Consider the following 55,939-nt stretch of genomic DNA (forward strand, 5'->3'; position numbering starts at 1 on the left):
AGGCCGAGATCGAGGATGATCAGCGCCGGCTCCTCGACCAGCTTCTCCAGCGCCATCCTGCCGTTCGACGCTTCCAGGATTTCATAGCCTTGCGTCGTCAGCCCCATCCGCAGCAATTTCCGGATCGGCGGCTCGTCGTCGATGACCAGGACCTTGATCGGGGCAGCACTCATGCGGCGGTGTCCAATGCGCGGCTGTCTGCCGGAACGGGAAGACGGATGGTGAGGACGGCGCCACTGCGGTCACGGCGGTTGGCGGCCGAGATCGTGCCGCGCATCGCCTCGACGAAGCCGCGGGAGATGGCGAGCCCGAGCCCCGTGCCGGGGCGGACGTGATCCCCCTTCTGCGCGCGGTAAAATTTGTCGAACACGCTCTCGAGTTCATCAGGCGGGATGCCGTCGCCTTCGTCGGCGACATCCAGCACGATTTGATCGCGCTCGCGCCTGCTCTTGATCGAAACCGTGGTGTCCGGCGGTGAGTATTTTGCGGCATTGTCCAGCAAGTTGAACAGCACCTGCTCGAACAGGACGGCATCGAGCTGAAGCATCGGCAGATCTGCCGCCAACTGCAGCTCCACCTTGTGGGCGATCAGGATCTTGCTGGCGCGCCGCAGCGCGCTGCCGACGATCTCGCCGAGATCGTGCAGCGCCGTGTTGGGCACGATCGCTCCGGATTCGAGCTTGGTCATGTCGAGCAGATTGGCGATGAAGCGGTTGAGCCGCTCGGACTCGTCGATCACGGTGGCGAGCAGATCGCGCTTCTCGGTGTCGGATAGCGCACCGGCGAGATCGCGCATGGTCGAGGCCGCCCCCAGCACCGAGGCCAGCGGCGTCTTCAAATCGTGCGAGATCGAGGTCAGGAGCGCGGAGCGCAGCCGCTCGGACTCGACCGTGCGCTTGACACGGTCCATGTCCTCGACCAGCAGCACGCGCTCGATCGCCAGCGCGGCCTGATCGACCAGCGCATCCAGCAGCCGGCGCTGGTCCGGCGTCAGCAACGGACCCGTGCGGTCGTTGTCGATGCCGATGACGCCGATCGGGCCGCGCCCGGTGCGCATCGGCAGGAACAGCCGTTTTGCACCCGGCAGCGTGTCCGAGCCGCGGCCGGCGGGGCGGTCGTTGCTCCAGGCCCAATTGGCCGCGGCAAGGTCGGCCTGGTCGAGCTCGTCTTCGGGCGGGTAGCCGGACTTCACCGTGAGGAGGCCTTCTTCCGGCAGCAGCAGCACCACCCGGACTTTCAGCATCAAGGCGATCTGGTAGGCGCTCGCCCACAGCACGTCGTCGAGCGTCGCGGTGCCGGCGAGCTTGCGGCTGAAAGCGTAGAGCTGCTCGCTCATCCTGATCCGGCCGATGGCGGCGTCGGCCTGGGTGCGCACGCGCGCGGCGACGTTGGACACCACGAATGCGATCAGCATGAAGAAGAAGAACGCCGCGACGTTGGTCGGATCGGTGATGGTGAAGGTGTAGACCGGCGGCAGGAAGAAGAAATTATACGCCAGCGACGCCGCAATGCTCGCCAGCAGCGACGGCAACAACCCATAGCGAACAGCCACGGCAACCACCGCGGTCAGGAACATGAGATCGACGTTCTCGATGCCGAAATACGGCTTGATGGCCACCGCTGCGGCAAGGCCGAGCGCGGTGATCCCGAGCGCCTTCAAGTAAGGAATCGCGTCGAATGGCTCGGACCGTGCAGCGGTCTGTACCGCCGTCTTCGGCGCCGGCTCGCTCGTCAGCTCGTCACCTGGAATGACGTGAACGCTGATATTGCCGGCCCGACGCACCAGGTCGTTCACAACGGAGCCGCGCGTCATCTCGAACCAGCGCGAGCGTGTCGACTTGCCGATCACGATCTGTGTGACGTTGTTGCCTTGAGCGAAACTGACGACGTCGTCGGCGATGCGGCGGCCGACCGCGGGAATGGTCAGCGCCTCGCCGCCAAGCGATTCCGCGAGCCGCAGCGTATCGGCCAGCCGGTCGCGCTGCTCGTCGGACAATTGCAGGGATCGCCGCGTCTCGATCGACACCGCGGTGAACGGCGCGTGCAGCCGGTCGGCCAACCGCTTGGTGTAGCGCACGAGCCCGGCCGCGCGCGGATCCTCGCTGACGCAGACGAGGATGCGCTCGCCTGCGGCCCAGGGACCGGCAATGGCATTCGCCTGCATGTGAGTGAGCAGTTGCTCGTCGACCCGCTCGGCGGTGCGCCGCAAAGCGAGCTCGCGCAACGCGGTCAGATTGCCCGGCGAAAAATAGTGCTCAAGCGCCCGCTCGGCCTGCCTGGACACATAGACCTTGCCCTCCTTCAGGCGCTGAATCAGATCGTCGGGCGTGAGGTCGATCAGCTCGATCGCGTCGGCGCGGTCGAACACGGAGTCGGGCACCGTCTCGCGCACCCGGACGTGAGTGATCTGCGCGACGACGTCGTTCAGGCTCTCGATGTGCTGGATGTTGACGGCGGTGTAGACGTCGATGCCGTGGGACAACAATTCCTCGACATCGAGATAGCGCTTGGGATGGCGGCTGCCGGCCGCGTTGGTATGGGCGAGCTCGTCGACCAGTGCAATCTGTGGCCGGCGCGCGATCACCGCGTCGAGGTCCATCTCCTCGACGATCTGCCCGCGATAGTCCAGCCGCTTGCGAGGGATCACTTCGAGGTCGCGCACCAGCGCCTCGGTCTCGGCACGTCCATGGGTCTCGACGAATCCGACCACGACATCGACGCCCGACTTGCGCCGGGCGTGGGCGCTTTGCAGCATCTCGTAGGTCTTGCCGACGCCGGGAGCGGCGCCGACGAAGATCTTCAGCTTGCCGCTCGTACTCCCTTCCCGGCGCGCTGCTTCCAGCAGCGCCTCGGGCGACGGACGTTGTTCGGGATCGCGGCGCTCTCGGACCATTTTGCCAATATAATCACCTGCGTGACGCGAGCCTAGACCACTACCTGGCGGCGGCGCGATCCAGCGAGAGATTCAGTGCCAGAACGTTAACCCTGGGTTCGCCAATCAGCCCGAGCAAGCGGCCTTCGGTGTTGGCGGCTACGATTTTCTTGACCTGATCCTCCGGCATATTCCGCGCCTTCGCCACGTGCGGCACCTGGAATTGCGCCGCTTCCGGCGAGATGTCGGGGTCGAGGCCGCTGGCCGACGTCGTCACGAGGTCGACCGGCACGGTCGCGGACGGATTCTCGGCCTTAAGCTTGTCCACATCTTCCCTGAGCCGGTCGGCCAGCGCCTTGCTGGTCGGGCCGAGATTGGAGCCGCCGGAATTGGCGGCGTTGTAGGGTGCGGGCACGGTCTTGGTCGAATCATTGGGGTCCGGCGCAACCGTCGCCGAGGGACGGCCGTGGAAATATTTCTCGTCCTTGAACTCCTGCCCGATCAGGGCGGAGCCGATCACCTTGCCGTCCTTCTCGATCAGGCTGCCTTGGGCTTGCGCCGGGAAGAGTGCACCGGCGATGGCCGTCATGGCCAGCGGATAGGCAAGGCCCGTGATGGCGGCGAGCACCAGCAGGAGGACGATGGCGGGGCGGATTTCTCTGAGCATGTTGGTCTCCTAAGTCTTCGTCATGGCGCGCGGCGCCTTGCGCCGCACGAGGACGGTCAAGCCAGGTGCAAGGCGGTCACGACGAGGTCGATCGCCTTGATGCCGATGAAGGGGATGACGATGCCGCCGAGGCCGTAGATCAAGAGATTGCGGCGGAGCAGCGCACCGGCACCGACGGCGCGATAGGCGACGCCTTTCAAGGCCAGCGGGATCAGCCCGATGATTACAAGCGCGTTGAAGATGATCGCCGAGAGAATGGCGCTCTGGGGGCTCGACAGGTTCATCACGTTGAGCACGCCAAGCTGGGGGTAGAACGCCAGAAACATCGCCGGGATGATCGCAAAGTACTTCGCGACGTCATTGGCGATCGAGAACGTAGTCAGCGCACCGCGCGTCATCAGCAGCTGCTTGCCGATCTCGACCACCTCGATCAGCTTGGTCGGATTGGAATCGAGGTCGACCATGTTGCCGGCCTCACGGGCGGCCTGCGTGCCCGTGTTCATCGCGACACCGACGTCGGCCTGCGCCAGCGCCGGGGCGTCGTTGGTGCCGTCGCCGCACATGGCGACCAGCTTGCCCTTGGCCTGCTCGTCGCGGATCAGCTTGAGCTTGTCCTCCGGCGTCGCCTGCGCCAGGAAATCGTCGACGCCTGCCTCCGCCGCAATCGCCGCCGCGGTCATCGGGTTGTCGCCGGTGATCATGATGGTGCGGATGCCCATGCGGCGCAGCTCGGCGAAGCGCTCGCGGATGCCGCCCTTGACGATGTCCTTGAGCTGGATGACGCCGAGCAGCTTGCCGTCCTTCGCAACCGCAAGCGGCGTACCGCCGGCCTTCGAGATGTCGTCGGCAATGCTCTGGACCTCGCGACCGAGATCCGACAGTGCCGCGGGCTGAATCGCCCGCGCCGCATTGCCCGAAGCAACCGCCAGCGGCGCGCCGCCGCCGACGTAGTTGAGCATCGCATCGACCGCGCCCTTGCGGACCGACGAACCGCCCGCATCGACGCCGCTCATGCGGGTCTGCGCCGTGAACGGAATGAAGGTGGCGCCAAGCTCGGCCATGTCGCGGCCGCGGATGCCATACTTCTCCTTTGCCAGTACCACGATGGAACGGCCCTCCGGCGTCTCGTCGGCGAGCGAGGCGAGCTGGGCAGCGTCGGCGAGCTCCTGCTCGGTCACACCGCGCACGGGACGGAATGCGGTCGCCTGCCGGTTGCCGAGCGTGATGGTGCCGGTCTTGTCCAGCAGCAGCGTGTCGACATCGCCGGCGGCCTCGACCGCACGGCCGGACATCGCCAGCACATTGAAGCGTACCAGGCGGTCCATGCCGGCGATACCGATCGCCGACAACAGCGCGCCGATGGTGGTCGGGATCAACGTCACGAACAGCGCGACCAGCACGATCACCGAGATCGAGCCGCCGGCATAAGCCGCGTAGCTCGGAATGGTGACGGTGGCGAATACGAAGATGATGGTGAGGCCCGCGAGCAGGATGTTGAGCGCGATCTCGTTCGGCGTCTTCTGCCGCTCGGCGCCTTCCACCAGCTTGATCATGCGGTCGATGAAGGTCGAGCCCTGGGCTGCGGTGATGCGGACCCGGATCCAGTCGGACAACACTTGCGTGCCGCCGGTCACCGCGGAACGATCGCCGCCGGACTCGCGGATGACGGGCGCGGACTCGCCGGTGATGGCGGCCTCGTTGACGGATGCCACGCCTTCGATGATCTCGCCGTCGGAGGGAATCGTATCGCCGGCCTCGACCAGCACGATGTCGCCGACCTTCAGGCTCGTGCCCGGCACCAGCTCGAAGGCCTGGCCTGCGCCGGTCAGGAGCTTGGCCTGGCTCTCGGTGCGGGTCTTGCGCAACGATTCGGCCTGCGCCTTGCCGCGGCCTTCGGCCACGGCTTCGGCGAGATTGGCGAACAGCACCGTGAACCACAGCCAGAGAATGATCTGGAAGGTGAAGCCGAGGTTCTCGCCGCCGGTGAGGAGGTCGCGGAGGAAGATCACAGTAGTGAGCGCGGCCACGATCTCGACCACGAACATCACGGGGTTCTTAATCATCAGTCGCGGATCGAGCTTGGCGAAGGCAGCGCCGATGGCCGGCACCACGATCTTCGGATCCAGCATCGCCGAAACCGGCATGCGCTTGTTGGCTTTAAGGACAGATTCCATGGATGTAACTCCGAAAGAGCTCGATCAGAAGACGTTGCCGGCGTTCATCGCCAAGTGCTCGACGATGGGGCCGAGGGCGAGGGCCGGGAAGAAGGTCAGGCCGCCGATGATCAGGATCACGCCGACGACGAGGCCGACGAACAGCCCGCCGGTGGTCGGGAACGTGCCCATCGACGGCGGAATCGACTTCTTTGCCGCCAGCGAGCCGGCAATCGCCATCGCCGGGACGATCATGAGGAAGCGGCCGACGAACATCGCGGACGCACCGGTCAAATTGTAGAACGGCGTATTGCCGGTGAGCCCCGCAAAAGCCGAGCCGTTGTTGCCTGTCTGCGAAGAGTAGGCGTACAGCACTTCCGAGAAGCCATGCGGGCCGGCGTTCGCCATCGATGCCACGCCCGTGGGCAGCACCACCGCCACGGCAGACCAGCCCAGGATCATCAGCGGCAGGATCAGGATGGCAAGCATCGCCATCTTGACCTCGCGCGCCTCGATCTTCTTGCCGACATATTCCGGCGTTCGGCCGACCATGAGCCCTGCGACGAAGATCGCGAGGACGACGAACAGCAGCATGCCGTACATGCCGGCGCCGACGCCGCCGACGATGATTTCGCCGAGCTCGATATTGATCAGCGGGATCATGCCGCCGAGCGCGGTGAAGCTGTCATGCATGGCGTTGACGGCACCACACGAGGCCGCCGTCGTGACGACCGCGAACAGCGAGGACGCAACGATGCCGAAGCGGACCTCCTTGCCCTCCATGTTGCCGCCGGTCAGACCCAGCGCATGGAGCATCGAGGTTCCGTTCGCTTCCGCCCAATAGGCGATGGCGACGCCCGCGACGAACAGCACACCCATCACCGAGAGGATCGCCCAGCCCTGGCGCTGGTTGCCAACCATGCGGCCGAACACGTTGGTGAGCGCGGCGCCGAGCGTGAAGATCGAGAGCATCTGCACGAAGTTCGACAGCGCGGTCGGATTCTCGAAGGGGTGCGCCGCGTTGGCGTTGAAGAAGCCGCCGCCATTGGTGCCGAGCATCTTGATCGCAACCTGGGAGGCGACAGGGCCAACCGCGATGGTCTGCTTGGCGCCTTCGAGCGTGGTCGCCTCGATATAGGGGCCGAGCGTCTGCGGCATGCCCTGCCAGACCAGGAACAGCGTGTAGACCACGCAGATCGGCAGCAGCACGTAGAGCGTGCAGCGGGTGACGTCGACCCAGAAATTTCCGACCGTGCGCATCGAGGCGCGCGAGAAGCCGCGGATCAAGGCCATCGCCAGCGCGATGCCGGTTGCCGCCGACAGGAAGTTCTGGTGCGTCAGGCCGAGCATCTGGACGAGATAGGATAGCGTGCTCTCGCCGCCGTAGTTCTGCCAGTTGGTGTTGGTAATGAAGGAGACCGCGGTGTTGAAGGACAGATCCTCGGCGACCGCGCCCTGGCCTGCCGGATTGAACGGCAGCACGGCCTGGAGGCGCATCACGCCGTAGATGATGAGGAAGCCGCCAACATGGAACAGCAGCATGGCGACCGTATAGGTCAGCCAATGCTGCTCGCGCTTTTCGTCGACGCCGGAGAACCAGTAGATCCCGGCCTCGATCGGGCGCAGCACCGGCGACAGGAACGTCCGCTCGCCATTGAACACGCGCGTCATGTACCAGCCGAGCGGCTTGCACAGCGCGACGATGATCGCGCAGAAAAGAATGATCTGGAGCCAACCGATCATAGTCATGGCATTAACCCTTCAGACTTTGTGTCCGCCGCAGAAGCGGCAGCAGCAACGCAAGCAGGCAGGCGACGAGCGCGGCGTCGGCCAGCAGCAATTCGAGAAGCAGCAGCACGGGTCAGAACCGCTCGGGCCGCAGGAGCGCGTAGGTGAGGTAAATCAGCAGGCCAAGCGACACGGCACCGGCGAGCGAATAATCGAAGATCATGATCCGTCCCTCACAGCCGTTCGCAGGCGTAAGTGTAGCCGATCGCAAGGGCGAAGAAGCCGAAGCCCAGCGCCAGCATCAGAATGTCCATCATGGGAATACTCCTCGTTGCACTCCATCCCGGAGGCAACTGTGTCTCTATTCCCGGCAGGCGGCTTGCGGTAAATCAAGCGCAACGCAGGCCCCGCGGCTCCTGGCCGGAACTTTCACCGCGTTCAAGTGCCACCCCGGGCATAGGTTTTCGAGATGAGGGCTATGGCGACGTTATAGGAATCTCATAAAAACCCGGGACGTCGTGATCGGTGGCCATACGCCCCCGACAGCGCATTTCAAACGGTCGTTCAGACCGGCAACGCAAGGACGCGATCGACCATCGTCCTCGCTGCCGATTGTTACCTCGGACGGTGGCCGAGGTCTTTTCAAAAGGCCTGCTTCTATAAGTGCCTGCTTCGCACAAAGACTGCGGTCGAGATTGGACGCAGCCCAGACTCCTGAACCGGCGGCGATTGTGCATTTATGAAATCCTTATATCTCCCGCCTCTTCCCCATCTCGTTTTCAAATGTCCTTCCAGCCATCTTGGAGAGGCCGGCCGACTGACCGACGCCAATTCCAGGAGGCCTGACATGACCGCCGCTCTCCGACGCAATGCTCCCCCCTCACTCAGCGGACGCCTGCGCGATGCGCGTGCGATGACGCAGCCGCTGATGCTCGAGATCATCGACACAGCTTGCCGGCGCTTTCCCTCACTCGGTCAGAGCGAACGCGCTGCGCGCGTGATGCGCCTGGTCGACGTGGAGGCCTGGGCTGATGCCGTGCTGGCGCTGATGGAGCTGGAGCTGCCGCTGTGGCAGGTCCGCCGCATCGCCTATGACGAGGGTGAGTGGCATTGCGCGCTCTCGCGAGAGCGCGAATTGCCGGATTGGCTCGACAACGCGGTCGAGGCACGTCACGCCGACCTGGCGCTCGCGCTGCTGTCGGCCTTCCTCGAGGTCCAGGCGTTAGCCGTGGAGACATCGCGGCCAAGCGTTCCCACGGTGCGTCCCGCTCCGGACCCGTTCTACGAGCCGCTCGGCTGCGAAAACTTCAGCTGAGCTAGCCGGAGGTTAGCGCCTTGCCGCAATCTTCGGACATATCGCCGGTCCTGAGCCCGACACGCGCGATCGCGCGCTTTGCCGTCCGCGTGGTACTCCTCGCCGCCTTTGCCGCCTTCGGCAGCATCGGCTTCGGGCGGAGCCTCGCAGCGCTGCTCTGGATGTCGATCGTCCTGTGCGCCGCCGTCGCCCTCCTGCGGCGCGAGCCGCTGTTCGGTCGCGCCCTCAATCATTGGGACGAATGCGCCGCATTCGGTGCGCTGTTCGCGCTGGTCCATGTCGTCAACGAGCTGACCTGAACCCAGGCCTTTATGGCGCGCTTATGAGATCGCCACGCAGCCTCACTCGAATTCATATCTGCTTGAAACGATATTGATCAGACGGTTGCGGGACATGCGCCCGCCACCTCTGTCAATCGGAAGGAATAAGTCCGTGAAACTCGTCGAACCTCCCTCGTGCAGCTCGCCCTCGACCATCGTCTTCATCGGCCGCAACCACAGCGGACAGTGGGTCGCGCAGGAACAAAACGGCCTCTATGGCGGCCTGTTCGTCAGCCGCGTCCAGGCCATCAAGTACGCACTGTTCGAGAACGGCCAGCATCCCGAAACCATCGTCGAGCTGCCGCGCGAGATCGAGCTCGACATGGGCAAGAGCCCCAGCAGCAATAGCGCACGCCGCGCTGCTTGAGCCGGCGCATACGGGCGAAAAGCCATGTTCACTCCTCCCTCAGCCTGGTTCACCGGCTTCATCCCGGATATGCCGACTCCGTTCGATACGGCGGACGCGATCAATCTCAAGGCGTTCGCAGCTCTCTGCGAGCGCCAGGTCGCGGCCCGCGTTCCCGCGCTCGTGGTCTGCGAGACCGCCGGCGAGGCGCCGACGCTCTCGCCGGCCGAGCAGGAGCTCGTCATCCGCACGGCGGTCGATGTCACCCGCGGCCGCGTGCGGGTCATCGCCGGCGCGATGTCGAATGCGACCAGCCATGCTATCGAACTCGCGCGGCGGGCGGAGGCAGCCGGCGCCGATGCCGTCATGGCGGTGGTGCCCGCCTACAACAAGCCGATGCAAGAGGGCATGCTCGCGCACTTCCGCGCGATCGCCGGTGCGATCGGCTTGCCGGTGATCCTGCACGACGTTCCTTCCCGCACGCTGCGCCCGCTGGCCGACGAGACGCTTTTGCGTCTGGCCGAATCCCGCCAATTCGTGGGCTTGAGTGACGGCGGCGGCGACATCACCCGCCCGATGCGCCTTGCCCGGCATCTGCCGGCCGGCTTTCGCTTTCTATCCGGCGACGACGTTACCGCCTTCGCCTACATCGCGGACGGCGGCGATGGCGCGATCTCCGAAGTTGCCAACATCGCGCCGGATCTCTGCCGCACGATCTTTTCGCAGGTCAGGCAAGGCCGGCTGCAATCCGCACGCTACCTGCACAAGCGCCTGATCCCGCTCATCACCTGCCTCTCCAGGGAAAGCCCGGCGGCCCTCAAGAGCGCCCTCGCCATGCTCAACTTGATGCGGCCGGACACGCGGCTGCCGATCGTGCCGCTCAACGCCGCCGGCCGGGCGGAGATCGCCAGGGCCTTCGCAGCGATCGCCGACGAGGAGCTGATCGATGGCGTCGGAGCCTGATGCGGCGCGGCCATCCGGCTCTCACATGCTGCAATCGACTGAAGAACCGCAGAGGCTGCTTCGGGCCTGGCAACTGGCGGTGCTGCGCTTTGCGGTGACGCTGGACGAACCCGACAGGCTCAATGTCGTGGCGCTCGCCACAGAGCTCGATCGTCTCGGCGGCCGGCGCGAGCTTGATGATACCCTCCATTTCTTCCGGCGAAGCTCCTCAAAACTGTGCGCGGCAATCCACGGGCAGCAACAGAATGCGGATGCAACCCTGGACGGCTTCTTCAGCCAGATCGAAGAACCACGCCTACGGCTCGCTTTCGCCGCAGCCATCGGCATGACGCATTCGGCCCCAGTAACGCCTGGGGTTCGATCGAAGCTGCGCGCCGACCTCTTCAAGGGGCTGACGGCGCGACGTCCGGTTTCCTTATGACATTCCTATATGCCTGCCCTGGCGCTCATCTCGCAATCCTACGCCGGGATCATCATCCTACGAGACGGAGGACGGCTCTCGCCGCAACCACAGACAAGGACTTCCGAAGATGTCGATGCTGACCCACGGCCTTGAACGGCCTCTCGCCTGGGCGGAGCGCCCGGTGCTGATTTCGGAAGCGCGCAAGGCACAGCTCAAGCGCCTCGCGCTCGGCGCGCTGACTTTGCTCTCGATGGGCAGCGTGCTCACCGCGCTCATCGCGCTGCGGACCGCAATCTATGTCTGGCATCTCCACCCCTGATCCACCGCGGCAGACATCATGACCCTGCAGATGTGTGAGGAGGCCGCCATGGCTGCCGTTGCTCTACAAGCCGTGCACCGCGCATCGAAGTCACGAACTGGAGCGCCTGATATCGGCGCGGCGACGGCGCTCAAGCCGCTCGATCCCGATGTCGTCAGCCCCGCCATTCCCGCCTTCTTCATCGGGCACAATCGCGCCGGCCTCTGGGTTGCCCGCGAGGCGCAGGGCCGCGCCGGCGGTCTCTTCCTGTTCAAGAGTTCCGCGGTCGAATTCGCCCACCGCCGCAGCGCGCCGGCCCGATGCGCACTGGTGTTTCCGGCCGAGACCTTCGAGCTCGACATCGAGAACCAGGGCAGTCCGCTGGTCGCGCTTGCGGCCCGATGGCTGGACGGGATGAAGCGACATCTGGCCCGCCTTGTGAGGTAACGACATGATCGAGCTCAAGATCGTCATCCTGGTCGCATTGTTGGGCGCATTGCTGCTGGGCACGCGCGTCACCGCGCGCCCGGCCTCGGACGGCTAGCATGCAGCCCTTCAAGGGGAATCTCGAGCAGGCGGTCACAACGACCATCCTGACCATGACGCTCAGCCTGATCTGGGGCGCCATCCTGACGCTCGTGATCACGCTTGTCGCTCGCGGGCTCGGCGTCTAGCCGCTTCTTGCTCCGACCGTGAATCGAACTTGGCTGCCTACGCGGCGAGCAACCCGGCCCACAGTGCGGTGACGTTGCCCGCCGAGGCGGGCCGTCCTGCGGAAAACGCCGCGCCGATCTGGCACAATTCCAGGGAACCGTGTAGAGCGGTTTCATGAGCACAGGCAATGTCAACGTCGTCGCCCATCCCCTGGTCCAGCACAAGCTCTCGCTCATGCGGGAGAAGGACCGCTCGACCAAGAGCTTTCGCGAGATCCTGAACGAGATCGGGATGCTGCTCGGCTACGAGGTGACGCGCGATTTGCCGCTGGAGCTGGTCGAGCTCGAGACGCCCATCGCGCCGATGCGGGCGCCCAAGATCGCCGGCAAAAAGCTCACGCTGGCGCCGATCCTGCGCGCCGGCGTCGGCTTCCTCGACGGCATACTGGCGCTGATGCCCTCGGCGCGCATCGCCCATATCGGGCTCTACCGCGATCCCGAAACATTGCAGGCCGTGGAATATTACTTCAAGGCGCCGCAGGACCTGTCCGACCGCACCGTGATCCTGATGGACCCGATGCTGGCGACCGGCAACTCGGCCTGCGCGGGCGCCTCCCTGCTCAAGGCCCGCGGCGCCCGCGACATCCGCTTCGTGTGCCTTCTGGCCGCGCCCGAGGGCATCGCGCAGTTCCAGAGCGAGCATCCGGACGTGCCGATCTGGACCGCCGCGATCGACGAGCGGCTCAACGACCACGGCTACATCGTGCCTGGCCTGGGCGATGCCGGCGACCGGATGTTCGGCACCAAGTAGACAGGTCGGCGCGATCGGGTTACTCCCCTTGCCATGAGTGCCAATGCGTTTTCGCTGCAATCGCTGATCCGGTCAGAGCCCGTCGCCGATCCCGCCTTCGTATGCGACGGCACGCCGGTTTCGCGCGCGGAGTTCACCGAAAGGATCGAGCAGACCGCCGCCTGGCTTGCGGCGCAGGGGATCGGCAGGGGCGACGTAGTCGCAGTCTGGCTGGTCAACCGGATCGAATGGCTCGCGCTGCTGTTCGCCGCCGCCCGCTGTGGTGCGATCGTCGCGGCCGTCAATACGCGCTACCGCAGCGCGGAAGTCGCGCATCTGCTTCGTTTGTCCGGCGCCAGGCTGATGGTGGTCGAGGCCGCATTCCGTGCGATCGACTTTGCTGCGATCCTCTCCGATGTCGCAAAGGACGAGGTGCCGGCACTGCAACGGCTCGCGGTGGTCGGTGCGGATGCGATCCCGGCGCACTGGCCCTGCGTACGCTTCGATGCGTTCGACACGAACTATCCGCCGGCACCAGCTCAAGATGAGGTCGATCTTCCGGTGCTGCTCTACACGACCTCAGGCACTACCAAGGGGCCGAAGCTCGTTGCGCATTCGCAGCGGACGCTGGCCACGCACGCCAATTCCGTTGCCCGCGCGCTCCAGCTTGATCCGCAGCGTCATGCGCTGCTGGCCATGCTGCCGTTCTGCGGCACTTTCGGCATGACGAGCCTGCTCGGCTTCGTCGCGGCGGGTGCGACCGTTCACGTGCTTGACGCCTTCGAGGCGGCACCGGCACTGGAGATCCTCAGCACGCGAGGCATCACGCACGCCTTCGGCTCGGACGAGATGTTCCGCCGCATCCTCGCCCTCACCGATGCACCACGCCCGTTCCCGCATCTGGAAGTCTGCGGCTTCGCCGCGTTCCAGCCCGGCTGGCGCGAGCTTGCCGCGGAGGCCGAGGCGCGCGGCCTGCCGCTGTTCGGCCTGTACGGCTCGAGCGAGGTACAGGCCCTGTTCTCGATCGCCCGCCCCGGCGATGCCTTTGCCGATCGGATCGAGGGCGGCGGCTGGCCGATGTCGGCCGACGCGAAGGTGCGCGTGCGCGACACCGAAACCGGCGAGCTTGCAGCGCCCGACGTTTCCGGCGAGATCGAGATCAACGCGCCGTCCCGCTTCCTCGGTTACTTCAACAATCCCGATGCGACGCGCGATGCGTTCACAGCGGACGGCTTCTTCCGCACCGGCGACATCGGCCGGCTCCGCGGCGACGGTACCTTCGTCTACGAGACCCGCGCCGGCGATGCGATGCGGCTCGGCGGCTTTCTCGTCGCGCCCGGCGAGATCGAGGACGAACTCAAATCGTGCCCGGGCGTTACCGACGCCCAGGTGGTTGCAGTCGATCTCAAGGGCAACGCGCGCTGCGTCGCCTTCGTGATCCCGGCGAAGGAGACGCCAATGCAGGAGACGCTGATCGCGCGCCTGCGCGAGCGTCTCGCCGGCTACAAGGTCCCAGCCCGGATTTATGTCGTGGAAGCCTTTCCCGTCACCGACAGCGCCAACGGCGTCAAGATCCAGCGCGCCCGGCTTCGTGCCATGGCGATGGAGCGCATCGCGGCCGAATGAGGCCGGCCTATTTCAGATAGCTCGCAAGATTCAGACTCAGGATCTTGCCAAGCGCCGAATAGGACGCGGTAAGTTGCGACTCGTAGGTCGAGAGCTCCGCCGTAACGGCGGCGACGTCGACGCTGGTGAGGTCGCTCGACAACGTCTCGGCATAGCTCTTGTAGTCGGTCTGGCGCGCGCTCGCCGTCTCGATCGAGGACGCCGCGCTGGAGAGCTTCGCCTGCACGGCCGCCGTGTCGTCGAGCGCCGTGCTGGCAAGATCGAGCGCGCTGGAGATGTCCGCAGACGACAGCGAGGTGCTGTTGGCCACGAATTTCAGCACACGCATCACTTCCTCGAACGCCGAATTGTCGGCGGTGACCCCATAGGAGACGGTCTCACCGGCGCCGACACGCACCGAGGCGAGCTCGTCGTCGCCGCCGTAGTAGCTGCTGTCCGCCGTGGTGAGGGACCCCGTCCCGGACGAAAAGCCCGTGAGATCGACCGGGGCCGTGTCGGTCCTGCCGCCGGCAAAGACATATTGGCCGTCATACTGCGTGTTCATGATCGACCCCATCTCCTCCAGCATCTGCTGGGCCGAACTGATCACCGAATTCGTCTCGGTCGAGCTTCCGGTCGAGGCGGCGCTGAGCTGGGAGCGAAGTTGAGTGATGATATCGGTCATCGAGCCGACCGCCGAATACATCACCTGCACCTTGCTGTCGGCGAGCGTCGCGGCGTCGATATAGGACTGCGCGCGCGTCACCGAGACCTGGAGGTTGACGACGTGCTGGGCGTCCGAGCCGTAGCCGCCGAGATCGCTCGAGATGATGCCCGACGATTCCTGGACCTGCTTCTCCGCCATCACCGCCTGCACGCGCAGCGCGTCGGAGATCATCTTGCTCGACTGCGCGAAGGTCGCGACCCGCATCGCCACCATGCCCCACTGCCTCCTATGTCGACTGCACGGCGGAGAGCAGCGACGAATACATCGAGTTGATGGCCTGGATCAGCGCTGACGCTGCCGAATATTTGTTCTGGAGCGTGCTGAGCTTCGCCGATTCCTCGTCCAGGTTGACGCCCGACTGCGACGACAGCGAGTTCGCATAGGTCGACTGCGCGGTCTCCTTGGCGGTGTAGTTGGTGGAGGCCTGCGACGACTTGCTCGCGACATCGGAGACGACAGCCGAGGCGTAATCGGCGAGGGAGCCGGTGGTGGCGGCGAGCCCGCCGGTGGAGGAAAATGTCCGGGACTCCGTCAAGGCATCGTAGAAGGCATTGAAGACGGTGGCGGACCCCGACGACAGCACCGAATCGCCGACCGTCAGGCTCGACGAGGAGTCCAGTGTCGCGAGCTGAAGCTCGTTGGTCCCGGACAGGATCTTGCTGTCGACCGCGATATCCGACGCGCTCGTTCCCGTCACCAAATCGTTGAGACCGAAATACTCCGAAAATCCCTCGCCTGAGCTTCCCACCGAGCTCGTCATCTCGTTGACGGCGACGCCATTGCCGGAGCCGGTCGCCGTGATCGAGAGATGGCCGTCCGAATCGACCGATGCGGAGAGCCCGGAGATGCCGTTGATCGCAGTAACGAGATCGCCGACCGTGGAATAGGACGAGAGGTCGAGATCACCGTAGGAGACCAGATTGCCGCTCTGGTCGGTGGCTGCGATGCGCACCGTGCCGGTGGCGGAGAGCGCCGTGCTGCTGGTGACGCTGGTCGTCCCGGTGAGCCTCGTCGGCGCCGGCACCGCGGACGCGCTGTTCGAGACGCTGTTCATGGCCGAGGCGAGTTGCTGGGCGAGCTGGTCGAGCTGGGATTGCGCGTCCGGCAGGGTCTTGTCGCGCAAGGTGACGAGCGCGCCGATATCGCCGCCTGATATCTGGGAGGTGATATCGACCCCGTTCACCGTGATCGCGCTGAAGCCACTCGACGACGAGCCGGCGGTGTAAGTCGTCGACGCCGTCACGTTGGCCGAGGCGGTATAGCTGATCGTGTGGGCGGTACTGTCGACCAGCGCCTGGCCGGACGTGGTATAGATCTGGAGATCGCCGTTCGACGCCGTGAAATAGCTGATGTTCATCTTGGAGGCGACGTCCTGGAGCGCGGTGTTGCGCTGGTCCTCCAGGTCCGCAGTCGATTGACCGGCCGCCGCAGTCTGCTTGATCGCGGCGTTGAGATCCGCGATCTGCTCCAGATCCGCATTGACTTCATCGATCGAGGACGAGATGTCCTGGTCGGCATCGCCACGGAGCTTCTGGATCCCGTTCGATGTCTCCCGTAACTGGCTCGCGACGTCATCGAGTGCGCTGATGACATTGGATTGCAGCGAGGCGCTGCTCGGCGTGCTCGCCAGCGAAGACAGCGCCGATTCCAGCGTGGCGATGCTGTTTGCAAGCGAGGTTCCCGTGGAGCTCCCATCGGTGCTGCTGGTCGAACCGTAGAGCTTCTCGAGCGAAGTCAAATAGGTGTTGGTCTTATCGGCCGACCCGAGCTCGGAGGTCGCGGAGATCAACGACTTCAGCAGCAGCTTGTCGACCGTCGAGGTGATGCCCGTCACCGTGACGCCGGTGCCGACGCCGTTGGTGACGCTGCTCGACTGGTTCGCTGTCTTTGTGGTGTAGCCCGTCGTGTCGGCGTTCGAAATGTTCGACGACGTCACGCTGATCTGCACCGACGTGGCCGACAGCCCGCTGAAGGCGATCGATCGTGCGATATTGAGTGACACGGCGGGATCCTCGGTTCGTCAGGCGCTGCGGCTGGTGCCGCTGGAGACGGAGCGCACGGCGACCCGACCGGAAGCGCCATAGGGCGACACCGCCGCGATCTGCTCGCGGATCGCCTGCATGACGGCCTCGATCCGGCGGTTGCTGGCCTCGATCGCCGCGCGCAGGCGCACCAGGTTCTCGTCCATCGCCGCGCGCAGCTTCAGGATCCGTTCCAAGAGCTGCTCGCGCAGAATCCGGTCCGCGACGTTCAGGCTGGTCGTGCCCGCCGCGCACTCGGCAACGGTCCGTTCGAACATCTCCGCCAGGCGGTTCTTCTCGTCGACCTGCTTCAGGCGCGAGGCCGGCAGACCCTTGGCGAGCTCCACATTCTCCTCGGCGACCAGCGCGGTCAGAACGTCGATGAGCGCGATCAGCGACTTGATCCGCGTGTCGCCGTTTGCGGCGCTCGTTCTCGTGGCGTGGCTCTTGGCTTTGGCTACAGTCATGGTCATCGCCTTCTTCTAGTTATTCCGCTTGCCGCGGCCGGCCTGCGCGTTACGCAGGTAAGCGCCGATCGCGGTCTTCCTGACGGATGCTTGCCTCATCTCACCCTCGACCTCCGCGCATTCCCGCAGCAGGCCACGGCGCGCCGTCTCGACGTCGTCGATCAGCGCGAGCAATTGCCTGCGGTCGCCGCCCTTGGCGGTCGCGGCCCGCAGCACCAGTCGTTGCAGCCGACGCAGCAATGCTTCTCCGACAACTCTGGACTCTCCACTGCGCACCACTCACCTCATCGCCGAGATCAGGGTGTCGTACATCTTGTTGACGGTCGAGATGACCTGGGACGCGGCCGAATAGGCTTGCTGCGCCGAGATCATGCTCGAGAACTGGCTGGAGGTGTCGGTGGTCGAGGACTCCAGCTCGCCGCCGAAGATCGTGCCCGCGCCGTTCTCGCCGGAGGCCTGCAACGCGGCATTGCCCGACGTCACGGTCGCCGAATAGATCCCGTCGCTGGAGGCGGCGAGCCCGTTGGGAGCGGCGAAGGTCGCCACCGCGATCTTGTAGATCGCGATGGTCTGGCCGTTGGAATAGGTGGCGTTGACCACACCGTTATCGCCGATCGCGATGCTGGAAAGCTTGCCATAGGACAGGCCGTCAGAATCGATGCTGGTGACATTGACGGACGGTGTGGTCTCGCCGGAGGCATATTGCGTGAGGCCGTCAGTCTTGCCGGCGGTGCCGAGATCCAAGGTGACGGTGCTGTCGGCCGCGCCGTCGGTCCAGCCTGTGATCGAGACGGTCGCCGGGTCCGGGCTGGTGCTGGCGAGTGAGCCGTCGCTGTTGAAAGTGATATCGATCGTGCCGGAAGCCGTACCCGTCGCGGTGGTGGTGTCGGAGGCCGAGGTCGGGTTGGCGAAGCTCGCGCTCCAGGTGTTGGTGCCGGTCTTGGACCAGGTGATCTGCATCGAATTCGCGGCGCCAAGCGAATCGTAGACCGTCATCGAGCTGGTATGGGTGTCGCCCGTCGCGGCGTCCGACGGAAGGTTCGCCGCGATCGTGGTCTTGGTAGTGGCGCTGCCGCTGGTCGAGGCGACCTGGGTGTTGATCGCTTCGAGATTGCTCGCCGATTCACTGCCGACGACATTGCCGTCGGCGTCGGTGCGCCATCCCTCGAGGTAATAGCCGTTGTTCTGGAGATAGCCGGCGTTATCGGTGGTGAAGGCACCATTGCGGGTGTAGGCGACCGTGCCGCCCGACGTGGCGTTGGTCACCACGAAAAACCCGGAGCCCTGGATGCCGACGTCGGTGGCGTTGGAGGTCGCGGCCAGCAGGCCCTGCTGGGTGATGTTGGCGCGACCCGAGACGGTGACGCCTCCCGAGGCGTAGGAAGTCGTGTTGCTCGACGCCGTCACGAGCGCGTCGAACATCCCGGACGTCGTCTTGTAGGCGGTCGTGTCGGAATTGGCGATGTTGTCGCTGATCATCGACAGGGACTGACTCTGCGCACTGAGCGCCGAGATCGCCGAGGATAATGCGCCGCTGAGACTCATGATAAAACTCCGGACGAAATCAGGATGTGACGCCGATGATGTTGGCGGCGCTGACAGAAACGCCGTTCACGGTCAGCGAGGGTGTCGAGGTCGAGGTGTCGATGCCGGTTACCGTCCCGGTGACGGTCGTGTAGTTCAGGACCGAGTTTCCGGAGGAGTTCGTCGCGGTCACCGAGATCGTGTACTGGCCGCCGTCGGAGAGCTGTGTCCCGCTGGAATCCTTGCCGTCCCAGGTGAAGCTGTTCGATCCGGCATTCCCGGACCCGGTACCGGTCCACACCGTATTGCCGGAGGAGTCCTTGACGCTGATCGAAACATCCGAGGCGGCCGACGACAGCGAGTAACCGAACGTCGCCGAGCCGTTGCTCAAGGTCGATGTGTCCGTCTTCGCCTCGACGGTGTGCCCGATGTAGTTCACGGAATTCAGCGTCACCAGGCTCGAGAACGAGCTCGCAAGCGAATTGAGGTTGGAGTTGATCGACTGCTGGGAGGTGAAGTTCGCGTAGGAGGTGAGTTGATTGACGAGGTCGGTGGTCGAGGTCGCCTCCAGTGGATTCTGGTTCTGGAGCTCGCTGACGAGCAGGCTCAGAAAATCGCTGGAAGTCAGCGTCGAATTGGACGACGTGCTCGACGACGACGACGTCGTCGTTGTGGCGGTCGACGCAGAACTCGTTGCGGAAACGGTCATCAGAAGCTCCGGCTTTCCCTCACCGCCGGCGAACAGATGTCGGTCGGCGGCGCTTGAAATCTGTGTGCTGATGAAACGGGTGGGCGCGCGGATTCAGGCGGGGATTCACGCGCGCGGAAACGGCTTTCCGCACGGCAAAATCTGCCGCGTGCACGCATTCAGCGGCGCGGGAAAGTCAGGCTGGTTTATGGAGGAGCGCAACAGCGTCATGGCCGGGCTCGGGCATGACGACGTCTCGTAATATTCGATGCCGGAAAGAGCCGTTCAGCTCTCGGCCGTCTCGCCCTCGGTGCACGGCTCGGCGGTGTCGCCCTTCAGCTTCGCAGCGGCGGCGACGATGCGGTCGGCGAGGCCTGCGGGCGCGCGGACCGGCGGTGCGGCGAGCGCCTGGCGTACGGCGCGCGCCTCTTCCAGCAGGGCCTGCGCGGCGGACGAGCGCGCCAGCAACTCTTCAGCGAGCCCACGCCGATCGTCGGGCCAGAGCGAGAGATCCTCGCCCAGCCGGTCGATCAGTTCCTCAAACTCGCTGACGTCCATCGCCCGCCGGTCCCGCCAAGGTCGGGCCCGTCATAAAGCATTGCGCGCGCGCCGGAAACCGGATTCGCGCTGGTTTTTCCGCCAAAAGAGCCCGCAGCACGACGGAAAGCGCCGAAACGGAAGTCCGGCGTTATCGGCCGCCCACCCTCCGCATCGGAGAGAGATAGCGCCGCCTCAGCCCCTGCGCGCCGAATCGGCCGGCGCGGCCACCCCGCCCCGCGCTGTCGTGTCGACGAACTCCCAGCCCTCCCTGAGCTCGGCGAGCCCGGCGATGATACGCCCGAAGCTCGCGCGCGCATGCGGGCGGCCGAACGCCTTGTGGCTTGCCAGGATCATCGCATGGTAGGTCTGGAACACCCGTTCCGCCACCGCGCCGCCCTTGGCGAAATCGAGGTTGTGGCTCAGCCCGCGCAGGATCGCAGTCGCCCTCATCAGGTATTCGTGGCCCTCCTCGAAGCGGCGCGCCTCCTGCGCCGCTAGCGACTTCTGCAGGAAGGTGATCGCGCCACCGAGCAGCATCGAAACCGCCTTGAGCGGCGGCACGCTGGTTGCCGCGCCCCGATAGGCCTGGTTGGCCATGTATGCCATCTGATTATGCATCATCGATCACTCTACTTTACACGATCAACTGCTCGAGGAGCTGTTCAGCAGCGCCTTGAGGTAGGTCAGCGTGCTGTTGGCGCTCTCGATCGCCGCCTGGTATTTCGCGTACTGCGCCTCGAGCTGCGCCTGCAGCGTGGACGCGGCGCTGTTGATGTCGTCGACCCTCTGCTGGAGCTCGTCGTCGCGGGTCGTCAGACTGGTAATCTGCGTTTGCAGCACGCCGGTCGACGACGAATAGTCCTTCGCGATCTGATAGAGCCGCGTTGCTATGCCGGAGGTCGACGTCACCGTGATCGACTGCGAGGTCGAACCGCTATAGGTGAAGGCCATGCCGGCGTAGATCGAACCGGAAGCACCGATGACCGTGGTGCCGCTGACCGTGAACAGCGACGCGTCTCCGCCGACCGAGGCCGAAGTGAGGTTGCCGTCGGAATCGACCGCGATATCAAGGGTGAAGGATTGCGGCGACGTTCCGGTGTTGACGACGCTGAGCTGGCTCGACGACGTCGTTGTCTGCGCCGACAGCAGCTTGGTGACGCCGCTCAGGTTCGTACTCAGGATATCCGACAGCGTGCTGGTATCCAGCTCGAGTTCATTGCTCTCGTTGAAGGACAGGCCGAGATCGGCCATGGTCATGTCGCCCACGGTCGTGTTCAGGGCATTCTGGAGCGCATCCATGATGTTGCGCATGGTTCCGTCGCCGAACAGCACCGCGCTCGAATCGGCGGTGCCGTCGGTTGCGGTCGCCTGCTGGGCGATCACCTCGTCGCGAAAGGCGTTGTAGTTGGTGACGAACGTCTCCAGCGTCGATTGGATCTGGCTGGTGTCCGTCTCGATGCTGATGTTCAGCGTCGCCCCGTCCGGCGTCTCCTGAAGCAGGCTGAAGGTGACGCCGCTCAGGACGTCCGAGATGTCGTTGGTGTCGCGGGTCATCGCGATGCCGTCGAGCGTGAACTCGGCGGCCTGCGCCTCCTGGAGCACGTCGGTGAAGCTCCCCGAACTGTCGGTCACACCGAGCTTGTTCAGGATATCGTCGCTGGACGTGCTCGAATAAGCGATGTCGGCGGCATCCTCCGTGCCCGTCAGCACGATCTGGAAGGACGTGCTGGAGACCTGCACGATCGAGGCCTGGACGTTGGTCGTCGACGTCTGTGCATTGATGGCATCGACGACGTCCTGAAGCGACATCGTGCTGGTGATGGTGATGTCGGACGTAGCACCGCCCTCCAGACCGATGGAAAACGTGCCGGAGTAACCGAGTTCGTCGGTTTGACTCGATTGCGAAGTGCCGGAAACCTTTTGAGCGGCGGCCAGCTGACTGATCGTCAGCGTGTGGTCGCCGATAGCGGCGCCACTCTTCAGCGTCATCGAAAGCGCCGACGAGGCGCTCACGTCGCCGGTGGAACTGATGCTCGCAGCGCGCGTCGCGAATGCGCTGGTGGACAGCGAGTTGACCACCGCGGTCGAAAGCGACGCCAGCCCCGAATACAGCGTCTTCAGATCGCTCTGGAGCGTCTGATAGGCCGAGATCTTGGCCTCGTTGTTCGTGATCGTGGTCGAGATCGTGTCCGCCTGGGCGGTCTTCGCGTCGACGGCGGATTGGATCAGCGCCGTCCAGTCGATGCTGCTCGAATTGGTGGTTCCGCTCGTGGTGACGGAGACCCCCGAACTTGTGCTGCTGGTGCTCGAACTGACGCTGGTCACTTGGCTCGGCCGTCCCTGACAGAGAGGACCGGGCCGGCATCATGCCGGCCCGGAAGTTGATCATCAGCCCAGGAGCTTGAGGAGATACTGCGGCATCTGGTTGGCGGCGGCCAGCGCCGACACGGCAGCCTGGGTCTTCACCTCGGCCGAAGACAGCTTTGACTGCTCGGCCGCGATGTCCACGTCCTTGATCGCGGAGTTTGCCGATTGCAGATTCTGCGTCTGGGTCGAGATCGAATCCGACGAGAAGTTGAACCGCGATTCCTGGGCGCCGATCGAGGCGCGCGCGGCGGAGACCGTGTCGATTGCGGTATCGAGGGCGTCGAGCGCCGATGTCGCGCCGGTCTGGGTGCTGACGTCGAGCGCGTTGACCGCGAGCGAGGACGCCGTCAGGCTGGTCAACGTGATGGTGATCGTGTCGGAGCCGTCCGAACCGACCAGCACGGACACGCCGGACGAAAACACGCTGGATCCATCGAGCAGGCTCTGGCTGGAGTAGCGGGTACCGGTCGCGATCGAGTCGATTTCGGAATTGAGCTGCGAGAATTCCGATTGGATATAGGCGCGGCTGGAGTCGGTCGTGGTGCCCGAGGCGGACTCGGAGGCCAGCGACTTCATGCGGGCGAGGATGTCGGAGATGTTCGAAGCGCCGCCGTCGGCGGTCTGCAGGATCGCGGTAGCCTGCGAGGCGTTGGTCGCAGCCTGTTGAAGCGTGGTGACGTCCGAGGAGATGCGCGTGGAGATCGCAAGGCCCGCGGCGTCGTCGGATGCCGAGGTGATGCGCGAGCCGCTCGACAGCTTCGAGAGCGAGCTGCTCTCCTGCGCGGAGTTGATGTTGAGATAGCGGACCGCTGCGTTGGCGGCGGTATTGGTGTTGATTGCGGGCATTGGAATCTCCTGTGCTGATGGGCAAGCGTGCCGCATCGTTGAAATCGACCTACGACGACGCGGACCGCAGCCCCGTCCGTTCGCTCAAACGGCGGAGCGCCAGCAGATCAGGCGCGGAAATCTTCGTGCGGTGGTTTTTATGGTTAGCAATCGGTAAACGCGGCGCGGATGTCGCGTTCGTGCTTGCGCAGGAGCTGGCGAAGCTGCTGGCGGCCGCGCTTGAGCAGCGACTCGACGGCCGCCACCGTCGTGTCCATCACCTCCGCGATCTCGCCGTTGCTCATGTTCTCGTGGTACGAGAAGATCACCGCGATGCGCTGTTGCTCGGGCAGGCGCTGCATCGCGAGCTCCAGCATGCCGTTGAGCTCGTTGCGTTCGATGATTTCGACGGCGCCGGGCTGACCGTCGGCGACTTCAGGCACCGTCTCGACATTTTCGTTGCGCGGCTTGCGCCTGAGGTCGATGCAGCGATTGGAGATGACGCGGTAGAGCCAGGTCGAGAATTTGGCGCGGCCGTGCTGCCAGCGCCCGCGGTGGCTCCAGATCTTGAGCATGGTGTCCTGCACCACGTCCTCGGCGTCCGCCGCATTGCCGACGATGCGGAGCGCGATCGCGTAGGCGCGATCGATGTGACGCTCGACCAGCATGCGGAATGCGACTTCGTCGCCGGTTGCGAGCCTGTCCAGGAGCTCGCTGTCCTCGTCGTAGACGACATCGGCGGTATCGGGCGCGAGCGGCACCGACGGCATCACCGGCACGATCGCATCGACCGACGCCGTCGTCGTGATCTCGGCCTCAGCGGGAGCCCAGACATCAGCAGCGTAACTCATCCCGCAATCTCCAACCCGCAATGCCGGCGGCGCACATGCCACACGGCTTCCAGGCGTTGAACGCGGGGCCAAAACAATCCAGGCGGATAATTTCTGTGTTTTTTCAATATGTTAGCCGGTATGTTTTGCCGAGTGTCGGGCAATAATTGCCGACCGCGCGCGACATTCGCGCGTCATGTCTGCAATCATCGCATCGTCTCGCGCCATGACGGATCATTCATCCTGAACAGATGTCGTTGGGAGAAAACGCTGACATTACGCGGCACTAGGCGATCGCACGCGACACGCGCGTGGCGCAACGAGAAGCGATTGTTTCCGAGTGTGAACGAAGACGAGACGACTTTCGCACTCGGCAATTTTTTCCGAATCACCTTCTTCGAACCTAGCGATATTTTTGAATCTGTCAGTCGCGACGAATGCGTTTTTGAATCGCGCGTGAACTTTTTTCGCATCTGTGGCGCCTGACTCCACACGTGCGCGCGTTAATGCCTCGGTGGACGGGGAATCGCAGCATGAATTCAGCGACGGCCGGCGCAGAGCGCCGTGCGAAAATTGTTTCTGCTTGGTCTTTCGATGTTTTCGATACATTTCTTCTGCGCGCCTGCACGACGGCGGATGGCGTGTTTGAAAGGACTTACGAGCTATCGGGTATTTCACGATCCTGTCCGAATGTTTCCGGGAGTTTCGTTCAACATCGCATCCAGGCCGAATCGCGTGCGCGTCGGACCGCGAAGGAGAAGCGCGGCGCCGGCGAAGTGGGCATCGAGGAGATCTATTCCTATTTTCCGTTCAAGCTATTCGGTCTTTCACGCGGCGATTTGAACGATCTGGTCGAAGCCGAGTTCACCGCCGAGGTCGAGCTTTGCCGCGCCAACCCGGACATGGTCCGGCAATATCTGGACATGAAGCGCGCCGGCCATCGCGTCGGATTCATCTCGGACACCTATTGGGACTCCGGTCGGCTGGCGCGGCTGCTGCGCGCTTGCCGCCCCGGGCTGGTCTGGGACTTCCTCTATGCGTCCTGCGACCATGGCAGCGGCAAGAGCGAGACGTTGTTCGCCACCTATCTCGCAGAACAGGGCATCGACCCCGGCGCCTCCTTTCACGTCGGCGACAATGAGAAGGCCGACATCAAGGGAGCCAAGCGCCACGGCATTCACCCCCGCTATTATCCGCAGGCAACCGCACAGCTCGCCTCGAAGTTTCAGCGCGAGACGGCACTGTTCGAGCTGCTCTGCACCGGCGCGCCATCGCGGCTCGATCATGGCGCGCGCACGCTGCGGCGCATGGTCGCCGGCCACAACGCCGAGAGATCGCAAGCCTTCCATCTCGGGCTGACCGTGCTCGGCCCGGTGATGACCGCGTTCGACGCCTATTTGGCGCGCCGCTGCGGGGAGATTGCAGGTCCTGGCCGCAAGGTCTCGCTCGGCTTTCTCGGCCGCGACGGTTTTCTGTCGCACCGGATCCGGCAAGAGCTGCATGACACCACATCGGCCTATCTCGAGATCAACCGCCGCGTCAGCCTGATCGCCTCGGCCGATACGATGCAGCCGCTGGTCGATCTGCTGAGCAAGGTGTTCAAGATCGACGCGCCGACCTTCCACGACATGATGAAGATCATGCCGCCGAAGGTCGCGGCGTTCTTCGCCGGCTTTCCCGGCGGCATCGCCCCCGGCGAAGAACTCGCCGAGGCGCTTCCGGGATTGATCGATCCAGCCGAGATCGTCGCGCTCGCCGCGGGCCTGCGCGCCCGGCTGCTCGCCTATCTGCGTCGAACCATCCCCGGCTTCGACGACTGCACCGATCTCGTGCTGGCCGATCTCGGCTATTCCGGCAGCGTGCAGAAGGCGCTGCGCCGCATCTTCGACCTCGAAGGGATCGAGATCCGCCTCCACGGCGCCTATCTGATGTCGCTCGACGACGCCTTCGACGATCTCACCGCGGAAGACAGCGCAGCAGGCTTCATCTCCGACCTCGTGGTCACCCCGCACGTCAAGCGCATGCTGATCCGCAATGTCGCGTTGCTGGAGCAGGCCTGCTGCTCCGCCGACGGTTCGGTACGCGACTACGACGGCGGAGCGGTGCTGCGCGAAATCAATCCGCGTCCCCCGGAGCAGATGGCGCTTGCCGCGGAGATCCAGGCCGGCGCGCTGACTTTCGCAGCCAGCGCGGGCGACATCGCGCGCGACTACGGCCTCGATCCCTATGCCGCACCCGATGTCGCAGCGAGCTGGTGCACGGCGACGCTGGCGCGGCTTCTGCTGCTGCCCGACGATGACGAACTGGCGCTGCTCGGCACGTTCAAACACGACGTCAATCTCGGCACCCACGCCCTCGCGCCGCTGCTCGACCAGCAGTTCGTGCGCAATCAGATCACCGCGCGCGGCCTCTCGGCGGCTTGCACGGCCGCAGCGCCGCCAATGTGGCTCGCCGGCAGCTTCGCCGGCCTGTCACCGTCCTACAATTATCTTTACGTGCTGTTCGGAGCCAACCGCCTGCCGGCCGACGTCTTTGAAGAACGGCCCTGTGGGCCGGTTCAGGTCGGCCTGTTCCGTGCCGGCGGCGATGCGACGCTGGAGGCGGTGACCGTCCATCGCACCGGGCTCGGCGAGCTGCGTGTGCGCATCCCGCTATCGCGCGGCATGGCGATCACCATGATCGCGCTGCCGCTGGCGAAATTCGCGCGGGAGGGGCTGCTTCATGGCGTGACCGTGCAGCGGGGCGACGATGTTCGTGATGCCGCCGAGAGCCAGTACGTTGTCGGTATCGCCGCCGACGGGCTGATCTGGGCTGGCGTACAGTGGAATGGTGGCCATTATCGCGCCGACACTGAAGACGGCTGCCTGCTGATCCCGGTCACCGCGGTGACGCAGGAAATCGCGGTCTACTCCATCGCGATCACCCCGCTCGGAGCCGACCCCAAATAGTGCGCCTGATCGCGTCGCCCCGGCCGTTGAAGTGCCAGGGCTTACGAGGGGACACGGAATTGCGGGACAGGACGCAGGCGAATCTCGATCAGTTGCTGCAGTCCGGCGGCATCCGGCTCGGCCGGGCCCAGCACGACCGCCTGGGCTGGCTGGTGGGCCAGTACGGTGCGCCGACGATGGATGGCATTCCGGACGGACGGCGCAACGGCGTCGTCATTCTGAAGGAACCGCCGAGTGGCGCGGCGGCCGAGCTTTTCTATCGCTCGCTCAATCCCGCCTGCGCCGTCGTCATTGCCCGAAGCGAGAATCCCGGCTTCGATTTCCTCAAGTCCAAGCTGACCGAATTCGGCACCGTCGGCCCCTGCGGCGCGGAGGGCCCGCACGAGATGTGGTGGGGCGGCATCGGCTGGTCGAAATTCCTGTCCGCCGCCGACGACTGCACGGCCCGGCCGCGGATCGTCTCCTGCCATCCGCGCGGCGGCGACGATGGCGCCGCACACGAGTTGAGGCAATCGCTCGAGCGGTTGCAGCTCAATTTCCATATCGAGGCAATCGAAACCCAGCTCGCCGACCGCGTCCTCTGCTTCGAGAAGGCGGAGTTCCTGCTGCGGATGTGGACCACATATCGCGAGCCGCTGCTGTTCGTCGAAGCCGGCTCGACCTTGCGAGAAGCCCCGCTGCTGCCGTCTTTCCTCGGCTGCGACGTCGCGGTTCACAAATGGAATCGCTGGGAGATGTCGGCGCGTACGCTGTATCTCGGCCGTACCAAGGCTGCGGAGCTGCTCCTGCGTACCTGGCAGCAACTCGCTGCGTCCTACCCTGCGATCTGGGAGGGCTATCTGCTCGACCAGGCCTGGAGCCTGACATCGTCGCAGGTGCCGCTCGATACCGTATGGCTGCCGCGATCCTATCACGCGCTGCAAGGCGACCTCGGCGCCTCGCGTGCCACGATCCTGCACGACCAGCAGACGACCACGCTCGAACTCGGACCCGATCCCGGCTTTGCCAGCATCGTGCGAACGGCTCGCCGCGCCGGCCGCACCGGCGCCCGAGACGCCTTCATGGTGATGACCTCGAAAGCCGAGACCGGCAACGGCATCGCCGTGATCCTGCGCGACGTCTCGGTCAGTGATCCCGGTGCGGTGGCTGCGACGCTCGAGGCCGTGACCGGCGCCTATGCCGCCGATTGCGGCGGCTTCGGCCGGCTCGAGCTATCGCTCTGCGCCTGGCAGGACGACGTCGGTGTGGCGCGTGAAGCCGCCGGCCTGGCGCGGTACCGCATCCTGGAGATCGCACCGGGACAACACATCGCCAACGATTTCTTCGCCGCCAACGCCTGCGACGATGCGGTCATGACCGCACGCCGGCTCTTCCCCTGAGGGACCAGAAATGCTCAAGACCATCATCCTGCTCACCGACACCGTGCAACAGCAGCAGCCGCTGGCCAATCTGCTCCGCGAGCATCGTCGCGACCTGTCCTTCTGCTCGGCACTCCGCGCATCGGACCTCAGCGCGATCGACCCGGACGTGTTGAGCGAGGCGCGGCTGGTGTCTTTCGCCGCCGACGTCGCGGTGCCCGAAAAATTCCTGCTCAAGCTCGGCTACGGCGCCTATAAATTCTACGCCACGCCGACCCAGTATCCGGGCCTGCCGCCGGCACCCGACGAGAGCGACGACGATCCGCGCTGCTACTCCGTGATCGCGCAATCGATGACGATCTGGCCGGATTTCAAGAAGGTGGTCGGGCTGGAGACCGTCACGATCCCCGATGGCACCGTTGCTGCCGAACGCGAGCGCATGGTATTCTCCCGCCTCGCCCATCTGTTCTGGGAAATGTCGCACATGATCGCCGGCGAGGCGACGGACCTTCCCGGGATCATCGGATCCGGCGAGAGCCAGCGTCCGACGGCCGCGATGATGAACTGAGCTAGCGCCCGCGAAGCTGCGCTGACAGAGCATCGCGGTGTTCGGGCGCGGCGATCGCGATCATGCGGCGCCCGCGCTCGGCGAGGCCGCAGCCGCGCAACTCCGCAATGCCCCATTCGGTGATGATGGCATCGACGTCGGCGCGCGGCGTCGTCACCGTCTCGACATGGGCGACGATCCGGCTGGTTCCGTCTGACGCCGTCGCCGGCAGCGCGATGATGGCTCTTCCTCCGGGAGAGGCATTGGCGCCGCGCACGAAATCGAGCTGGCCGCCGATCGCGCCGATCGCAACGCCGTTCAACGTCTCTGAATTGACGCTGCCGTCGAGCCCGACCTGAAGCGCCGAGTTGATCGCGACCAGCCGGTTGAGCCGCGCCAGCACGTTCTGGCTGTGCGTGTAGGACGTCGGCCGCACCGCGATCGTCCTGTTCTCATGGACGAAGCGGTAGAGCCGCTGCGTGCCGATCACCTGGTTGGTGACCGTGATGCCGGGATCCATCCCCTTTTTTGCGTTCGTCACCGCGCCGCACACGATCAGATCGACGACGGCGTCGTTGATCAGGCCGGAATGGATGCCGAGATTGTGCAGGTGCGACAGCGACGAGAGAATTGCGTCCGGAATCCGGCCGACGCCGAACTGAAGCGTGCTGCCGTCGATGATCAGGCTCGCCGCATGCGCCGCAATGCGCCGGGAGACGTCGTCCGGCGGCGTCGAAGCCAGCTCGACGGGTGACCGGCGCGCGGCCACGCGCATGTGGATCGGCAAGCCCTCGGGCCATTCCGCGCCGAACGTAAAAGGCGCATCCGGATTGATCTCGGCGATGACGAGGCGCGCAGCGCGGGCGGCGTCAATGACGTAGTCGTTGGAGAGGCTCGCGCTCAAGCGGCCGTCACCGGCTTCCGCAAGCTGCACCAGAACGACATCGGCCTTGTGGCGGTGGGCGGCGAAGTCGCCACAAAAGGCGCTGTAGTTGCTCGGGATGACTTCGAGCCGTCCGGCCCTGGCGAGCCGCCGCGCATTGCCGATCACGCCGTAGCTCTGGAATGCCACGTTGGGTGCGCACGACGCGGAGAACGTCTCCGAGAACACCGGCCCGATCATCATGCGAAACGACGGAAGCTGCGCCGCCTGCGCCATCAGCGCTTCGGTCAGCGTGACAGGCTCCGCCGTCGCCTGCCCGCACACCACGAGATCGCCCTCGCGGATCAGGCCGTAGAAGTCGATCGGCGGCGAGTCCACGGACATTGCGGGCGTGAGCTCAATACGACTTGGCGAGGCCCAGCACCTTTTCGGCGATGAAGCTGAGCGCGAGCTGCGGGCTGACCGGCGCGATGCGCGGGATCAGCACTTCGCGCAAATAGCGCTCGACGTGGAATTCCTTGGCATAGCCGAAGCCGCCATGGGTCATCACCGCCTGCTCGCAGGCATGGTAACCAGCCTCACCGGCGAAATACTTTGCCGCATTCGCGCCAGCGCCGCAGGGCAAGCCCTTGTCGTATTGCCAGGCTGCCTGCATCACCAGCAGCCAGGCGGCCTCGAGCTCGATCCAGTTCACCGCGAGCGGATGCTGGATGCCCTGGTTCTTGCCTATCGGGCGATTGAAGACAACGCGCGTCTTGGCGTATTCGGTGGCGCGCGACAGCGCGACTCTTCCTAGGCCGACCGCTTCCGCCGCAATGAGAATGCGTTCCGGGTTCATGCCTTCGAGGATGTACTGGAAGCCCTTGCCCTCTTCGCCGATGCGGTCCTCCATCGGAATCTCAAAGTCTTCGAAGAACAACTCGTTGGAATCGACCACCTTGCGGCCCATCTTCTCGATCTCGTGGACCTTGATCCTGTTGCGATCGAAATCGGTGTAGAACAGGCTCAACCCATGGGTCGGCGAGCGCACTTCTTCCAGCGGCGTGGTCCGCGCGAGCAGCAGGATCTTGTGCGCGACCTGCGCGGTGGAGATCCACACTTTCTGGCCGTTGACGATGTAGCGGTCGTTCTTGGCAACCGCGCGGGTCTTCAGCTGCGTGGTGTTGAGGCCGGTGTTGGGCTCGGTGACGGCGAAGCAGGCCTTTTCGCGGCCCTCGACCATCGGCGGCAGCATGCGCTTGCGCTGCTCCTCGGTGCCGAACACGACGACGGGATTGAGCCCGAACACGTTGATGTGCACCGCAGAGGCACCGGACATGCCGGCGCCGGATTCGGAGATGGTGCGCATCATGATCGCGGCTTCGGTGATGCCGAGCCCCGAGCCGCCATATTCCTCCGGCACGCAAATGCCGAGCCAGCCGGCGTCGGCAAGTGCCTTGTGAAAATCGTGCGGGAAGCCGCCGTCGTGGTCCTTCTTCAGCCAATAGGCATCCGGAAAGCCTTCGCAGATCTTGGCGATGGCGTCGCGAATGGCTTCCTGCTGATCGGTGAGCGCGAAATCCACGTTCTTGATCTCCTTTTTGGGAGCCGCGAGCTCCGATCCTAGCGCCCCATCTGCGATGGTAGCCAGAGGATGATAGACGGAAACGCCACCAAAATCGCGATCGCGATCAGGTGCGCGATGAAATGCGGGAAGGTGCCGTGGAACACCTCCGCCACCGGCCGCTTGGCATAGCGCGCGACGATGAAGCAATTCAGCCCCACCGGCGGCGTGATCATGCCGACCTCGGCGGTGACGATCTTGATGACGCCGAACCAGATCGGATCGAAGCCGAGCGTCTTGATCAGCGGCAGCACGATCGGCACGGTCAAGACCAGGATCGCGATCTGATCCATGAACGAGCCGAGCACGATGTAGCCGCACAGGATCAGCGTGATGATCACCCAGCGCGAGGCCGGCAAGCTGCCGACCCAGGCAACGAGATCCTGCGTCACGTGGGTGAGCGTGAAGAAGTAGCCGAAGATCGAGGCGCCGACGAGGATCGTCACGATCATGCAGGTGCCATGGCTGGCGCTGAGCAGCGCGCGGTAGAGCGTGCCGGGCGTCACCTTGCCCTTGGCGATGGCGAGCACCAGCGCTCCCGCGGCCCCGAGGGCCGAAGCCTCCGTCGGGGTTGCGATGCCAAGATAGATGGTGCCGGTGACGAGCGAGAACAGCAGCACCATCGGGCCGACCTGCCACAGCAATGCAAACCGCTCCCGCCACGACACCGGCTCCACGCGCGGGGCTCGCGAAGGATCCTGCCAGACCAGGAAGCCGATCGTCGCCATGATCGTTGCCGTCACGAGGATCGCCGGAATGATGCCGCCGATCAGCAACTGCCCGATGTTGACTTCTGCGAGCAAACCGAAAATGACGAGCGCCACGCTTGGCGGGATCAGCATGGCCAGCGTTCCCGAGATGGCCACGACGCCGGCCGCCATCTTGGGCTCATAGCCCTGTCGGATCATCGCAGGGAGGCTCGTCGACGCCAGCGTCGCTGCCGACGCCGTCGAAGTGCCGCAGATCGCGCCAAAGCCTGCGCCGGCAAGCGCCGTTGCCATGCCGAGCCCGCCGGGAATGCGGCCGACCCAGGCAGAAGCCGTCTTGAACATGTCGTCGGCGACGCCGGACAGCAGCACGAGATCCGCCATCAGCAGGAACATCGGGATCGTGATCAACTCATAGGACGACACCGTCGAAAGCGGGGCTGTCTGGAGAATGCCGAACAGCGTGCCGGTGCCGCCGACCATGAGCAGGCCGACCGAGCCGGCAAATCCCATGGCGAAACCGACCGGCGTGCCGATCGCCAGCAGGACGAAAAGCAGTCCGAGCACGAGAATGACTGTCATCGCTGCCGCCGTTATTCGAAGGAATGGGCTTCGCCGGTCTCGTTGACAGGCGGCAAAGGAAACAGATCACGCCCGGAGACGAGGCTGAGGAGGTTACCGACGAATTGCAGCGCCAGCCGCAGCACGAGCACGCCGCAGCCGAATGGCACCAGCGCGGCCGAAATCCAGGTCGGCCACGCAATGGCGCCGGCAAGCACGTCGTGCTGCTCGTAATTCTCCAGCGCGCGCTCGAACCCAACCTTGCTGATCAGGCCGAACACGAACAGTCCGGTGAGCGCGGTGACGATTTCCGAGAGGCGCCGGCCCGCCGTCGGAAAACGTGTCAGCAGGATGTCCACGCCGACATGCGCATGCACGCGCAATGTATCCGACAACGTCAGGAAGAACACGGCCGCCAGGAGATAAAGCCCGATCAGGTCGTAGGTGAAGGAGAACGGGCTGTTGAGGACGTAACGCATGAACACGTCGGCCACCACCAGCGCCATGATCGCGAACAGAGCGATCGCGGCGATCACCGTCAGCGCGCGCTCCAGCGCGCCGAGCACATCCGTTGCCCGCCTGATCATCCCCCGCGTCTCCTCTTCCGCTGCGATCGTGTCGCGCTACTTGGCGCCGCCCGCGGCGAGCAGGCCGTCGAACTCCTTGAGGGTTGCGGAGGCCTGCTTGCCGCGGCTGTCGAGCCCGGCCGCCCATTCCTGAGCGACGCCCTTGAGCTTCTCCTTCATCTCCGCGCGCGTCGCCTCGGAGAGCGCGGTGAAGCTGATGCCCTGGTCCTTCATCTTCTGCCGCGTCGCGTCCTGCTCTTTGTCGACCTCGGCACAGGCCTTCGGCGTGATCGCTTCCGAGGCCGCGTCCATTGCCTTCTTCACATCGTCGGGCAGCTTGTCCCAGACCGATTGATTGATCGAGTAGGCGACGATGAAGCTGCCGAAGCTGACGCCGTCGGTGGCGTATTTGACGAGCTTGTCGAGGCCATAGGCGACGACGCTGTCCATGGGGAACAGCAGCCCGTCCATCGTGCCGCGCGACAGCGATTCATAGGCATCGGGCGCGGCCATTCGCACCGGCACTGCGCCGAGCGTGCGCACCGTCAGATCCTGTGCGCCGCCGGTGGTCCGCAGTTTCAGGCCCTGCATGTCCTTGATCGTCTCGACCTTCTGCTTGGCCGTCCACACTTGATAGGGCGGCAGCACCACGGCCATCAGCAGCTTGATCTTGTTGGGCGCATACTCCTGTTTGGCGAGGATGCCTTCCCGCGCCGCCTTCCAATAGGCCAGCGTACCCTGGCAGTTGGTCTGGAATGCGCCCGGCAATTGCGCGACCTCGGAGAGCGGCATCTTGTCCGAGACGTAGGACGGCCCGATGTAGCCGATGTCGATCACGCCGGACTGCGTCAACCGCAGCATGTCGGTGGCCTTGCCGATCTGCTGATTCGGATAATGCGTGAATGTCACGGCGCCGTTGGTGCGCTTGGCGACATCGTCCATCCACGGCTTCAGCATCAGGCGGACGAGATAGTGGTCGGCGGGGAAGCTGTCTGCGACCTTCAGCTCCAGCGCCTGTGCCGACAGCGTCGAGACCGGCAGCGAGAGTGCGAACGCTGCTGCCACCCATACCCAATTCCTCTTCATTTGGCTTCTCCTTGACGCGCCCTCACGCGGAAGGCGGCAGCCATTTGCTGCCCGCCCGTCCGGCTCCACTTCTTGCTTGAGGAAAATGTACATATATGTGAATTTATCTGTCAAGCATATGAACGATGCATAGGGCCATGCACCAATGCGAGGAAGCATCGAATTGACACTCCCGTTTTCTGAACTCTAACTCCACCTATATGAATTCACACGAGGCTTCATGGGACCGCTCGCCGGCTTCACCATTCTCGACCTGACCTCGGTGCTGATGGGCCCCTACGGCACCCAGGTGCTGGCCGACATGGGTGCCGACGTCATCAAGGTCGAAAGCCCCGAGGGCGACATCGTCCGCCAAATCGGCCCCGGCCGCACGCCCGGCATGGGCGGGATGTTCCTCAACGCCAATCGCGGCAAGCGGAGCATCGTGCTCGACCTCAAGAAGCCGGAGGGGCGCGAGGCGCTGCTGCGGCTCGCGAAGCGCGCCAACGCGCTGGTCTATAATGTGCGTCCGCAGGCCATGGCGCGGCTCGGTCTCGACTACGAGACGCTTGCCGCGATCAATCCCGCCCTCGTCTATGTCGGTGCGTTCGGCTACGGCCAGTCCGGCCCCTATGCGGCCAAGCCCGCCTATGACGATCTGATCCAGGGCGCATCCACGATTCCGACATTGCTCGCAGCCGCCGGCGACGGAACGCCGCGCTATGTCCCCGTCACCATCGCTGACCGCATCGTCGGGCTGATGATGGTCAACGCCATCATGGGCGGATTGATGCACCAGCAACGCACCGGCATCGGCCAGCGCATCGACGTGCCGATGTTCGAATCCATGGCGGAGTTCGTGCTGGTCGATCATTTGGGCGGCCTCACCTATGACCCGCCGCTCGACCACGGCGGCTATGCCCGCCTGCTGTCGCGCTACCGAAAGCCCTACAAGACCAGCGACGGCTATCTCTGCGTGCTCATCTACAACGACAAGCACTGGCGCAGCTTCTTCGAGGCGATCGGCCGGCCTGAGTTCTTGCAGCAGCCGCGCTTCGCCAACCACGCCGCGCGCACCCGGCACATCGATGAGATCTACGAGGAGATCGGCCATATCTTCGCAACGCGCTCGACCGGGGAATGGCGCGAGTTGCTGGAGCGCGCCGACATTCCGGTGATGCCGATGCACACGCTGGAGACGATTCTGGACGATCCGCATCTCAATGCGGTCGATTTTTTCCGGACAGTCGATCATCCCGTGGAAGGCCGCATCCGCCAAATGCGCGTGCCCTCCACCTGGAGCGTGACCCAGCCGGAACCGGCCGGCCCAGCCCCGACTCTCGGCCAGCATGGCCGCGACATCTTGCGCGAGGTCGGCTTCTCGACGGAGGAGATCGAGCAACTCGCAGAGCAAAAAGCAGTTCACCTGGCCGCGCCGCCGTAACGGCAGCGCTGGCCAAAATCGCAGAACACAGGGAGGAAACCGCGATGGCCGGACTTTATTTCGAAGATTTTTCCGTAGGCCAGGAGTTCAGGCATCCGCTGACCCGGACCGTCACGGAGATGGACAACACCATGTTCAGCCTGCTGACCCTCAATCCGCAGCCGCTGCATATCGACGCGCATTTCGCCGAAAAGACCGAGTTCGGCCAGCGCATTTTCAACAGCCTTTACACGCTCGGCATCATGATCGGCATGACGGTCTATGATACGACCATGGGCACCACCGTCGCCAATCTCGGCATGACCGACGTGACCTTTCCAAAACCGGTCTTCCATGGCGACACCTTGCGGGCGACGACGAAGGTGCTTTCGTTGAGGGAATCCAAATCGCGCCCGAAGGCGGGCATCGTCGAGTTCGAGCACCATGCCTTGAACCAGAACGACGAGATCGTCGGAAAATGCCGCCGCATGGCGATGATGCACAAGAGGCCGGTCTGATGCGTTCGATGTTGTTCGTGCCGGGCGATTCCCCGCGCAAATTCGAGAAGGCGAGCGAAGGCAAGGCCGACGCGCTGATCATCGATCTCGAGGATTCCGTCGTCACCGAGAAGAAGGAAGAGGCGCGCGGGCTGACGCTGACCATGCTGAAGGGCCGCCCCGGTCAGCACCAGCTCTATGTCCGCGTCAACGCGCTCGACACCGGCATGACACTGGCCGATCTCGCGGCGGTGATGCCCGGCAGGCCCGACGGCATCGTGCTGCCAAAATCGCAAGGCGGCGACGACGTGCGCAAGGTCGCGACCTGGCTCGAAGCCCTGGAAGCGGCGGCCGGCATCGCGATCGGCACCACCCGCATCGTCTGCGTCGCGACGGAGACGGCAAGCTCGATCTTCGGCCTCGGCAGCTATAAGAACTGCTCCCCTCGCCTCGCCGGCCTGATGTGGGGCGCGGAAGACCTCTCGGCCTCGCTCGGCGCCACCGAGAAGGCCTCGGGCGGCGTGTTCCACAGCCCCTATCGGCTCGCGCGCGATCTCTGCCTGATGGCGGCGGCCGCAGCCGAGGTTGCGCCGATCGACACCGTCTATACCGACATCGACAACCTCACAGGTCTCGAGCAGGAGACACGCGCAGCGCGGCGCGACGGCTTTTCGGCCAAGGCGCTGATCCATCCGAAGCACGTCGATGTCGTCAACGCCGCGTTCGCGCCGACGGAAGCCGAACGGTCCTGGGCGGAGAAAGTGATCGCGGCGTTCGCCAGCAATCCCAATTCCGGCACGCTGCGGCTCGACGGCCAGATGATCGACAAGCCACATCTTCGCGCCGCGAAGAAGATCCTCGGCCAGCCCTAGAGAAGCAGGAAGCAACGCCACCATGATCGTTCGCCAAGCCGCAAACGTCCTGGAGATCATGGAATTCTTCGCGCAAGTGAAGAAGCCGGCGACGCTTGCGGAGATCGCCGATCATTTCGGCTGGCCGCGCTCCTCGACCTTCAACCTGCTCGCGACGCTGTCGGAGAAGGGCTATCTCTATGAGCCGCGGCCACGCGCCGGATTCTATCCGACGCCGCGATGGCTCGCCATGGCGCGGATGATCTCAGAGGTCGAGCCGCTGCCGCAATGGACGCATACGCTGATCGCCGATCTCTCCGCCGAGACCGGCGAGACCGCATCGATCGTGGCGCCGGCCGGCGTGATGGCGGTGTTCATCGACGTCGTCGAATCCGCGGCCGCGATCCGCTATTTCGCCACCATCGGCCACCGCGTGCCGATCCACGCGACCGCCAGCGGTCGCGCGCTGCTGCTGCAATATTCTCAGGAAGAGCGCGACTCCGTCTACCGCAAGATCGAGTTCAGGCAATACGGCCCATCGACGCCGATCAGCATCGAGGCGGTGGAGACCGAGCTGCGCAACTCGATCGCGCGCGGCTATTGCCAGAGCTTTGCCGATTACAGCCGCGATCTCGCCGGCGCCGCGATCCCGCTGCCGATCGGCGACCGCCGGCTGTCCGTCGTCGTCGCCGGTCCGGAATTCCGGATCGGGCCGAGGGTGGCTGAGGTGGCCGCACTGATCGCCCGGACAGTCGATCGGCTGCGACCGAAAGCAGCGGCGTAACTTAGAGCTGCCCCCTCGCCCCGCTTGCGGGGAGAGGCGACGAAAGCCGCCACTACACGATCTACATCGACATATCCGGCAAGCCGTCGAGCTTGCAGAGCAGCACGTCCCCCTTCACCACGGGGCCGACATTTTCCGGCGCGCCCTATCGGCCGGGATGTTGGTGCCGCCTGATTTCAGCGCGGCGACCAGCTCGACCTCGTGATGATAGTTGCTGGTCAGCGACGGATAGGAATGATCGGCGATCTCGCCGGTCGCGACGTTCTGGATCGCATCGGTCGGCTTCTGGAAGAAGAACGGAGGCTCGCGGTTCGGATCCGAGCCGCGCTCGATCCCGTGCGCGGCGTAGTTGCGCCCGATGCAGTAGATGCGGCGGACCTGGAACACTTGGCTTTCGCCGACGATCGGGATCGTCACCATCGGCACCGGAAAGATCGGCCTCGGTGCAGCCTGCGCAGCTGCCGGCGCCGCTTCGCCGCGGTCATCGTGGCCGGGGCAGCGAGCACGTCACGTCGAGACGTCTTCGTCATGGTTCGGTTCCCTCGCTTGGGGACTCGTTTCCTCAGAGGCGTTCTTAACCAAACGGTCCGCAGGCCAATGCCGCAACGGCGTCACACGCCATCGTCGAACCAAGCCACGTCATTTCATTCGCCATTGACAAACCAGTTTGCCTATATCTAATTTACCTCCGAACCAGCCAGCCGCGCCAAGCGGCCAATAAACAGAGGAAACAACCATGAGAGGGCATCTCGCCTGCGCCATGCTCGCGGCCATGACTTCGGCTGCCATGACCACAGCGGCGACCGCGCAAGTCTCCGACGACGCGGTGCGGATCGGTGTGCTGACGGATCTGTCGAGCTGGGGCCGCGACAACTCAGGACCTGGCTCGGTCGAGGCCGCCAAAATGGCGGTGGAGGAGTTCGGTCCGACCGTGCTCGGCAAGCCGATCGAGATCATCAGTGCCGATCACCAGATGAAGACCGACGTCGGCGTGCAGATTGTGCGCGGCTGGTTCGACAACGGCAAGGTCGACGCCGTGGTCGACATCCCCAATTCCGGCATCGCGATCGCCGTGCACAACATGGTGCGCGAACGCAACAAGATCGCGCTGCTCTCCGGTCCCGGTGCGAGCTCTCTGACCGACGAGCTGTGCAGCCCGAACACCGTGCATTTCACCTATGACACCTACGCGTTGTCCAAGGTGACGGCATCCGCCGTGATCAAGGAGGGCGGCAAGTCCTGGTACTTCATCACCGCGGACTACGCTTTCGGCCAGCAACTCGAAAAGGACGCCACGCGCTTCGTCAACGAGATGGGCGGCAAGGTGCTCGGCGGCGTCAAGCATCCGACCAATACTGCGGACTTCTCCTCCTTCGCCCTGCAGGCGCAAAGCTCGAAATCCGACGTGGTCGCCTTCGCCAATGCCGGTCAGGACACCGACAACGCGATCAAGCAGTCTGGCGAGTTTGGCCTGGTCCAGGGCGGCCAGAAACTGGTCGGCCTCCTGATGTTCGACACCGACGTGCACGCGATCGGCCTGAAGGCCGCGCAGGGCACCTACATGACGACCGCGTCGTACTGGAACATGGACGAGGCAACGCGCGCCTGGTCGAAGAAATTCTTTGAGCGTACCAAGGTGATGCCGACCATGATCCAGACCGGCGTCTACGGCTCGGTGCTGCATTATCTGAAGGCCATCAAGGCCGCTGGCACCGACGATTCCGCCAAGGTGATGGCCAAGATGCGCGAGCTGCCGATCGAGGATACATTCGTCCACGGCGGCAAGTTGCGCGAGGACGGCCGCGTCATCCGCGACATGTATCTCGCCAAGGTGAAGACGCCCGCGCAATCGAAGGAGCCCTGGGATTACCTGGAGATCGTCAAGACCGTGAAGGGCGAGGACGCCTTCCGCCCAGTCTCCGAGTCCAAATGTCCGCTCCTGAAGAAGTGAGGTGAGTGATGACCGGCAACGAGCATAGCGCAATTGAGGCTTACGAGTGCGACGTGCTCGTGGCCGGATCGGGTTGCTCCGGCATGTCGGCCGCGATCACTGCGCGCCATCGCGGTCTCGACGTGCTGATCGTCGAGAAAGAGCCGCGCTTCGGCGGAACCACCGCCCGCTCCGGCGGCTGGCTGTGGATTCCCGGCACGTCGCTGGCGAAGGCCTATGGCATCGCGGAAACGCCGGAGCAGGCTCGCACCTATCTGCGCCACGAGGCCGGCAACAATTTTGATGCTGCACGCGTCGATGCATTTCTCTCGGCCGGTCCCGAGGCAGTCGATTTCTTCACCACCAAGACCGCGTTGCGTTTCGACATGCCGCTGGTGTTTCCCGACTATCACGCGGAGGCGCCCGGCGGCGCGCAAGGAGGCCGCTCCATGGTGACGCGTCCGTTCGACGGCCGCGAGCTCGGCGACCTCGTCAAGACGCTGGGCATGCCGCTCCCCGAGCTCACCGTGTTCGGCATGATGTTGGGAAGCGGCAAGGAGATCATCCATTTCATGCGGGTGACGAAGTCGCTGACCTCGGCGGTCTATGTCGCCAAGCGACTGTCGCGGCACTTGATGGACGTGCTGCGCTATGGCCGCGGCATGACGTTGACCAACGGCAATGCGCTCGCCGGGCGCCTCGCGAAATCCGCGCTCGACCTGAAGATTCCGATGTGGCTGTCCTCGCCGGTGCGCGAGCTGACGGTCGAGAACGGCGCGGTCACCGGCGCCATCGTGTCGCGCGAGGGACGCGACGTGCGCGTCCGCGCGCGGCAGGGCGTCGTGCTGGCCTGCGGCGGCTTCCCGCATGATGTCGAACGGCGCAGAAAAATGTTTCCGCACGCGCCGACCGGCAACGAGCATTTCTCGCCCGGCCCGACCGGCAACACCGGCGACGGCCTGCGTCTGGCGGAATCCGCCGGCGGGCACGTCGAGGATCGCCTGCCGAACGCGGCGGCCTGGGTGCCGGTGTCGCTGACCACGCGCAAGGACGGCACGAAGGGCGTGATGCCGCATTTCATCGACCGCGCCAAGCCCGGCGTGATCGCGGTGATGCGCGACGGCCGACGCTTCGCCAATGAGGGCAATTCCTATCACGACTTCGTCCAGGCCATGGTCAAGGCCGCCAAGCCCGGCGAGGAGATCGCGGCCTATCTCGTCTGCGATCACCCAACGCTGCGGAAATACGGCCTCGGCTGCGTGCCGCCCTTCCCGATGCCGCTGGGTCATCACCTCAAGTCCGGCTATCTGATGCGCGGCGATACGCTGGAGGCGCTGGCGGCGAAGGCCGGTATCGATGCTAGCGCCTTCGTGGAGACCGTCAGGCAGTTCAACGCGACGGCGCCGCTGGGACACGACGCCGCCTTCGGCAAGGGCTCGAAGGCCTATAACCGCTACCAGGGCGACGCGATGCACGGCCCCAACCCTTGCGTCGCGCCGCTCGAGAACGGGCCGTTCTATGCCATCAAGATGGTGATCGGCGACCTCGGCACCTATGCCGGCATCGTCACCGACGAGAACGCGCGGGCCCTCGACGCCGAGGGCCGCGTGATTCCCGGCCTCTATGCCGCCGGCAACGACATGGCGAGCATCATGGGCGGCAACTATCCGGGTGCCGGCATCACGCTTGGGCCGGCGCTGACCTTCGGCTACATTGCCGGCCGTCATCTCGCCGACAGCGCCGCCAAGCGCGACGCGGCGTAGCGCAATCGGAGGCGCATGAAGAGAGAAAGCCGCGGCATCCAGTCGATCGAGGTCGGCGGAGAACTGCTCCGGGCGCTCGCCCGCAGCGGCGAGCCGATGATGCTGCGCGATCTCGCGCGCGAGGCCGGCATGTCGCCGGCCAAGGCGCATCCCTATCTCGCCAGCTTCTCCCGCATCGGGCTGATCGAGCAGGACGAGACCACCGGCCGCTACGAGATCGGCGCCTTGGCGCTGGAGCTCGGCCTGATCAGCCTGCGCCGGCTCTCCGGCGTGCGCATCGCAAGGCCGAAGATCGCCGCGCTCGCGAGTCAGATCGGACACGCGGTGTCTCTCGCCGTGTGGGGCACGCACGGCCCGACCGTGGTGCAGCTCGAAGAGCCGGCCCAGCCCGTCCACATCGTCATGCGCGCGGGCTCGGTGATGGCGCTGCTCGAGACCGCAACCGGCCGGGCCTTTGCGGCCTTCCTGCCGGAAAAGACGATCAACGCCGCGCTCGAGAGCGGGCTCGATCGTCACGGCGTCGGCTACAATCCCAAGCGCCCCCTGAAGGGCGCCAAGCTCGCCGAGATGCTCACCGAGGTGCGCAAGCACGGCCTCGCCCGCGCACTCGGCGATCCCCTGCCCGGCGTCAACGCGTTCTCGGCGCCGGTATTCGACCATTCAGGCCATGTCGCGCTGGTCATCACCGCGATGGGCCCGGAAGGCACGTTCGATGCGCGCTGGGACAGCCCGATCGCGCATGCCTTACGGGATTGCGCGGGCGGGATCTCGAAGCGGCTGGGTTACGGGATGACGGTCGCGGCGGAGTGACCTCCTACTTGTCCTTCACCGGCACCGTGTAGTTCAGGATCAGCCGACCGCCATCCGGATAGATCGTCTGCCCGGTGATGTAGGAGGCATCGTCGCTCGCCAGGAACGCGACCACGGACGCCACCTCGCTCGGCTCGCCGCCGCGGCCGGCGGGCGTGCGGGACATCACGGTCTTGCGGGCGTCCTCGGAGGTGTAGATCGAGGACGCCACCATGTCGGTCAGGATCGTGCCCGGCCCGACCGCAACGACGCGGATGTCGTGCGGGGCGAGCGCGACGGCGGCGACCGAGGTAAGCTGCTTCATGCCTCCCTTGGACATCGCGTAGGTCGCCAGCGCCGGGATCGCCAGCAGCGCATTCACGGAGGACATGTTGATGATGACCCCGCCGCCGCCTTGCGCGATCATCTGCCTGGCCGCGGCCTGGACGCCGAAGAACGCGCCCTTCAGATTGATGCCGATGATCTCGTCGAATTCCTCTTCGGTGATCTCCAGAATGTCGCGATTGCGGGCGACACCGGCATTGTTCACCATGATATCGAGCCGGCCGAATTCCTTCACGGCGGTGGCGACGAGCTGATCGACGTCGGCGCGCCTGGCGACGTTGCCGACGACGGTGCGCAAGGCGTCGGGATGTCCGAGCTCGGCCGCCGTCGCGGCGAGGCCATCGGCATCGACGTCCGAGATCACGACCTTGACGCCGTCGTCCAAAAATCTCTTCGCGCAGGCCTTGCCGATGCCGCGCGCCGCGCCGGTGATGGCGGCAACCTTGCCGGATAATTTCATGGCTTCACTCCAGGACTTGTGACGATCTCTCGGACGCGTTCACGCAAAAACGCGCGGGCGCAAGCCCGCGTGAAACCAGGTGATCATGGAATAAATGTCGTAGACCGGCAGCCCGACCTCGGCCTGAAGCGCCGCCGCATAAGGCGGCATGTTGGTGCATTCCAGCACGATCGCGCCGACATCGGGATTTTTGGTGACAAGCTCCTTGCCGGCCTCGACCACGTCACGCTCGGCCTGCGCGACGTCCATGTCGTCCTTCTCGGCCTTGATCAGCACGCGAAAGAACTCCTTGCCGTGCTCGGTGCCGACCAGCGGCGTGTCGAGCGGCACCCCTGCACCTTCCAGATGGGCCGGCGTCAAGGTCGAGCCCGACACGGTCACGAGGCCGACGCGCTTGCCCGGCGGCAGGGTCGCCTGCACCCACGGCACCTGCATCAGCGACGAGGTCGCAACGGGAACTCCGACCGCCGCCGCGATCTCCTTCTGGAACAGGGAGAGAAAGCCGCAATTGGTGGTGATGGCCTCGGCCCCGAGCCGCACCAGATCCTTGGCCGCATCGATGAAGTCGGGCAGCAGACCGGTCGCGCCCTTCAGCACTACTTTCTCCGGCGATGCCCCGCTCACCACGCGATAGAGCACAGGGAATGGCCAGGTCGTGCCGTTGCCCATGTCGCCGGGAATGCGGGGGAAGCGCGCTTCCAGCATCAGGATGCCGAGCGGCGCGCCATAGATGGCCTTGCCGCCGCGGGCAATACGTAGAGGCGAATTGGCTGAAACGGTCATGCTGCGACCTCAGAGGAAACGTTCGGGCGCAAATGGCGCCAGCGGAATCTCCGGCGGCTTGCCGCTCAGGAGCTGGGCAACGAGCCGGCCGGTACGGGCCGAACCGACCAGGCCGACATGGCCGTGGCCGAAGGCATAGACGATGTCGCGCGAGGCGCGCGCATGTCCGATGCAGGGAATGCCGTCCGGCATGCTCGGCCGGTGCCCGAACCAGGTCTTGATACGCGAGGCCGGAATGTCCTTCGGCAGTTTTGGAAACATGCTGAAGAGATGATCCCGCAGGATCTCGGCCCGCCTCCAGTTCGGCGCGGCTTCGAGGCCCGCGATCTCGACGGTGCCGGCGGCGCGCAGGCCCTTGTTGGTCCAGTTCACCACCATCTTTGCATCTGACGCCATCATCGAGCTGCGCGGACCCGATTCCGGATGCTCGATCATGACGTGATAGCCGCGCTCGGTCTCCAGCGGCAGCGGATCCCCGACCGATGCGGTGAGCCGTTTTGAATGCGCGCCGGCGGCGACGACCGCGGCATCGCAAGCGATCTCGCCCGTCTCGGTGACGACGGCCACGAGCTTGTCGCCGTTCAGCCTCAAGCCGGTCGCCTTGGCGCGCACGTGCTTGGCACCGCCAGCGATCGCATGGTTGGCAAGCGCTGCGACATAAGCACCGGGATCGCGACAGCGTCCGGCCTCTTCCACCACCACGCCGAAGGTGTAGCGCAGATGCAGATCGGGCTCACGCTGACGCATCTCGTCGGCGTTGAGCTCCATCCACTCCACGCCGACCTTCTTGCGCAGGCGCCAGCCGAGATCGTTGTCGAAATTGCCACGCGACGGAAACACATGCATGACGCCGTTGCGCTCGATCAACTCGGGAACGCCGGCTTCCTCGGCGAGCGTCCGGTGCAGCAGCGGCGCGTCCTTCAACAGGTCGCGGAGCGCGAAGGCGATCCTCTCGACGCGCGCCTCGGTCCAGCCCGCGAGCAGATATTTGACCAGCCAGGGCAGCGCCTTCGGCAAATACGACCAGCGGATCGCGAGCGGCCCGAGCGGGTCCATCAGATATCCCGGCACCTTCTTCCAGATGCCAGGCTCGGCCGGCGGGATCACCGAATGCGACGACAGCCAGCCAGCATTGCCATAACTCGCCGCCTGTTCGCCGCCGGGCTCGCCCGGATCGATCAGCGTGACGCGGTGGCCCTCGCGCAGCGCCTCAATGGCGCTGATCACACCGACCGCGCCGGCACCGATGATGGCGACGTGGCGGCTCCCTGACATCGCCTAAGCTTTCACCGCGGGTGCAAAATCCTTGCCGACCGACATCGCGCGCGGATCGATGATGCAGTGAAGGATCGACGGCTTTCCCGAGGCCAGCGCGCGCTCGAAGGCGGGTGCGAATTCCTCGGTGCGCTCGACGCGCTCGCCATGGCCGCCGAACGCCTTCGCGTACATCGCGAAATCAGGATTCTTGAGCTGGGTGCCGACGACGCGGCCGGGATAGTCGCGCTCCTGGTGCATGCGGATTGTGCCGTATTGCGAATTGTCGACGATGATGACGACCAGCGGCGCGTCGTACTGCACGGCGGTCGCGAATTCCTGGCCGTTCATCAGGAAGCAACCGTCACCGGCAAAGGCGACGACGGTGCGATCCGGATATTGCCGCTTCGCCAGCACCGCGGCCGGCACGCCATAGCCCATCGAGCCCGAGGTCGGTGCGAGTTGGGCGGCAAAGCTGTGGAAGCGGTGATGACGATGGATCCATCCGGCATAATTACCGGCGCCGTTGCAGACGATAGCGTCCTTCGGCAGCCGGTCGCGCAGCCAGGTCATGACCTGACCGTACTGGAACGTGCCCGGCAGCTCGCGCGCCTTCTCGGTCCAGGCGAGATAATCTGCATGCGCCTTGGCAGCCTCGCCCTTCCAGGCCACCGCGCCCGACGGCTTCGACGTCTCGACGGCGGCGGCGAACGCCGCGGGCGTCGCCTGGATCGCCAGCTCCGGCTGATAGACGCGGCCGAGTTCCTCGGAGCCCGGATGCACATGGATCAGCTTCTGCTTCGGCGTCGGAATGTCGAACAGTGTGTAGGACGAGGATGGCATTTCCGACATGCGTCCGCCGATGAGAAGAATGACATCGGCGTTGTCGATGCGCGCCTTCAGGCCCGGGCTCGGCCCGATGCCGAGATCGCCGGCATAGTGCGAATGATCGGCATCGATCAGCGAGGCCCGGCGGAACGAGGTCGCGACCGGCAGGTCAAACCGCTCGGCAAAGCGCGCGATGCTCTTGGTCGCTTCATCCGTCCAGCGCGAGCCGCCGAGGATGACCAGCGGCGCCTTGGCGCCCGCAAGCATCGCGCCAAGCTTGTCGATATCGGCCGGCGCCGGCCAGCTCACGGCCGGCTCGATGCGCATGGCGTCGGCAACGGCGGCGGTTTCGGTCAGCATGTTCTCGGGCAGCGCGATCACCACGGGTCCGGGGCGGCCCTGCATGGCGACGCGGAAGGCGCGCGCCACCAGTTCCGGAATGCGATCAGGGCGATCGATCTCGACCGTCCATTTCGTCATGGTGCCGAACACCGCCTTGTAGTCGAGCTCCTGGAACGCCTCGCGCTCGCGCATGCCGGTATCGACCTGGCCGACGAACAGGATCATCGGCGTCGAATCCTGCATCGCGATGTGGACGCCGTGGCTGGCATTGGTCGCGCCGGGGCCGCGGGTGACGAAGCAGACGCCCGGCCGCCCCGTGAGCTTGCCATAGGCTTCCGCCATCATCGCAGCACCACCCTCGGCGCGGCAGATCATGACGTCGATCGGGCTGTCATGCAGCGCATCGAGCGCGGCGAGATAGCTTTCGCCCGGCACGCAGGTGACGCGCTCGACGCCTTGGGCGACGAGCTGATCGATCAGGATCTGGCCCCCGGTGCGGGTGTTGCGGATGGTCATGTCGGCTCCCTCGGGGATCTGGCGATGCGCAGTTATTCGGGAACTGCGTAAGACAGGTCGAGAGAGCGCGCAAGGTCGAAAGGCCCTGGTAGCCTGCGCAGAGGTCATGCCCGTCGGTGCCGTTTGCACGACCGCCCATTCGCGATGATATGACGGTAAACGATCGAGCGCAGCCCCCGGCGAGATGGGCCCCGGCTAGCGGCGCACCGCTGAAGCAGCGCTTCTGCGTCCGGGGCACGACCTCTGCTCAATAGACACACCTTCACCATCTCGCGGCTTGTTTCGCCCGAGTTTTGCTGACCTCTTCACGCCCTCTCCGAAGAAAGGGCGCAGGGAAGGCCGGGTGCCGGCTGGCACCCGCAAGACCCCCGTGCGAACACATTGCACACGCAATGCACGAGGGAGACACAGGGCAGCCGATCATCCGGCCTTCCCTGCGCGATGTTTGACGGCGTATGGCGCGCTCTCCCCGGAGACGAATTCCGGTTGTCTCCGTCGCCCCGCGAATTGATGGTGCGCGTTGCCCGGTTGGGCTCGGCGCACCTCCGCAAAGGCTTGGCTGTAGCAACGACAGCCGGGACCACGCGATTTGGCCGTACGCATCAGCGCCGTTCGTCCGCACGACGCCTGAAGCTCACGGGGTTCATCCCGCCCTGCCCCCGCCTCTCGTGCACGACGCTGCCGCGTCCACCGCTCCCCGATCCGCGGCTCGTGACGACGTACGACCGCCCCTTTCGCCGGATCAGGATGAGAGACACATACGCCGAACCCGAATTTCGGTAAAGTGGAATGTTTTTGCGCGCGTGGATTGACAGAGGGCGACACAGCCACGAACTCGTAGCCCGGATGGAGCGTAGCGTAATCCGGACGGTGGGAGATGCCGGGCGAGCAGCCCCGGATTACGCTACGCTCCATCCGGGCTACGAACGCTGAGCTGGTTAGGCCTGACGGTGCATGCCGCCGCAATCAAGCGACGGCTACCGGGCTTCGGCATTTTCGTTTACGGTCCGGCCGGACCACATCGTCGAGGACACCGGAATGCAAACCATCGGCCTGATCGGGGGCATGAGCTGGGAGAGCACGGCGCTCTACTACAAGCTCATCAATGAGCGGGTCCGCGATCGCATGGGCAAGCTGCACTCTGCCCCGCTGTTGCTGTATTCCTACGATTTCGAAGCGATCAAGCAGATGCAGTATGCCGGCCGCTGGAGCGAGGCGGCGGCTAGCCTGGCGGAGGTCGCGCGGCGTCTCGAAGGCGCCGGCGCACGGGCGATCGTGCTGTGCACGAACACGATGCACAAGCTGGCGCCGGATATCATCTCCAGTGTGACCATTCCGTTCATTCACATCGGCGATGCGACGGCGCAACGGATCCGGGCGAAGGGCTACCGGCGGATCGGGCTGCTCGGCACCAGGTTCACGATGGAGGAGGACTTCTATATCGACCGGCTGCGCGCGCATGATCTCGACGTGCTGGTTCCTCCTACTGAGGCGCGCGCCGACGTGAACCGCATCATCTACGACGAACTCTGCCTTGGAGTTGTCGCCGATCCTTCGCGCCGCCGCTATCGGGAGGTGATGGCGGCGCTGGTGGCCGCCGGCGCTGAGTGCATCATCCTCGGCTGCACCGAGATCACGATGCTGGTCGGCCCTGATGACACCTCGGTCGAGACCTTCGACACCACGGCCATTCATGCCGAGACGGCGGCCGATTTCGCAATCGGGTGATGCGTTTGGTGCGCGGCGAGCCGTAGAGACGCTGGTCCCGACCTGATCACTGAGCAGGCAATGCTGCACTGCGGTCCAAATCGGACACGAAGTCGAACGGAAGTCGCGCTTGATTTTTGGTTGTCCTTGCCCCACCCGAGAGCGATGGCAAAGGACAGCAAGATCATCGCCGCCAACGCGGCCTTTTACGCCGCGTTTTCGACCGGCGATTTCGACGGCATGGAACGGATGTGGGCGGCCGACGACGCCATTTCCTGCATCCATCCCGGTTGGCCGGCCATCATCGGCCGTGCCACCGTGATCGGAAGCTGGCGCGACATCCTGCAGAACCCGGAGCGTCCCCAGATCGTCTGCGCCGAGCCGCAGGTCATCGTCGACGGCGACAGCGCCCGCGTGCTCTGCATCGAGATCGTCGACGGCACCGCTCTGGCCGCCGCGAACCATTTCCGCCGCGTCGGAGACGAGTGGCGGCTGGTGCACCACCAGTCGAGCCCGATCGCGCAGATAGTCGAGCAGGCTGAAGACGATAGAGCGAGCCACCGGGTGCACTGACCGCGGCCGACGCGCCGGCGTGACCTACTGTGCATGGGGTTGTTTTTCCATTTTTGATTTGCCGGCAAGTTCCGACAAATCGTCCAGCACGCACCGCGCCGCGGAAAAATCATCATCCGCAAAGAACAAGCTGCGGGTGATCAGAACCGGAATGCGGGCGCGCGAGGCCGCGATCAGCCCATTGGCGGAATCCTCGATGGCGACGCAGTCGGCCGCGCCCAGCTTCAGCCGCGCCAGGGTTTCCAGATAGACGTCCGGCGCGGGTTTCTTGTGCCTGACGTCGTCACCGGCGACGATGGCGTCGAACCCTGCAGCCCAGCCCGGCCCCAGTGCCTGCGACAGCAGCGCATCGATATTGCCGTGCGAGGTCGTGGTCGCAATCGCAAGCCGCTGGCCGCGCGCCTTCGCCGCGGCGAGCAACTCGGCCACGCCGGGCCGCAACGGACAGCAGCCGGTCTCGACCAGCCCGGCATAATGCACGGTCTTGATGCGGTGAAGTTCCGCGATGTCCGCGTCCGGCAGAGGCGCCGCGCCTCCCAGCCGGGCTTGATAGGCGCGCATGCGCTCCTTGCCGCCGGTTATCCGCAGCAGGTCCTTGTAGAGGGCGCGGTCCCACTGCCAGTCGAGACCGTAGTGGGCGAAGGCGTGGTTGAAGGCCTGCCGATGCAGTTCCTCGGTCTCGGCCAGGGTGCCGTCGACGTCGAAGATCAGCGCGGCCGCACGCCGGATCAACTCATTGGCGTCCGCCGGTGCGAAAGCCGGCGCCTCTGCCCGCATGATCGGTGCCTCCCTGTGACAGCCGAACATCGCCCGGGGCATGAGGCGAGACAAATCGTAATATCTTTTGCCGGACCCAAAAATCTCTTATGAGCGAAGGACGCGCAGCTTGCGCGGGAACTTTCATCTGCACGGGAGACGCATGCGGCTCTTCATCCTCGGCCTCGGCTACAGCGCCCGGCACTTCGCCCGCCAACACGGCGGCAGCTTCTCGCATATCGCCGGCACGGTGCGCGATCCCGCAAAGCGGGATGACCTCGCCGGCATCGAGGTACACGGCTTTTCCGGCGGATCCCCCGCACGCGAGACGGTCGAGAGAGTTCGTGACGCCGACGTGCTTCTGGTGTCGATCCCGCCCGGCACCACCGGCGATCCCGCCATCGCGGCGTTCGGCGACGTGCTGGCGGCGGGCCGCCGCAGGATCGTCTATCTCTCCACCATCGGTGTCTACGGCGATCACGGCGGCGGCTGGGTCGACGAGAGCACCCCGCCGCAGTCGACACTCGACCGCGCCCGCATGCGGGTTGGCGCCGAGCAGGCCTGGATGGACATTGGCGATGCCGCGATCCTGCGGCTTGCCGGCATCTACGGCCCCGGCCGCAACGCGCTGGCGACGCTGCGGGCGGGAACGGCCCGGCGCATCATCAAGCCCGGCCAGGTCTTCAACCGCATCCATGTCGACGATATCGCGGGCGCGATCATGGCCGCCATTCAACACGGAAGCGGCGGCATCTGGAACGTCTGCGACGACGAGCCGGCGCCGCCGCAGGACGTGATCGCCTATGCGGCTGAGCTGATGGGCGTTGCGCCGCCGCCGGAAGAGGATTTCGCGACGGCCGAGATGTCGGCGATGGCACGCAGCTTCTATGCTAGCAGCACCCGCGTTTCCAATGCGAAACTGAAGCGCGAGCTCGGCGTCGCACTCGTCCACCCGACCTATCAGCGCGGCCTCGATGCGCTGTGGCACGCAGGCGAAGCACGATAAGTTCCGACATCTCCGACGCGTCCCAGACATACCCCCGCTCGCGCTTGACTTCGCGCCGGTGCAATCGTGATCTAGGCGTCCAGCGAGCCACTCACACAACGAGCTCGCGCGGGAGGACATCATGAACAAGACGATCGCTGTGCTCGCGGCGGCGGCTGCCGTCATCACATTCGGCACGGCCAACGCCGCGCCGCTGCCCGAAGCCAAACCCGACGACGTCGGTTTCTCCAGTCAGGGCCTTGCGCGCCTCGACAATTTCTTCGCCCGTGAGATCGCCGCCAAGCGCGTCCCCGGTGCGGTCGTCGCCGTCGCACGCGACGGCAAGCTCGTGCACTACAAGGCCTACGGCATGCTCGATCCCGACAAGGGCACGCCGATGCCGGTCGACGCGATCTTCGCGCTGGCCTCGATGACCAAGCCGATGGCGGCGGTCGCGGGCCTGACGCTGATGGAGCAGGGACGGTTGCCGCTCCAGGCCAAGCTGTCCAATTACTATCCCGGCTTTGCCGACATGAAGGTCGGCGTGACCGAGGCCAACGGTTCGCTCAAGCTGGAGCCGCAGGCCACGCCGATCTTCATCCACGATCTCTACCGGCACACCTCCGGATTGATGTATGGCGGTCGCCCGGACTCATCGAGCCCGGTGGCACGGCAATACCCTGACGGCACAGCGCCGGCGATCGAGGGCGATACCCAGGCCTTCATCGACCGCATCACCAAGCTGCCGCTGGCGCATCAGCCCTCGACCGAGTTCGAATACGGATTCTCGATCGACGTGCTCGGCGCCGTCGTCGAGAAGGTGAGCGAGCAGAAGCTCGGCGACTATCTGGCCGCCAATGTCTGGCAGCCGCTCGGCATGAAGGACGCGACCTTCCACCCGACCGACGCGCAGCGCCCTCGTCTCGCCCGTCCGTTCGCCAAGGATCCGCTGACGGGCAAGCCGCAGGCGATCAAGCTGCTGGACACCCCGACCAAGTTCGATTGCGGCGGCGCGTGCTCGTTCGCGACGGTCGGCGACTACATCCGCTTCGGACAGATGCTGCTCAACGGCGGCGAGCTCGACGGCCAGCGCATCCTCGGTCCGAAGACCGTGCATCACATGACGACCAACCATCTCGGCCCCGAGATCAAGAACAACGTGGCCAATGTCGAGCCGCATCGCGCCGGCTTCGGCTTCGGCCTTTCGGTCGCGGTTCGGACCAGCGAGGGCCTGTCGTCGGTCCCCGGCAATCCCGGCGAGTTCACCTGGAACGGCGCCTACGGAACCCAGTTCTTCTGCGATCCGAAGGAGCGTCTCGTGGTCGTCGTGGGGACGGCCGCGCCCGGCGAGCTCAGGAAGTATTATCGCGAGCAGGTCCAGGACATCGTCTATGGCGCGATGACGAAGTGAGACCGGCTTGACTTGAAAGAGCAAGGGCGGCCGATCGGGCCGCCCTTTGTTTGTCCAGGCGTCAGCTCAGGACGCCGTACTTCTTGAACCACGCCTCGGCCTGCTTCCAGGCATCTTCCGCGGCGTCCTTGCGGTAGCTGCCGCGGTAGTCGGCATGGAAACCGTGCGGCGCCTCCGGATAGATCTTGAATTCGGCGGTCTTCTTGTTCTCCGCCAGCGCGGCCTTCATCTGCTCGACCTGTGCGACGGGAATGCCGGTATCCGCACCGCCATAGAGGCCGAGCACCGGCGCCTTCATCTCGGGCGCGAGCTGCATCGGACTCTTCGGCCAGAGCGGATTGGCGGGATCGACCAGCGTGCCGTAGAACGCCACGCCGGCCTTGAGCGTTCCGCTGTGGGCGGCATATTCCCAGACCGTGCGGCCGCCCCGGCAGAAGCCGATGATGCCGAGCCTGGTGGCGTCGCCGCCCTGCGATCCCGCCCACGCCGCCGTGGCGTCGAGATCGGACAACAGCTCGGCGTCCGGCTTGGCATTGACGACCGACAAGAGGTCCTTGATCTCCGAGATCTTGGTCAGGTCGGTGCCCTTGCGGAAATAATAGTCGGGCGCGACGGCGAACGCGCCGAGCTTGGCGAGGCGCCGCGTCACGTCCTTGATGTACTCATGCAGCCCGAAAATCTCCATCGCCACGACGATCACCGGCGCCTTGGTGTTGCCGGCGGGACGGGCGAAATAGGCGGGCATCTCTTCGGAGCCGACCTTGATCCTGGCGTCGCCGACCTGCAGGCCATTGGTGTCGGTCGCGATCGCCTCGGCGCGCACGGGCCCGGCCGCAAGCGTGTAGCCGGCGGCGACGGCCGCGGTGGCACTCATGAAACCGCGGCGCGAGACCGGGGCGATTTTCGTCAGCCCGACGACGTCCGAAGTCATGGTGGTCTCGAAGCTCATCAATCTATCCCTTCCCGCTGCGCATGGTGCCCCCCGGGGCGACGCATTCGCCAATAATCGCCGGCGAAACGCAAATCACCAGCCTGCGAGCATGCGCGCTTTCAGCCGGGCCCTGCCGTTTCTTCAGCGGCGCGGTCTCGGCCATCAGCCCATCGCGACAAAGTCCGGCGACTGCGGCACGCAGGAGGCGACGGTGGCGGCCAGTGCCGCAGACTTGACGTTGAGCGGCGCTGCTTGGTCGATGCCCAACGACACTCTGACATTCCCATCGCTGATGTGCCGGACTTAACCGTCTAGCTGCACCGCATTGCAACATCCGTTAACCGAAAAAACAGGGTTCTCTCCCGGCCGGCCGCACCGCCAGGTGCTGCAAGTGATGCGCATCCGTGCGCGTTCGACACGCTCACTCGCAACAAATGGATACCGCAGCCGCCGCAATGACACATCATGTTGCTCGCGCTCCGCATATCACCGTCAACTGGACGCGAGCCTTCGTGATTTTGATTGAAATTTTCAGAGGACTTGAGCCGTGCGATTTACTCGAACTTTCTTCGTGACACCGTAGTTCCACGGCCGGAAGTTCCATCTCCGCAGCGGAGAGCTTCTTCCCACGCGCGGTCCGCCGTCCGGCAACGGACGAAGGGCCACGCACGAACTTCATTCTCGTCCCACACGGATTGCGCACCCCCAAGGCTCAATTGAATAAAGTCTATCCGATCTGGAATTGAAATGAATTTGGCTCGCGAATCGATTGAACTGCTGGAACAGGTTGCACGAATCCTGTGGTTCGAAGGCACCAAGCACGGCTTGCGCGACCGCGAATGGATGGCGCTGCGCTTCCTCTCCCGCGCCAACCGCTTTTCCCGGACGCCTTCGGCGCTCGCGAGCTACGTCGGCACCACGCGCGGCACCGCCTCGTTCATCATCGGGGAGCTCGAGCGGCTGGGCTATATCGAGCGAAAACGCTCGGCCACCGACAAGCGCTCGGTGATGCTGAGCGTGACGCAGCAGGGCAAGAAATTCCTGGTGCGCGATCCCGTCAACGTTCTGGTCGAGGCGATCGCCGTCCTCGACGACGAGGTCAAGATCCGCTTCCGCGACACGTTCCGTCACGTGCTGGATCAGTCGGACGCGGCCGAGCAGCGGCACCACACCGACGTCTGCAAGCGATGCATCTTCCTCCGGGAGGAGCGCACCGCCACCGACAGCAAGGCAGCGGCCGAGTTCAGCTGTCGCCTGTTTCGCTCGCCGATCGCGGAAGCGGAAGTCGACCTGCTATGCACCAGCTTCGAGCATCACCGCCAATAGAGGACAGCCCTCGATCAGGGCGTTGCCTTGCGTGACGAATAGATGACGCCGCCGCTCGCCTCCACCACCGGGCGCCCGTTCTCGCTCCTGATCTCCTCGATGCGGCCAAGGCCCGGCACCTGCTGTCCCAGCACCGCCTCGATGACGCCGTTCGGACTCTGCAGGATCGCAATGCCTTCATAGGCTTGGCGGACTGACCAGCCCTTGATCACCTTGCGCGGCGCCGGCGCGCGCTCGGACGGAGAGACCGAACCCGTGAACTCGGGCGCCGCGACCGAGGCCGCCATCGCCCCTTGCTGTGGCGCGGGCTGCGATTGAACCATGGCCGGCGCCGGCGTCTGAACCTGCGCTTGAGCCAGCTTGTCGAGCTTCACCGTCGAGGACGAGCTCACCCGCTCGATACGGTCCAAATTCTCGGCAAACCTGCCGAAACGGTCATTGGTCGCCTTGCTCGATTGATCCACCGCGGTGCGCAGGCCATCGAGATTTTCCGACACGCCGGACACCTGCTTGCGCAGTTGCGCGACGGTCTCGCGCAGATTCCTGATCTCCGTATTGGCCGCAACGTTGTTCTGGGCGGGCTGCGTGGTGAGATAGGCGATCACGCCGGTGCAGGCGCAGACCACCAACATGGCGGCGACCGCCAATGTTGCGAGCGGCGCAACCCATGTCGGACGGGGCGGCGGGGGCTTGGCGACGATTATGGCCGGCTTGATCACGGTCGGCGCCGGCTTGGAAATCGCCATCTTGTCGAGACGCGCCTTGGCGCGAATGCGTTTCAGCCCCTCGAGTGCCTCCTTCGCGAGAACTTCGTCGCTCGCCGCGGCCGACACACGCTTTGCGCCCGCAGCAGGCTTGGCCGCTCGCGCCGTATCATCCTTTGTCTCGCGTGCTTCGGGAGCCGGCTTCGCCGTTGCGGAAACATCAGCGGTCGCGCCGGGGCGCGCTTGTCCATCGGACAACATGTGAAAATGCTCCGTTCGGTTCGATCTGTCGAACGGTGACGTTAGGTGCCGAAGCTTGCCTGAAACGTGCGCATTGAAAATCTTTCATCGCGCGCGATGCGACGTCACATCAGTCAACCGCGTCATGCACGTGGCGAGAGTGCGACTCGAAAGACACACACTCGCCAAGTTTTCGCCAAGCTGGAGTCTCGCCGCCACACGTGAGTCGAATTGTCGCATGTGGAAAACCGCGCACCCGAGTCAATCCCGGGTTGAAATCCCCTCGATATGCCTGAGCCACAGCACCACTAAAATAGCTGTTATTGTACGGGGATGCGGAACCTTAGAACCGTCAGGGTGCAGAACTAGTTTGATTTCCGAAGCAACTGATGCGTTTGAAG

General features: G+C 64.8%; 55 protein-coding genes and 1 pseudogene (1 of these 56 running past the window's edge). 26 read left to right on the forward strand and 30 right to left on the reverse strand.

Annotation, left to right across the window (positions count from 1 at the left end; genetic code table 11):
• The 6 genes from IVB24_RS33285 to IVB24_RS33310 all read right to left on the reverse strand — a co-directional run.
• Nucleotides 1-173, reverse strand: partial view of a response regulator transcription factor gene (locus IVB24_RS33285; RefSeq protein WP_106948521.1) — the 5' end (the start) only. 517 nt of this gene lie to the left of the window's left edge; 173 of the gene's 690 nt are visible here — the first part of the coding sequence; its start codon is at nt 171-173; its stop codon lies beyond the left edge, outside the window.
• Nucleotides 170-2,893: a sensor histidine kinase KdpD gene (locus tag IVB24_RS33290; protein ID WP_247770587.1), complete on the reverse strand. Its 2,724-nt coding sequence runs from the start codon at nt 2,891-2,893 to the stop codon at nt 170-172. The genes IVB24_RS33285 and IVB24_RS33290 overlap by 4 nt, the downstream gene beginning before the upstream one ends.
• A gap of 40 nt (nt 2,894-2,933) precedes the next feature.
• The gene (locus IVB24_RS33295) at nt 2,934-3,539 is read right to left on the reverse strand and encodes a K(+)-transporting ATPase subunit C (protein ID WP_247770589.1); all 606 of its coding nucleotides are present in this window, start codon (nt 3,537-3,539) and stop codon (nt 2,934-2,936) included.
• 56 nt (nt 3,540-3,595) lie between these two features.
• Complete coding sequence (gene kdpB, locus IVB24_RS33300) at nt 3,596-5,713, reverse strand: potassium-transporting ATPase subunit KdpB (protein ID WP_276578215.1); 2,118 nt, start codon at nt 5,711-5,713, stop codon at nt 3,596-3,598.
• Nucleotides 5,714-5,737: 24 nt separating this feature from the next.
• Nucleotides 5,738-7,441, reverse strand: coding sequence for a potassium-transporting ATPase subunit KdpA (gene kdpA, locus IVB24_RS33305; protein ID WP_247770597.1), 1,704 nt, complete (start codon nt 7,439-7,441; stop codon nt 5,738-5,740).
• A 112-nt stretch (nt 7,442-7,553) separates the two neighbouring features.
• Entirely contained in the window at nt 7,554-7,643 is a 90-nt protein-coding gene (locus tag IVB24_RS33310; RefSeq protein ID WP_042340291.1) for a K(+)-transporting ATPase subunit F, read from the reverse strand.
• Between the two features lie 624 nt (nt 7,644-8,267).
• Here IVB24_RS33310 and IVB24_RS33315 point away from each other — a divergent pair.
• The 10 genes from IVB24_RS33315 to IVB24_RS33355 all read left to right on the forward strand — a co-directional run bounded on the left by IVB24_RS33315 (nt 8,268) and on the right by IVB24_RS33355 (nt 14,134).
• On the forward strand, nt 8,268-8,735 hold the full coding sequence (locus IVB24_RS33315) for a hypothetical protein (protein WP_247770599.1): 468 nt from the start codon (nt 8,268-8,270) through the stop codon (nt 8,733-8,735).
• Between the two features lie 20 nt (nt 8,736-8,755).
• Nucleotides 8,756-9,034, forward strand: a complete 279-nt coding sequence (locus tag IVB24_RS33320) for a hypothetical protein (protein ID WP_247770606.1) — start codon at nt 8,756-8,758, stop codon at nt 9,032-9,034.
• Between the two features lie 133 nt (nt 9,035-9,167).
• On the forward strand, nt 9,168-9,422 hold the full coding sequence (locus IVB24_RS33325) for a hypothetical protein (protein ID WP_247770608.1): 255 nt from the start codon (nt 9,168-9,170) through the stop codon (nt 9,420-9,422).
• A 24-nt stretch (nt 9,423-9,446) separates the two neighbouring features.
• Nucleotides 9,447-10,364, forward strand: coding sequence for a 4-hydroxy-tetrahydrodipicolinate synthase (gene dapA, locus IVB24_RS33330; protein WP_247770609.1), 918 nt, complete (start codon nt 9,447-9,449; stop codon nt 10,362-10,364).
• The gene (locus IVB24_RS33335) at nt 10,348-10,785 is read left to right on the forward strand and encodes a hypothetical protein (protein ID WP_244607462.1); all 438 of its coding nucleotides are present in this window, start codon (nt 10,348-10,350) and stop codon (nt 10,783-10,785) included. The genes dapA and IVB24_RS33335 overlap by 17 nt, the downstream gene beginning before the upstream one ends.
• 109 nt (nt 10,786-10,894) lie before the next feature.
• The gene (locus IVB24_RS33340; protein WP_094977830.1) at nt 10,895-11,086 is read left to right on the forward strand and encodes a hypothetical protein; all 192 of its coding nucleotides are present in this window, start codon (nt 10,895-10,897) and stop codon (nt 11,084-11,086) included.
• A gap of 48 nt (nt 11,087-11,134) precedes the next feature.
• Entirely contained in the window at nt 11,135-11,512 is a 378-nt protein-coding gene (locus IVB24_RS33345) for a hypothetical protein (protein WP_334260392.1), read from the forward strand.
• 98 nt (nt 11,513-11,610) lie between these two features.
• Nucleotides 11,611-11,739, forward strand: a complete 129-nt coding sequence (locus IVB24_RS40105; protein WP_256471536.1) for a hypothetical protein — start codon at nt 11,611-11,613, stop codon at nt 11,737-11,739.
• A 154-nt stretch (nt 11,740-11,893) separates the two neighbouring features.
• Entirely contained in the window at nt 11,894-12,529 is a 636-nt protein-coding gene (upp, locus tag IVB24_RS33350) for a uracil phosphoribosyltransferase (protein ID WP_247770611.1), read from the forward strand.
• Between the two features lie 33 nt (nt 12,530-12,562).
• Nucleotides 12,563-14,134: an AMP-binding protein gene (locus IVB24_RS33355; RefSeq protein WP_247770613.1), complete on the forward strand. Its 1,572-nt coding sequence runs from the start codon at nt 12,563-12,565 to the stop codon at nt 14,132-14,134.
• Nucleotides 14,135-14,141: 7 nt separating this feature from the next.
• On the opposite strand, the gene IVB24_RS33360 is transcribed toward IVB24_RS33355, so the two are convergent.
• From IVB24_RS33360 to IVB24_RS33385, 6 genes are read right to left on the reverse strand one after another with little or no spacing between them, the layout of a single operon-like run.
• A complete protein-coding gene (locus IVB24_RS33360; RefSeq protein WP_247770615.1) occupies nt 14,142-15,053 on the reverse strand; it encodes a flagellin in 912 nt (303 codons plus the stop codon).
• Nucleotides 15,054-15,066: 13 nt separating this feature from the next.
• Nucleotides 15,067-16,842: a flagellar hook-associated protein FlgK gene (gene flgK, locus IVB24_RS33365; RefSeq protein WP_247770617.1), complete on the reverse strand. Its 1,776-nt coding sequence runs from the start codon at nt 16,840-16,842 to the stop codon at nt 15,067-15,069.
• Nucleotides 16,843-16,860: 18 nt separating this feature from the next.
• Nucleotides 16,861-17,334 (reverse strand): flagellar protein FlgN, encoded by a 474-nt coding sequence (locus tag IVB24_RS33370; RefSeq protein WP_247770619.1) that lies wholly within the window; start codon nt 17,332-17,334, stop codon nt 16,861-16,863.
• Between the two features lie 9 nt (nt 17,335-17,343).
• Complete coding sequence (locus IVB24_RS33375; RefSeq protein ID WP_247770621.1) at nt 17,344-17,568, reverse strand: hypothetical protein; 225 nt, start codon at nt 17,566-17,568, stop codon at nt 17,344-17,346.
• A 39-nt stretch (nt 17,569-17,607) separates the two neighbouring features.
• Complete coding sequence (flgE, locus tag IVB24_RS33380) at nt 17,608-18,873, reverse strand: flagellar hook protein FlgE (protein WP_247770623.1); 1,266 nt, start codon at nt 18,871-18,873, stop codon at nt 17,608-17,610.
• 19 nt (nt 18,874-18,892) lie between these two features.
• The gene (locus IVB24_RS33385; protein WP_166468265.1) at nt 18,893-19,561 is read right to left on the reverse strand and encodes a FlgD immunoglobulin-like domain containing protein; all 669 of its coding nucleotides are present in this window, start codon (nt 19,559-19,561) and stop codon (nt 18,893-18,895) included.
• A gap of 64 nt (nt 19,562-19,625) precedes the next feature.
• Here IVB24_RS33385 and IVB24_RS33390 point away from each other — a divergent pair, with 64 nt between their 5' ends.
• Complete coding sequence (locus IVB24_RS33390) at nt 19,626-19,802, forward strand: hypothetical protein (protein WP_247770625.1); 177 nt, start codon at nt 19,626-19,628, stop codon at nt 19,800-19,802.
• Between the two features lie 23 nt (nt 19,803-19,825).
• Here IVB24_RS33390 and IVB24_RS33395 read toward each other — a convergent pair whose 3' ends face one another.
• From IVB24_RS33395 to IVB24_RS33415, 5 genes are all read right to left on the reverse strand, one after another.
• Nucleotides 19,826-20,098 (reverse strand): hypothetical protein, encoded by a 273-nt coding sequence (locus IVB24_RS33395; RefSeq protein WP_247770626.1) that lies wholly within the window; start codon nt 20,096-20,098, stop codon nt 19,826-19,828.
• Nucleotides 20,099-20,272: 174 nt separating this feature from the next.
• Nucleotides 20,273-20,701, reverse strand: a complete 429-nt coding sequence (locus IVB24_RS33400; protein WP_247770628.1) for a flagellar export chaperone FliS — start codon at nt 20,699-20,701, stop codon at nt 20,273-20,275.
• A 21-nt stretch (nt 20,702-20,722) separates the two neighbouring features.
• Nucleotides 20,723-22,405 (reverse strand): flagellar filament capping protein FliD, encoded by a 1,683-nt coding sequence (gene fliD, locus IVB24_RS33405; RefSeq protein WP_247770636.1) that lies wholly within the window; start codon nt 22,403-22,405, stop codon nt 20,723-20,725.
• Between the two features lie 63 nt (nt 22,406-22,468).
• Nucleotides 22,469-23,293, reverse strand: a complete 825-nt coding sequence (locus IVB24_RS33410; protein WP_247770638.1) for a flagellin — start codon at nt 23,291-23,293, stop codon at nt 22,469-22,471.
• Nucleotides 23,294-23,436: 143 nt separating this feature from the next.
• Entirely contained in the window at nt 23,437-24,123 is a 687-nt protein-coding gene (locus tag IVB24_RS33415) for an RNA polymerase sigma factor (protein ID WP_247770640.1), read from the reverse strand.
• Between the two features lie 755 nt (nt 24,124-24,878).
• Here IVB24_RS33415 and IVB24_RS33420 point away from each other — a divergent pair.
• From IVB24_RS33420 to IVB24_RS33430, 3 genes are read left to right on the forward strand one after another with little or no spacing between them, the layout of a single operon-like run.
• Nucleotides 24,879-27,050 carry a hypothetical protein gene (locus IVB24_RS33420; protein WP_247770642.1) on the forward strand — a complete coding sequence of 724 codons (2,172 nt, stop codon included), beginning with the start codon at nt 24,879-24,881 and terminating at the stop codon, nt 27,048-27,050.
• A gap of 59 nt (nt 27,051-27,109) precedes the next feature.
• Complete coding sequence (locus tag IVB24_RS33425; RefSeq protein WP_247770644.1) at nt 27,110-28,429, forward strand: hypothetical protein; 1,320 nt, start codon at nt 27,110-27,112, stop codon at nt 28,427-28,429.
• A 10-nt stretch (nt 28,430-28,439) separates the two neighbouring features.
• Nucleotides 28,440-28,976, forward strand: coding sequence for a hypothetical protein (locus IVB24_RS33430; RefSeq protein WP_247770646.1), 537 nt, complete (start codon nt 28,440-28,442; stop codon nt 28,974-28,976).
• Between the two features lies 1 nt (nt 28,977).
• On the opposite strand, the gene IVB24_RS33435 is transcribed toward IVB24_RS33430, so the two are convergent.
• The 5 genes from IVB24_RS33435 to dctP are packed head-to-tail and all read right to left on the reverse strand — an operon-like array spanning nt 28,978 to nt 34,361.
• The gene (locus IVB24_RS33435; protein ID WP_247770648.1) at nt 28,978-30,222 is read right to left on the reverse strand and encodes an acetyl-CoA hydrolase/transferase C-terminal domain-containing protein; all 1,245 of its coding nucleotides are present in this window, start codon (nt 30,220-30,222) and stop codon (nt 28,978-28,980) included.
• A gap of 13 nt (nt 30,223-30,235) precedes the next feature.
• Nucleotides 30,236-31,402 (reverse strand): acyl-CoA dehydrogenase family protein, encoded by a 1,167-nt coding sequence (locus IVB24_RS33440; RefSeq protein ID WP_140481010.1) that lies wholly within the window; start codon nt 31,400-31,402, stop codon nt 30,236-30,238.
• Nucleotides 31,403-31,440: 38 nt separating this feature from the next.
• A complete protein-coding gene (locus IVB24_RS33445) occupies nt 31,441-32,730 on the reverse strand; it encodes a TRAP transporter large permease (protein ID WP_094977165.1) in 1,290 nt (429 codons plus the stop codon).
• 11 nt (nt 32,731-32,741) lie between these two features.
• Nucleotides 32,742-33,296: a TRAP transporter small permease gene (locus IVB24_RS33450; RefSeq protein WP_247770650.1), complete on the reverse strand. Its 555-nt coding sequence runs from the start codon at nt 33,294-33,296 to the stop codon at nt 32,742-32,744.
• Nucleotides 33,297-33,332: 36 nt separating this feature from the next.
• On the reverse strand, nt 33,333-34,361 hold the full coding sequence (dctP, locus tag IVB24_RS33455; RefSeq protein WP_247770652.1) for a TRAP transporter substrate-binding protein DctP: 1,029 nt from the start codon (nt 34,359-34,361) through the stop codon (nt 33,333-33,335).
• A gap of 220 nt (nt 34,362-34,581) precedes the next feature.
• Here dctP and IVB24_RS33460 point away from each other — a divergent pair, with 220 nt between their 5' ends.
• From IVB24_RS33460 to IVB24_RS33475, 4 genes are read left to right on the forward strand one after another with little or no spacing between them, the layout of a single operon-like run.
• Nucleotides 34,582-35,784, forward strand: coding sequence for a CoA transferase (locus IVB24_RS33460; protein WP_247770653.1), 1,203 nt, complete (start codon nt 34,582-34,584; stop codon nt 35,782-35,784).
• Between the two features lie 44 nt (nt 35,785-35,828).
• Nucleotides 35,829-36,281, forward strand: coding sequence for a MaoC family dehydratase (locus IVB24_RS33465; protein WP_011089535.1), 453 nt, complete (start codon nt 35,829-35,831; stop codon nt 36,279-36,281).
• Nucleotides 36,281-37,132 carry a CoA ester lyase gene (locus IVB24_RS33470; RefSeq protein WP_247770660.1) on the forward strand — a complete coding sequence of 284 codons (852 nt, stop codon included), beginning with the start codon at nt 36,281-36,283 and terminating at the stop codon, nt 37,130-37,132. The genes IVB24_RS33465 and IVB24_RS33470 overlap by 1 nt, the downstream gene beginning before the upstream one ends.
• 22 nt (nt 37,133-37,154) lie before the next feature.
• Entirely contained in the window at nt 37,155-37,895 is a 741-nt protein-coding gene (locus IVB24_RS33475) for an IclR family transcriptional regulator (protein WP_094977160.1), read from the forward strand.
• Nucleotides 37,896-37,956: 61 nt separating this feature from the next.
• Here the strand turns inward: IVB24_RS33475 and IVB24_RS33480 are convergent.
• A pseudogene (locus IVB24_RS33480) lies at nt 37,957-38,425 on the reverse strand (fumarylacetoacetate hydrolase family protein).
• Nucleotides 38,426-38,631: 206 nt separating this feature from the next.
• Between IVB24_RS33480 and IVB24_RS33485 the strand changes: the two are divergent.
• The 3 genes from IVB24_RS33485 to IVB24_RS33495 are packed head-to-tail and all read left to right on the forward strand — an operon-like array spanning nt 38,632 to nt 42,398.
• Complete coding sequence (locus IVB24_RS33485) at nt 38,632-39,846, forward strand: ABC transporter substrate-binding protein (RefSeq protein WP_094977159.1); 1,215 nt, start codon at nt 38,632-38,634, stop codon at nt 39,844-39,846.
• Between the two features lie 8 nt (nt 39,847-39,854).
• Complete coding sequence (locus tag IVB24_RS33490; RefSeq protein WP_247770662.1) at nt 39,855-41,588, forward strand: FAD-dependent oxidoreductase; 1,734 nt, start codon at nt 39,855-39,857, stop codon at nt 41,586-41,588.
• Between the two features lie 15 nt (nt 41,589-41,603).
• The gene (locus IVB24_RS33495; protein ID WP_247770664.1) at nt 41,604-42,398 is read left to right on the forward strand and encodes an IclR family transcriptional regulator; all 795 of its coding nucleotides are present in this window, start codon (nt 41,604-41,606) and stop codon (nt 42,396-42,398) included.
• Between the two features lie 4 nt (nt 42,399-42,402).
• Here IVB24_RS33495 and IVB24_RS33500 read toward each other — a convergent pair whose 3' ends face one another.
• From IVB24_RS33500 to IVB24_RS33515, 4 genes are read right to left on the reverse strand one after another with little or no spacing between them, the layout of a single operon-like run.
• Nucleotides 42,403-43,182, reverse strand: coding sequence for an SDR family oxidoreductase (locus IVB24_RS33500; protein ID WP_247770666.1), 780 nt, complete (start codon nt 43,180-43,182; stop codon nt 42,403-42,405).
• A 39-nt stretch (nt 43,183-43,221) separates the two neighbouring features.
• Nucleotides 43,222-43,965, reverse strand: a complete 744-nt coding sequence (locus IVB24_RS33505) for an aspartate/glutamate racemase family protein (protein ID WP_247770668.1) — start codon at nt 43,963-43,965, stop codon at nt 43,222-43,224.
• 9 nt (nt 43,966-43,974) lie between these two features.
• The gene (locus tag IVB24_RS33510) at nt 43,975-45,240 is read right to left on the reverse strand and encodes an FAD-dependent oxidoreductase (RefSeq protein ID WP_247770670.1); all 1,266 of its coding nucleotides are present in this window, start codon (nt 45,238-45,240) and stop codon (nt 43,975-43,977) included.
• A gap of 3 nt (nt 45,241-45,243) precedes the next feature.
• Nucleotides 45,244-46,905, reverse strand: coding sequence for a thiamine pyrophosphate-binding protein (locus tag IVB24_RS33515; protein WP_247770672.1), 1,662 nt, complete (start codon nt 46,903-46,905; stop codon nt 45,244-45,246).
• A 1,038-nt stretch (nt 46,906-47,943) separates the two neighbouring features.
• Here IVB24_RS33515 and IVB24_RS33520 point away from each other — a divergent pair.
• Entirely contained in the window at nt 47,944-48,633 is a 690-nt protein-coding gene (locus IVB24_RS33520; protein WP_247770674.1) for an aspartate/glutamate racemase family protein, read from the forward strand.
• A gap of 144 nt (nt 48,634-48,777) precedes the next feature.
• Nucleotides 48,778-49,185, forward strand: coding sequence for a nuclear transport factor 2 family protein (locus IVB24_RS33525; protein WP_166476042.1), 408 nt, complete (start codon nt 48,778-48,780; stop codon nt 49,183-49,185).
• 24 nt (nt 49,186-49,209) lie between these two features.
• On the opposite strand, the gene IVB24_RS33530 is transcribed toward IVB24_RS33525, so the two are convergent.
• Complete coding sequence (locus tag IVB24_RS33530; RefSeq protein WP_247770676.1) at nt 49,210-49,962, reverse strand: HAD family hydrolase; 753 nt, start codon at nt 49,960-49,962, stop codon at nt 49,210-49,212.
• A gap of 142 nt (nt 49,963-50,104) precedes the next feature.
• Here IVB24_RS33530 and IVB24_RS33535 point away from each other — a divergent pair, with 142 nt between their 5' ends.
• Both IVB24_RS33535 and IVB24_RS33540 read left to right on the forward strand, forming a co-directional pair.
• On the forward strand, nt 50,105-50,947 hold the full coding sequence (locus IVB24_RS33535) for an SDR family oxidoreductase (RefSeq protein ID WP_247770678.1): 843 nt from the start codon (nt 50,105-50,107) through the stop codon (nt 50,945-50,947).
• Between the two features lie 121 nt (nt 50,948-51,068).
• Entirely contained in the window at nt 51,069-52,337 is a 1,269-nt protein-coding gene (locus IVB24_RS33540; RefSeq protein WP_247770680.1) for a serine hydrolase domain-containing protein, read from the forward strand.
• Between the two features lie 61 nt (nt 52,338-52,398).
• Here the strand turns inward: IVB24_RS33540 and IVB24_RS33545 are convergent, their stop codons facing one another.
• Nucleotides 52,399-53,286 (reverse strand): dienelactone hydrolase family protein, encoded by an 888-nt coding sequence (locus IVB24_RS33545; protein ID WP_247770682.1) that lies wholly within the window; start codon nt 53,284-53,286, stop codon nt 52,399-52,401.
• 729 nt (nt 53,287-54,015) lie between these two features.
• Between IVB24_RS33545 and IVB24_RS33550 the strand changes: the two genes are divergently transcribed.
• Nucleotides 54,016-54,594: a MarR family transcriptional regulator gene (locus IVB24_RS33550; protein WP_094977147.1), complete on the forward strand. Its 579-nt coding sequence runs from the start codon at nt 54,016-54,018 to the stop codon at nt 54,592-54,594.
• Nucleotides 54,595-54,608: 14 nt separating this feature from the next.
• Here the strand turns inward: IVB24_RS33550 and IVB24_RS33555 are convergent, their stop codons facing one another.
• Nucleotides 54,609-55,559 carry a hypothetical protein gene (locus IVB24_RS33555; protein WP_247770684.1) on the reverse strand — a complete coding sequence of 317 codons (951 nt, stop codon included), beginning with the start codon at nt 55,557-55,559 and terminating at the stop codon, nt 54,609-54,611.
• Nucleotides 55,560-55,939: the final 380 nt, after the last annotated feature.

It is taken from the genome of Bradyrhizobium sp. 192 (genome assembly GCF_023100965.1).
Classification (GTDB): Bacteria; Pseudomonadota; Alphaproteobacteria; order Rhizobiales; family Xanthobacteraceae; genus Bradyrhizobium; species Bradyrhizobium symbiodeficiens.

Excerpts from the sequence above, each read along its gene's own strand:
- IVB24_RS33290 (WP_247770587.1), bottom strand. The coding sequence starts at position 2,893 with ATGGTCCGAGAGCGCCGCGATCCCGAACAACGTCCGTCGCCCGAGGCG.
- IVB24_RS33295 (WP_247770589.1), bottom strand. The coding sequence starts at position 3,539 with ATGCTCAGAGAAATCCGCCCCGCCATCGTCCTCCTGCTGGTGCTCGCC.
- kdpB (WP_276578215.1), bottom strand. The coding sequence starts at position 5,713 with ATGGAATCTGTCCTTAAAGCCAACAAGCGCATGCCGGTTTCGGCGATG.
- kdpA (WP_247770597.1), bottom strand. The coding sequence starts at position 7,441 with ATGACTATGATCGGTTGGCTCCAGATCATTCTTTTCTGCGCGATCATC.
- IVB24_RS33310 (WP_042340291.1), bottom strand. The coding sequence starts at position 7,643 with ATGATCTTCGATTATTCGCTCGCCGGTGCCGTGTCGCTTGGCCTGCTG.
- IVB24_RS33315 (WP_247770599.1), top strand. The coding sequence starts at position 8,268 with ATGACCGCCGCTCTCCGACGCAATGCTCCCCCCTCACTCAGCGGACGC.
- dapA (WP_247770609.1), top strand. The coding sequence starts at position 9,447 with ATGTTCACTCCTCCCTCAGCCTGGTTCACCGGCTTCATCCCGGATATG.
- IVB24_RS33335 (WP_244607462.1), top strand. The coding sequence starts at position 10,348 with ATGGCGTCGGAGCCTGATGCGGCGCGGCCATCCGGCTCTCACATGCTG.
- IVB24_RS33340 (WP_094977830.1), top strand. The coding sequence starts at position 10,895 with ATGTCGATGCTGACCCACGGCCTTGAACGGCCTCTCGCCTGGGCGGAG.
- IVB24_RS33345 (WP_334260392.1), top strand. The coding sequence starts at position 11,135 with ATGGCTGCCGTTGCTCTACAAGCCGTGCACCGCGCATCGAAGTCACGA.
- IVB24_RS40105 (WP_256471536.1), top strand. The coding sequence starts at position 11,611 with ATGCAGCCCTTCAAGGGGAATCTCGAGCAGGCGGTCACAACGACCATC.
- upp (WP_247770611.1), top strand. The coding sequence starts at position 11,894 with ATGAGCACAGGCAATGTCAACGTCGTCGCCCATCCCCTGGTCCAGCAC.
- IVB24_RS33355 (WP_247770613.1), top strand. The coding sequence starts at position 12,563 with ATGAGTGCCAATGCGTTTTCGCTGCAATCGCTGATCCGGTCAGAGCCC.
- IVB24_RS33360 (WP_247770615.1), bottom strand. The coding sequence starts at position 15,053 with ATGGTGGCGATGCGGGTCGCGACCTTCGCGCAGTCGAGCAAGATGATC.
- IVB24_RS33370 (WP_247770619.1), bottom strand. The coding sequence starts at position 17,334 with ATGACCATGACTGTAGCCAAAGCCAAGAGCCACGCCACGAGAACGAGC.
- flgE (WP_247770623.1), bottom strand. The coding sequence starts at position 18,873 with ATGAGTCTCAGCGGCGCATTATCCTCGGCGATCTCGGCGCTCAGTGCG.
- IVB24_RS33385 (WP_166468265.1), bottom strand. The coding sequence starts at position 19,561 with ATGACCGTTTCCGCAACGAGTTCTGCGTCGACCGCCACAACGACGACG.
- IVB24_RS33395 (WP_247770626.1), bottom strand. The coding sequence starts at position 20,098 with ATGGACGTCAGCGAGTTTGAGGAACTGATCGACCGGCTGGGCGAGGAT.
- IVB24_RS33400 (WP_247770628.1), bottom strand. The coding sequence starts at position 20,701 with ATGATGCATAATCAGATGGCATACATGGCCAACCAGGCCTATCGGGGC.
- IVB24_RS33410 (WP_247770638.1), bottom strand. The coding sequence starts at position 23,293 with ATGCCCGCAATCAACACCAATACCGCCGCCAACGCAGCGGTCCGCTAT.
- IVB24_RS33415 (WP_247770640.1), bottom strand. The coding sequence starts at position 24,123 with ATGAGTTACGCTGCTGATGTCTGGGCTCCCGCTGAGGCCGAGATCACG.
- IVB24_RS33430 (WP_247770646.1), top strand. The coding sequence starts at position 28,440 with ATGCTCAAGACCATCATCCTGCTCACCGACACCGTGCAACAGCAGCAG.
- IVB24_RS33435 (WP_247770648.1), bottom strand. The coding sequence starts at position 30,222 with ATGTCCGTGGACTCGCCGCCGATCGACTTCTACGGCCTGATCCGCGAG.
- IVB24_RS33445 (WP_094977165.1), bottom strand. The coding sequence starts at position 32,730 with ATGACAGTCATTCTCGTGCTCGGACTGCTTTTCGTCCTGCTGGCGATC.
- IVB24_RS33450 (WP_247770650.1), bottom strand. The coding sequence starts at position 33,296 with ATGATCAGGCGGGCAACGGATGTGCTCGGCGCGCTGGAGCGCGCGCTG.
- dctP (WP_247770652.1), bottom strand. The coding sequence starts at position 34,361 with ATGAAGAGGAATTGGGTATGGGTGGCAGCAGCGTTCGCACTCTCGCTG.
- IVB24_RS33460 (WP_247770653.1), top strand. The coding sequence starts at position 34,582 with ATGGGACCGCTCGCCGGCTTCACCATTCTCGACCTGACCTCGGTGCTG.
- IVB24_RS33465 (WP_011089535.1), top strand. The coding sequence starts at position 35,829 with ATGGCCGGACTTTATTTCGAAGATTTTTCCGTAGGCCAGGAGTTCAGG.
- IVB24_RS33470 (WP_247770660.1), top strand. The coding sequence starts at position 36,281 with ATGCGTTCGATGTTGTTCGTGCCGGGCGATTCCCCGCGCAAATTCGAG.
- IVB24_RS33475 (WP_094977160.1), top strand. The coding sequence starts at position 37,155 with ATGATCGTTCGCCAAGCCGCAAACGTCCTGGAGATCATGGAATTCTTC.
- IVB24_RS33485 (WP_094977159.1), top strand. The coding sequence starts at position 38,632 with ATGAGAGGGCATCTCGCCTGCGCCATGCTCGCGGCCATGACTTCGGCT.
- IVB24_RS33490 (WP_247770662.1), top strand. The coding sequence starts at position 39,855 with ATGACCGGCAACGAGCATAGCGCAATTGAGGCTTACGAGTGCGACGTG.
- IVB24_RS33495 (WP_247770664.1), top strand. The coding sequence starts at position 41,604 with ATGAAGAGAGAAAGCCGCGGCATCCAGTCGATCGAGGTCGGCGGAGAA.
- IVB24_RS33500 (WP_247770666.1), bottom strand. The coding sequence starts at position 43,182 with ATGAAATTATCCGGCAAGGTTGCCGCCATCACCGGCGCGGCGCGCGGC.
- IVB24_RS33505 (WP_247770668.1), bottom strand. The coding sequence starts at position 43,965 with ATGACCGTTTCAGCCAATTCGCCTCTACGTATTGCCCGCGGCGGCAAG.
- IVB24_RS33510 (WP_247770670.1), bottom strand. The coding sequence starts at position 45,240 with ATGTCAGGGAGCCGCCACGTCGCCATCATCGGTGCCGGCGCGGTCGGT.
- IVB24_RS33515 (WP_247770672.1), bottom strand. The coding sequence starts at position 46,905 with ATGACCATCCGCAACACCCGCACCGGGGGCCAGATCCTGATCGATCAG.
- IVB24_RS33520 (WP_247770674.1), top strand. The coding sequence starts at position 47,944 with ATGCAAACCATCGGCCTGATCGGGGGCATGAGCTGGGAGAGCACGGCG.
- IVB24_RS33525 (WP_166476042.1), top strand. The coding sequence starts at position 48,778 with ATGGCAAAGGACAGCAAGATCATCGCCGCCAACGCGGCCTTTTACGCC.
- IVB24_RS33530 (WP_247770676.1), bottom strand. The coding sequence starts at position 49,962 with ATGCGGGCAGAGGCGCCGGCTTTCGCACCGGCGGACGCCAATGAGTTG.
- IVB24_RS33535 (WP_247770678.1), top strand. The coding sequence starts at position 50,105 with ATGCGGCTCTTCATCCTCGGCCTCGGCTACAGCGCCCGGCACTTCGCC.
- IVB24_RS33540 (WP_247770680.1), top strand. The coding sequence starts at position 51,069 with ATGAACAAGACGATCGCTGTGCTCGCGGCGGCGGCTGCCGTCATCACA.
- IVB24_RS33545 (WP_247770682.1), bottom strand. The coding sequence starts at position 53,286 with ATGAGCTTCGAGACCACCATGACTTCGGACGTCGTCGGGCTGACGAAA.
- IVB24_RS33550 (WP_094977147.1), top strand. The coding sequence starts at position 54,016 with ATGAATTTGGCTCGCGAATCGATTGAACTGCTGGAACAGGTTGCACGA.
- IVB24_RS33555 (WP_247770684.1), bottom strand. The coding sequence starts at position 55,559 with ATGTTGTCCGATGGACAAGCGCGCCCCGGCGCGACCGCTGATGTTTCC.